33 protein-coding genes are annotated in these 44,246 nt (G+C 44.2%); 12 read left to right on the top strand and 21 right to left on the bottom strand.

From position 1 onward, the window contains the following. Positions 1 to 252 precede the first annotated feature (252 nt). On the bottom strand, positions 253 to 663 hold the full coding sequence (locus tag AB4Z50_RS33965; protein ID WP_441886509.1) for a hypothetical protein: 411 nt from the start codon (positions 661 to 663) through the stop codon (positions 253 to 255). Positions 664 to 844: 181 nt separating this feature from the next. Between AB4Z50_RS33965 and AB4Z50_RS33960 the strand changes: the two genes are divergently transcribed. Next, positions 845 to 1,750, top strand: coding sequence for a helix-turn-helix domain-containing protein (locus tag AB4Z50_RS33960; RefSeq protein ID WP_441886506.1), 906 nt, complete (start codon positions 845 to 847; stop codon positions 1,748 to 1,750). A 181-nt stretch (positions 1,751 to 1,931) separates the two neighbouring features. Here the strand turns inward: AB4Z50_RS33960 and AB4Z50_RS33955 are convergent, their stop codons facing one another. The 4 genes from AB4Z50_RS33955 to xylA form a co-directional block, all read right to left on the bottom strand. Next, on the bottom strand, positions 1,932 to 2,057 hold the full coding sequence (locus tag AB4Z50_RS33955; RefSeq protein WP_441886515.1) for a methyl-accepting chemotaxis protein: 126 nt from the start codon (positions 2,055 to 2,057) through the stop codon (positions 1,932 to 1,934). A gap of 47 nt (positions 2,058 to 2,104) precedes the next feature. After that, on the bottom strand, positions 2,105 to 2,656 hold the full coding sequence (locus AB4Z50_RS33950; RefSeq protein WP_441886503.1) for a HAMP domain-containing protein: 552 nt from the start codon (positions 2,654 to 2,656) through the stop codon (positions 2,105 to 2,107). Positions 2,657 to 2,736: 80 nt separating this feature from the next. After that, positions 2,737 to 4,233: a xylulokinase gene (gene xylB / locus AB4Z50_RS33945; RefSeq protein ID WP_441886500.1), complete on the bottom strand. Its 1,497-nt coding sequence runs from the start codon at positions 4,231 to 4,233 to the stop codon at positions 2,737 to 2,739. A gap of 19 nt (positions 4,234 to 4,252) precedes the next feature. Next, on the bottom strand, positions 4,253 to 5,566 hold the full coding sequence (xylA, locus tag AB4Z50_RS33940; RefSeq protein ID WP_076268964.1) for a xylose isomerase: 1,314 nt from the start codon (positions 5,564 to 5,566) through the stop codon (positions 4,253 to 4,255). A 231-nt stretch (positions 5,567 to 5,797) separates the two neighbouring features. Here xylA and AB4Z50_RS33935 point away from each other — a divergent pair, with 231 nt between their 5' ends. Together AB4Z50_RS33935 and AB4Z50_RS33930 are read left to right on the top strand one after the other, a co-directional pair. Further along, positions 5,798 to 6,964 (top strand): ROK family protein, encoded by a 1,167-nt coding sequence (locus tag AB4Z50_RS33935; RefSeq protein WP_441886496.1) that lies wholly within the window; start codon positions 5,798 to 5,800, stop codon positions 6,962 to 6,964. A gap of 444 nt (positions 6,965 to 7,408) precedes the next feature. Beyond that, positions 7,409 to 9,157 (top strand): glycoside hydrolase family 2 protein, encoded by a 1,749-nt coding sequence (locus AB4Z50_RS33930; RefSeq protein ID WP_441886493.1) that lies wholly within the window; start codon positions 7,409 to 7,411, stop codon positions 9,155 to 9,157. Between the two features lie 97 nt (positions 9,158 to 9,254). On the opposite strand, the gene AB4Z50_RS33925 is transcribed toward AB4Z50_RS33930, so the two are convergent. The 7 genes from AB4Z50_RS33925 to AB4Z50_RS33895 all read right to left on the bottom strand — a co-directional run bounded on the left by AB4Z50_RS33925 (position 9,255) and on the right by AB4Z50_RS33895 (position 22,759). Then, on the bottom strand, positions 9,255 to 15,773 hold the full coding sequence (locus tag AB4Z50_RS33925) for an Athe_2463 domain-containing protein (RefSeq protein ID WP_441886490.1): 6,519 nt from the start codon (positions 15,771 to 15,773) through the stop codon (positions 9,255 to 9,257). 41 nt (positions 15,774 to 15,814) lie between these two features. After that, positions 15,815 to 16,801 carry an S-layer homology domain-containing protein gene (locus AB4Z50_RS33920; RefSeq protein ID WP_441886487.1) on the bottom strand — a complete coding sequence of 329 codons (987 nt, stop codon included), beginning with the start codon at positions 16,799 to 16,801 and terminating at the stop codon, positions 15,815 to 15,817. A gap of 374 nt (positions 16,802 to 17,175) precedes the next feature. Next, positions 17,176 to 17,346, bottom strand: coding sequence for a hypothetical protein (locus AB4Z50_RS33915; RefSeq protein WP_441886484.1), 171 nt, complete (start codon positions 17,344 to 17,346; stop codon positions 17,176 to 17,178). Positions 17,347 to 17,579: 233 nt separating this feature from the next. After that, entirely contained in the window at positions 17,580 to 18,824 is a 1,245-nt protein-coding gene (locus tag AB4Z50_RS33910) for an MFS transporter (protein WP_441886481.1), read from the bottom strand. 34 nt (positions 18,825 to 18,858) lie between these two features. Further along, positions 18,859 to 20,220, bottom strand: a complete 1,362-nt coding sequence (locus AB4Z50_RS33905) for a DUF2087 domain-containing protein (RefSeq protein WP_441886478.1) — start codon at positions 20,218 to 20,220, stop codon at positions 18,859 to 18,861. A gap of 144 nt (positions 20,221 to 20,364) precedes the next feature. Next, complete coding sequence (locus tag AB4Z50_RS33900) at positions 20,365 to 21,591, bottom strand: MFS transporter (RefSeq protein ID WP_441886475.1); 1,227 nt, start codon at positions 21,589 to 21,591, stop codon at positions 20,365 to 20,367. A 70-nt stretch (positions 21,592 to 21,661) separates the two neighbouring features. Beyond that, entirely contained in the window at positions 21,662 to 22,759 is a 1,098-nt protein-coding gene (locus AB4Z50_RS33895) for a lactonase family protein (RefSeq protein WP_441886472.1), read from the bottom strand. Between the two features lie 167 nt (positions 22,760 to 22,926). On the opposite strand from AB4Z50_RS33895, the gene AB4Z50_RS33890 reads away from it, so the two are divergent. The 4 genes from AB4Z50_RS33890 (at position 22,927) to AB4Z50_RS33875 (ending at position 25,780) form a co-directional block, all read left to right on the top strand. After that, positions 22,927 to 23,289 (top strand): LytTR family transcriptional regulator DNA-binding domain-containing protein, encoded by a 363-nt coding sequence (locus tag AB4Z50_RS33890; protein ID WP_076268974.1) that lies wholly within the window; start codon positions 22,927 to 22,929, stop codon positions 23,287 to 23,289. Between the two features lie 144 nt (positions 23,290 to 23,433). Then, on the top strand, positions 23,434 to 24,432 hold the full coding sequence (locus tag AB4Z50_RS33885; protein WP_441886469.1) for an aldose 1-epimerase: 999 nt from the start codon (positions 23,434 to 23,436) through the stop codon (positions 24,430 to 24,432). Positions 24,433 to 24,611: 179 nt separating this feature from the next. Further along, a complete protein-coding gene (locus AB4Z50_RS33880) occupies positions 24,612 to 25,094 on the top strand; it encodes a hypothetical protein (protein ID WP_441886466.1) in 483 nt (160 codons plus the stop codon). Further along, complete coding sequence (locus tag AB4Z50_RS33875; RefSeq protein WP_441886463.1) at positions 25,091 to 25,780, top strand: AIM24 family protein; 690 nt, start codon at positions 25,091 to 25,093, stop codon at positions 25,778 to 25,780. Before AB4Z50_RS33880 ends, AB4Z50_RS33875 begins: the two co-directional genes overlap by 4 nt. Positions 25,781 to 25,830: 50 nt before the next feature. On the opposite strand, the gene AB4Z50_RS33870 is transcribed toward AB4Z50_RS33875, so the two are convergent. The 6 genes from AB4Z50_RS33870 to AB4Z50_RS33845 form a co-directional block, all read right to left on the bottom strand. After that, positions 25,831 to 28,938: a glycoside hydrolase family 2 TIM barrel-domain containing protein gene (locus tag AB4Z50_RS33870; protein ID WP_441886460.1), complete on the bottom strand. Its 3,108-nt coding sequence runs from the start codon at positions 28,936 to 28,938 to the stop codon at positions 25,831 to 25,833. 219 nt (positions 28,939 to 29,157) lie between these two features. Then, positions 29,158 to 30,963: an ABC transporter ATP-binding protein gene (locus tag AB4Z50_RS33865; RefSeq protein ID WP_441886457.1), complete on the bottom strand. Its 1,806-nt coding sequence runs from the start codon at positions 30,961 to 30,963 to the stop codon at positions 29,158 to 29,160. A gap of 140 nt (positions 30,964 to 31,103) precedes the next feature. Next, positions 31,104 to 31,868, bottom strand: a complete 765-nt coding sequence (locus tag AB4Z50_RS33860) for a response regulator transcription factor (RefSeq protein ID WP_441886454.1) — start codon at positions 31,866 to 31,868, stop codon at positions 31,104 to 31,106. A gap of 81 nt (positions 31,869 to 31,949) precedes the next feature. Then, positions 31,950 to 32,780: a carbohydrate ABC transporter permease gene (locus AB4Z50_RS33855; RefSeq protein ID WP_441886451.1), complete on the bottom strand. Its 831-nt coding sequence runs from the start codon at positions 32,778 to 32,780 to the stop codon at positions 31,950 to 31,952. 3 nt (positions 32,781 to 32,783) lie between these two features. Continuing rightward, complete coding sequence (locus AB4Z50_RS33850; RefSeq protein WP_441886448.1) at positions 32,784 to 33,674, bottom strand: carbohydrate ABC transporter permease; 891 nt, start codon at positions 33,672 to 33,674, stop codon at positions 32,784 to 32,786. 85 nt (positions 33,675 to 33,759) lie between these two features. Further along, positions 33,760 to 35,073 (bottom strand): ABC transporter substrate-binding protein, encoded by a 1,314-nt coding sequence (locus AB4Z50_RS33845; protein ID WP_441886445.1) that lies wholly within the window; start codon positions 35,071 to 35,073, stop codon positions 33,760 to 33,762. Between the two features lie 315 nt (positions 35,074 to 35,388). On the opposite strand from AB4Z50_RS33845, the gene AB4Z50_RS33840 reads away from it, so the two are divergent. The 3 genes from AB4Z50_RS33840 to AB4Z50_RS33830 are packed head-to-tail and all read left to right on the top strand — an operon-like array spanning position 35,389 to position 38,755. After that, entirely contained in the window at positions 35,389 to 36,363 is a 975-nt protein-coding gene (locus AB4Z50_RS33840; protein WP_441886442.1) for a glycoside hydrolase family 113, read from the top strand. Further along, positions 36,360 to 37,571 (top strand): AGE family epimerase/isomerase, encoded by a 1,212-nt coding sequence (locus AB4Z50_RS33835; RefSeq protein WP_441886439.1) that lies wholly within the window; start codon positions 36,360 to 36,362, stop codon positions 37,569 to 37,571. Before AB4Z50_RS33840 ends, AB4Z50_RS33835 begins: the two co-directional genes overlap by 4 nt. Before the next feature lie 14 nt (positions 37,572 to 37,585). Beyond that, the gene (locus AB4Z50_RS33830; protein WP_441886436.1) at positions 37,586 to 38,755 is read left to right on the top strand and encodes a glycoside hydrolase family 130 protein; all 1,170 of its coding nucleotides are present in this window, start codon (positions 37,586 to 37,588) and stop codon (positions 38,753 to 38,755) included. A gap of 113 nt (positions 38,756 to 38,868) precedes the next feature. On the opposite strand, the gene AB4Z50_RS33825 is transcribed toward AB4Z50_RS33830, so the two are convergent. Continuing rightward, positions 38,869 to 40,188, bottom strand: a complete 1,320-nt coding sequence (locus AB4Z50_RS33825; RefSeq protein ID WP_441886433.1) for a DUF4179 domain-containing protein — start codon at positions 40,186 to 40,188, stop codon at positions 38,869 to 38,871. Then, on the bottom strand, positions 40,115 to 40,717 hold the full coding sequence (locus tag AB4Z50_RS33820) for an RNA polymerase sigma factor (RefSeq protein ID WP_076268987.1): 603 nt from the start codon (positions 40,715 to 40,717) through the stop codon (positions 40,115 to 40,117). Before AB4Z50_RS33820 ends, AB4Z50_RS33825 begins: the two co-directional genes overlap by 74 nt. Before the next feature lie 166 nt (positions 40,718 to 40,883). On the opposite strand from AB4Z50_RS33820, the gene AB4Z50_RS33815 reads away from it, so the two are divergent. Beyond that, a complete protein-coding gene (locus AB4Z50_RS33815; RefSeq protein ID WP_441886430.1) occupies positions 40,884 to 41,546 on the top strand; it encodes an MBL fold metallo-hydrolase in 663 nt (220 codons plus the stop codon). Positions 41,547 to 41,685: 139 nt separating this feature from the next. Next, positions 41,686 to 42,198 carry an acyl-CoA thioesterase gene (locus tag AB4Z50_RS33810; protein WP_441886512.1) on the top strand — a complete coding sequence of 171 codons (513 nt, stop codon included), beginning with the start codon at positions 41,686 to 41,688 and terminating at the stop codon, positions 42,196 to 42,198. Between the two features lie 13 nt (positions 42,199 to 42,211). On the opposite strand, the gene AB4Z50_RS33805 is transcribed toward AB4Z50_RS33810, so the two are convergent. After that, complete coding sequence (locus tag AB4Z50_RS33805; RefSeq protein WP_441886427.1) at positions 42,212 to 43,414, bottom strand: benzoate/H(+) symporter BenE family transporter; 1,203 nt, start codon at positions 43,412 to 43,414, stop codon at positions 42,212 to 42,214. Between the last annotated feature and the right edge of the window lie 832 nt (positions 43,415 to 44,246).

The raw sequence follows: 44,246 nt of genomic DNA, 5'->3' as shown, positions 1-44,246 counted from the left end.
ATGCTCAGCTGCTCCATGACCTCTTTCACTGGAACTCCTGTTATTCTCAATTCAATRGCTTTCATTTTTGTTTCCACTGGGTAACTTACTCTTGTTGCCAACGTAAAAACACCTCCAAGGTTGTCTCCATATCTTACGACATGGTTGCATTTTCTTGAAGGTGTTTTAATTTGTCTCACGCTAAGGGGTCAGTCCCCGTCGTTAAACGTTGAGACAGCCTTTTTTTATTGCAATTATGTACGTGAAGTACGGCTAAATTCGAACATCTCCTGAAAAATGATCATACGTCCCGGGATCAGGAAGAAATTCCTCGGAATAATCCGCAGCTTCATCCCGATTGTGCAGCTCCTCAGCATCATTGCCTTGTCCATCGGTTGCAGCCCAGTCCTCATTCACAAGATGTGCCGGAATTGCAATCGCATCAAGCGAGTATGCAGTGCCGGTAACTGCATCCGCATCGATATTCGCTTGCTCGACGAGCTGACCGCCATGTGATTGTGCAATTTCGAGTGCTGAAGTGAGATCGCTTCCTTCTAAATGAACATGCATGCTGCTTCCTTCATGAAGAACCGTCTCATATCCGAGCTCCCTCAACGTCTCGCAAGCAAGAGCCGCACTTTGAGCATCGTTAAAATCAAACAATAAGGCTGAGTTCGTAGACAATAGCGATCATCCTTTCTAACGTTTTGTTTAACATGCCCTATTCATACAAAATCATGTAAAAAAAGAATACGGCAAGGCGTCATGATATATAATTACAAATAACTATTTTATTATGTTATGTTTTATGACATAATCATTACATAAGTGTGCAGCTAGGCTATTGATAAGGAGGATGTCATCGATGAACCATTTATTTTATTTACTTTCAGATCCTATGCTTATCGTCGAGTGGGACGAATCCCGTTGGTCTATTGTAGACGTCAATCAAGCTTTTGCAGCTTTTTCCGGTTTTAAGAAATCAGATCTTATGCTCCTCGATCCATCTACTATTATATCGACGGATGAGACAACTCTCTCCTTTGATGAAGCCGTACATCAACTTGCTGATGAGCAAGCCCTATCACCGCTTCTTGAATGCAAGCTTGTCACGAAGTCATCGACTCCTGCAGATATACGTTTGTCCTGCCGCAAGCTCCAGCTCGAAGACCGCATTGTTTATGTCATCATTTGCAAGGATTTACGGGAAGCCAAATGGATTGACGAATATATTTTGCATCATAAAATAATGGTATCTGCCGTTGTGAATGAGCGCTATAACATTATGAGCTTTAAGCATTATTATGCTCCTGTACAGCAGCCCTCCTCTTCCTATTTGAACAAATCCATATTTGAGCTTGTTCCAGACCATGAACGAAGCAAGCTTAAGCGGGTATTAGAATATGCGAAAAACAACCGAACGGCTGAATCCGTGGACTTTCATCTTAAGCTTGGGGATCGTTGCTATATTGCTGATGCGGTTGTTCAGCCGTTTTACAATGGCAATCGGACGTTAAAAAACTTTGTTGTCATATTAACCAGCCTTCATATGAATAATCAGGATGAGGACCCCTCCTATAAGCTTCGTATGCTTATGCTCAGTAAAAATATATCCGTCACTTCACTCGCTCAGTCAACGCTTATCTCTCTTACGACCATTTCCAAAATTCGCAATGGGAAAATAAAAAAGCCCCAGCGTCTAACGGCAGAATTGATCGCCGGAGAGTTGGGTGTTAGACCCGAAATGATATGGAGCAGCTATAAACGATAATAGCTGCTCCACGTTTTATTTAAAGCTTGAATTTTTGAGCCACTTCGTTCATTTCCATTGCAATTACACTCAAGCCGTTAGCTGATGATGATATTTCCTCTGCTGACGCATACTGCACTTCCGGGGATGCAGAAACTTCGCTGGCAATAGCGGAGGTTCTAGAGGCAGTTTCTGTATCATTCTAAATTTCATTGATCAAATCCTGAATTTTCACAACAGATTCCGTTGACTGTGTAGAGAGCTTGCGCACTTCTTCCGCTACAACCGCGAAGCCCCTTCCATGCTCTCCCGTTCTTGCCGCCTCAATCGCAGCGTTCAGCGCCAGCAGATTTGTCTGCTTTGAAATATTTCCAATCAGCTCAGATATGGTTCATTTCGGATGTGCGCTGCAATCTGCTGTACACCAAGAGCCATTTCTTCTGAGGCGCGACTTATTTCTAGAAAGCTATGCAGCTGCTCCTGCGAACCTGCGGCTACCTCTCGAAAAATGTTCATTGCATGCTGCGCCGAGTTGCGATTTTGCTCTGAAATAGCCAGCATCTCTTCTGATGAAGCGGTTATGTTCATCGAAGCATGCTGTACACTCGTAATGGCAGAACGAAGAGAGGCAAGCATTTCAGCGGAAGCACTGACCATATCTCCAATTTCATCACGATTTTTCACTTTCGGGACGATAGCGGATAAATTTCCTTGGGCTACCTCTGAAAGGACTTGCGCCGTTTTCTGAATCGGAATGGAGATCGCTCTGCGAACGTACCAGATAAGAAATCCGACAAGTACCGTTGCCGCTGCAAGACCGCTAATGATCTCAATGTTGTTCTGTTTATGTATATCCCCGCTAACGTTTACCGCTCTATCTGCTCCTTCACGATAGAATGTTAGTTTAAATATTTTAATAAAAGGCACTTTTCTGAATCACTGGTCCAAAAAAAAGAAAGGACCGTCACCCTCAATTCGAGGATAACAGTCCCTTCTATTGTGTACGACTAGCCGCGATAAGGCGCTAGCGCCTCATTCAAGCCTTTTGTTTGCTCATAAACCTGCTGGTACACTTTGAAAATGCCTGCATAAGCAGCAACCGCTTCAGGCTGCGGCGAATACGAATCTGCATGCTTAACGAATTTATTTGCACAAGACTCCAAGCTATCAAACCAGCCTGCACCATATGCAGCTAGCATCGCAGCGCCTAAACCAGGTCCTTGCTCATTCTCTAATGCGACAACCTTTGCATCGAAAATATCAGCCTGCATTTGCAGCCATACTGGGTTTTGCGCGCCGCCGCCGATCGAAATGATCGTATCAACCGTCTTGCCGGCGCGTCTAAACATATCGACTGACTCATTAAGGGAGAAAGTAATGCCTTCCATCACCGCACGAGCAAAATGAATGCGCTCATGTGATCCGTCAACGCCGATAAAGCTTGCACGAATGAGCGGATCCGCATGTGGAGTACGTTCGCCAACGAGATATGGCGTGAACACCAGTCCGCCAGCTCCCGGCTTCACTGCACCTACACCTTCGAGCAATTGATCAAAGGACTCATTCGGAGCGAATGTTTTCTTAAACCAGCTTAAGCTGTAGCCAGCAGCAAGCGTAACTCCCATTGCATAAAACGAGTCCTCTTTGCCGTGATTAAAGAAATGCACCTTGCCTGCAAAATCCTTTGTCTTGTCATTCTCGTAAGAGAGAATAACGCCGGAAGTACCGATGCTGCAAAGCGTTAACCCTTCGGATAAAATACCTGAGCCAATAGCCCCGCATGCATTATCCGCTCCACCCGCAAACACCTTCGTCGTGCCTGGCAGCCCCGTGCTGTCAGCATACTGCGGCAGCAGCGTACCTACGAGTCCATGCGACTCAACAAGCGGTGGACAAAATTGTGCCGGAATTCCAAACGCTTCAAGCACTTCTTCGCTCCATGCTTTGCCAGCCACATCAAGAAGAAGCGTTCCCGCCGCATCGGAATAATCCATATGAAGCTCGCCTGTTAAGCGGTAGCGAAGATAATCCTTCGGCAGAAGGAACAGCTTTGCCTTTGCGAAGGCATCTGGCTCGTTCTCACGAACCCATAAAATTTTCGGAAGCGTAAAGCCCTCTAAAGCTGGATTGCGAGTAATGCTAAGCAGCTTGTCTCCAAGCGTGCGTTCGATTTCACGGCATTGCCCCGTTGTACGCGTATCATTCCATAAGATAGCGTTGCGAACAGGATTTCCTTCACCGTCCAGCAGTACAAGTCCGTGCATTTGACCGGAGAAGCTAACCCCTTCAATTGACTGGGCATCGATGCCTGCTGTTGATGTCAATTCACGCAAAGCCTCAACTGTACCTTCTACCCAATCATCTGCCCGCTGCTCGCTCCAACCGGAGTAAGCATGAAACAGCGGGTAGCTGCGGGAGACTTCCCCAGCTACCGTGCCATCACGGTCAACAAGCAGCACTTTAACGGCGCTCGTTCCTAAATCTATACCGATTACATAGCTCATTTGTCAGAGTCCTCCCGACTTAAACGCTAAAAATAACTTCGCTCAAGATAAGGCGGATTCGTTCTTGACGTCCGGACTCATTTTTAATTGGATTGTTTTGAAGCGCATATTGCTCAAGTGAAGCAAGCGTTGCTTTGCCAGACACGATATCCGCGCCGATGCCTTCTTTAAAGCTGCGGTAACGGTTGTCAACGATGTTGTCGAGAATTTTCTCTTCCGTCAATTTGGCAGCTGCTTTCAAGCCCCAAGCGAAGCTGTCCATACCAGCAATGTGAGCAAGGAACAGATCATCCGTTTCGAACGATGCGCGGCGAACCTTCGCATCGAAGTTAACGCCGCCGCGGCCAATGCCGCCAGCTTTCAATACTTCAAACATCGTTAGTGTAGTTGAATATAGATCGGTTGGGAATTCATCTGTATCCCAGCCAAGAAGCAGGTCGCCTTGGTTCGCATCAAGCGATCCAAGCATGCCGTTGATTGCAGCCGTACGAATCTCGTGCTCGAACGTATGGCCAGCAAGTGTAGCATGGTTCGCTTCAAGGTTAAGTTTGAAATGATCCTTCAAGCCGTATTTTTGCAGGAATGAAATCGTTGTTGCTGCGTCATAGTCGTACTGATGTTTAGTAGGCTCTTTTGGTTTCGGCTCGATCAGGAATTGTGCGTCGAAGCCAATTTCCTTCGCGTAAGCGATTGCCATATGATACAAGCGTGCTAGGTTATCAAGCTCAAAGCCCATGTCCGTGTTAAGAAGTGTTTCGTAACCTTCGCGGCCGCCCCAGAAAACATAGTTTTCCGCACCAAGCTCTTTACCCACTTCAAGACCTTTTTTGAGCTGCGCACCAGCATAAGCATAAACGTCAGCATTGCAAGTTGTGCCAGCGCCATGAACAAAACGCGGATTCGTGAACATATTAACAGTGTTCCAAAGCAGCTTTTTACCGGAGGATTTCATGTTGTCCTTCAATAAAGCTACGATGACATCAAGATTTTTGTTCGTTTCTTGCAGCGTTTCGCCTTCAGGTGCAATGTCCACATCGTGGAAAGCAAAGAAAGGAATATTCAATTTAGTCATGAATTCAAAGTTAGCTTCAACACGCGCTTTCGAGCGGTCAAGGCCTGTATATTGATCCCAGCCGCGAACCATAGTAGCTGATCCGAATGGGTCCGAACCATTCGCATTAAATGTATGCCAGTAAGCAACTGCGAAGCGAAGATGCTCTTCCATCGTTTTGCCCATAATAACTTGGTTTGGATCGTAATGTTTGAATGCAAGCGGATTGTCTGAGCCCTTACCTTCAAATTGGATTGTGTTAATATTTTTAAAATAAGTCATCGTAATCAAAATCCTCCTTCATGGATTAGAAGTTTATGATAGTGCTTACATAAAGAATAACATGCCTCCACTTAGTTTGTCTATTAAACAAACTAAGTTTTTGTGTTAAAATAAATGCATTACTTATTTGGCTTAGATGACTCAAAATCCGCATCCCCATCTAGTAGGCTCTAGATTAGGCTTTTCATGATACAATAATAAATATTTTCATTTGGACGGAGGCATTCTTTTTTGAAAAGGAAACCAACAGGCGACTTAGCGCTCATCAAAAAAATAAATACAGCCATCGTGCTTGAAGCGGTGCTTGGTTATGCCCCGCTCTCTCGAGCTCAAATATCGGAGTTGACCGGATTAAACAAGGCGACTGTTTCCAGTCTCGTTCAGGATTTGATCGACACCCATCTCGTCGTTGAGAATGGTCCCGGACTATCCAGCGGCGGGCGCAAACCTGTCATGCTGCTCTTTAATGGTACGGCTGGTTATGCTGTCGGCATCGATCTTGGTGTCAATTATATTCGCGGCCTGCTCGTAGACCTCGAAGGCAATGTGATTGCAGAGCAGCAGCGCAGTCTGAAGCAGCAGGATGCTGATCATGTCATTGGGCAGTTAATTTCATGTATTGAGCTGCTTATTAATGATGCGCCGGAGAGCTCATACGGGATTGTCGGAATCGGCGTCGGCGTACCAGGTATCGTGGATGACAATGGCACGATTCTTTTTGCACCAAACTTAAAATGGCGGCAAGTTGAGCTGCAGCGGCAGCTCGAAGAGCGCTTCAACCTTCCCGTTACGATAGACAATGAAGCGAATGCGGGCGCGCAAGGAGAGCAGAAATACGGGGCAGGACGAGGCATCGCCAACCAAATTTATGTCAGCGTCGGGATCGGTATTGGAACAGGCATTATTTTGAACAAGGAATTATATAAGGGTGCGTCAGGATTCTCAGGTGAGCTCGGCCATCTCTCGATTGAGTATGACGGCAAACCTTGCAGCTGCGGCAATCGAGGCTGTTGGGAGCTATATGCTTCGGAGAATGCTTTGCTTGAGAGTACAGCATCGTTAGGCTTTGAGAACTTGGAAGATCTGCTGCTTGCTGCAACAGCTGGAGATGAACGCGTTATCGCGCATATACGCTCGATTGGCGATTATTTGGGCGCAGGCATTGCTAATATCGTCAACGTATTTAATCCTGACGTTGTCATTATTGGCAACCGTATGAGCCGTGCTGCTCAGTGGCTGGAGCCAGCCGTACAAGCTGCCGTCGATCAGCGCACACTATCGTATCATCGCGAACGTATGCGAATCTTGTTTGCAGAGCTTCAAGAGCAGTCAGCTGTACGCGGCGCGGCATATTACGCGATTAGCACATTTTTCACGAAGATTAAGAGCGGACAGTAGCATCGTTATGCATTGCTGAACATTGTTTTTTCTCATGGCCTGCAGCAGACTAACTCTGATGCAGGCTTTTTTTAACAGGACAGCATTACAATAATATTCACCCGGCTTGATCAGCTCCTTTTCGCCCCTCTTTATTTCTCTTTGCACGATACCTCTTGGAAAATATAAAGTGCTCACATTTAGGTTTAGTACGGCTACTTAGGTTATTGTATGGCTGTAACTTTGATCAGAATTTTTATTCAGTATTTTTAATCAGTTAATAGCTTCGATTTAATACCATCTTCTTTTAGATTGGTGTTTTAAATAAGCATTATATTAATTTATAAGTTAATTATAAAAGATTTAAATTAATTATTCATTGACAATTTGGTCTAATATTCATTAAAATCAATAATATAAGGATTTATTATTAACTTTTAAATTAATATAATGGAGGAATGAAAAATGGAACAGCAGCAAATCCCTCGCCCTGAATACCCAAGACCCCAATTTACTCGAGAGTCATGGCTCAATTTAAATGGTGAATGGCAATTCGAAATGGACCCTGGAAAAAGCGGTATCTCGCGCGGATTAAACCAAGACGAGCAAAAGCTAACTCAACGCATCATCGTCCCCTTTTGTCCAGAAAGCCGGCTGTCAGGCATTGGGCATACAGATTTCATTCCAGCCGTTTGGTACAAACGAAGCTTCAAGCTTCCTGACAACTGGAACGGCGGACATACATTATTGCATTTTGGAGCGGTAGACTACGAGGCTCAGGTGTGGGTTAATGGCAAACATGTAGGAAAGCATCGAGGCGGTTACAGTTCTTTCTCATTCAATATTACAGATTCCCTCCAGCAAGGTGAAAATGTGGTTACCGTATATGCCGAGGATGATACTCGCTCTGGCTTACAACCGCGCGGCAAGCAGAGCGGTACCTACCATTCACAAGGCTGCGACTATACCCGCACGACTGGCATATGGCAAACGGTTTGGCTTGAGCATGTGTCGGAAACATATATAGAATCCTGCCGTTTCGTTCCAGACCCGGAGAACAGCTGCCTGCACGTAACTGCCAAGCTGTCTGGAAACACAAAAGATGTACAATTCCGCTGTAATGCGCTGCTCGATGGCCTGTCGGTAGGAAAACAAACGGCAAACGCCGGCTCGATGTCCGTTTCATTAACGCTGCCCCTCTCCAAAATCAAATTATGGAACACCGATTCACCTGTTCTTTATGATCTGGAGCTTGAGCTCATTCGTGATGGTGAAGTATTGGACTCAGCTTCTTCATATTTCGGTTTGCGTTCCATTCAATTGGATGGCAAGGCGTTCCGTATTAATGGTAAATCCGTATTCCAACGGCTCGTTCTTGATCAAGGCTTCTATCCTGAAGGCATTTATACAGCACCTACTGACGATGATTTAAAACAAGATATTGAAATGTCGCTCGCACTTGGTTTCAACGGTGCAAGATTGCATGAGAAAATGTTCGAGCCTAGATTCCTATATTGGGCAGATAAGCTTGGATATTTGGTGTGGGGAGAGCATGCTAACTGGGGTCTCGATATATCAACAGCTGCCAGCCTTGCTCAATTTCTACCGGAATGGATTGAGGGTGTGGAACGAGACTTTAACCATCCAAGCTTGATCGGATGGTGCCCATTTAATGAAACATGGGACTCATCGCGCGGCACTCGTCAAGATAATGACGTACTTCGCGTCGTTTATGAAACGACTAAAGCTATTGATCCAACGCGACCGGTCATCGACACAAGCGGCAACTTCCATGTTGTAACGGACATTTTTGATGTTCACGATTATGATCAAAATCCTGTTACATTCAGGGAACGTTATCGGCCGTTTGCCGAGAAAGGCGAGGCGTGGGTCTCCTTCCCCGATAGACAAAGCTATAACGGCCAACCTTATTTCGTCAGTGAGTATGGCGGAATTTGGTGGAATCCTAACCAGTCCGATGAGAAAAGCTGGGGCTACGGGGATCGTCCACAAAGCGTCGAGCAATTTATTGAAAGATATGACGGCTTGACCAGTACTCTTCTTGAGAATCCTAATATGTTCGGGTTCTGTTATACACAGCTTTATGACGTGGAACAAGAAGTGAATGGGCTTTATACTTACGATCGACAACCGAAGTTTGATGTTGAACGAATTAAAGCGATCAACAGCAAAAAAGCAGCTATCGAGGATTAGTGCTCATTAGTCTCAAACAAAAAACAGGCATGCTGCGATGGCAGCATGCCTGTTTTTATTGCTTTTCTACTTACAATTGACCTAATAACCCGCTCCATTATTGAACGCGATGTACGCCAACAATATCTAATGTTTGTCCATCGATCGTTATGTCTACTGATTTCGTTTTCACTGTGCCATTATTGTAGTAAGCAGAAAATGTGAATGTTAAGGTGCCTTTAGCAAGCTTTGTGAATGATGCATCCCAAAGCTCACCCTTCCAGTTGGTTTGCCCTGCGTTTAATGCGGTTAGAGACGTTTCGTAAGTACGCATATGCACCTCTACCCGATCCGCTTTTGTAGCCGTGCCTGTAATGGTCGTATCTGCCTCCAGTATAAATTTCTCTCCCGCCCAAAATACCGAATAACCGCGCGGTGAATTCTCATCTCCTGATTGTTTTAAATTAAAAGCCTTACGATGCTGATCCCATAGCTCCGTATGTCGTACATAAGCATTGACATGTAGCGGCAGCACCTGCAACGTTTTGGTTACGCTAACCGGCTCAGCTATACCGTCGCTAACCGTTAGCTTCATACTCCAAAGTCCGACCGTTGTTAACCTCAGTGAAGGCCCTTTTACCGGATAGTTTGGACCATTAACGGTATAGAAATAGCTGTTCTTCACGCCGAGCGGACTTGTCAGCTCATAAGCAATCGTAAGCGTATTGCCATCAGCATCTGTCATATTCGATAGAAAAGTTGTCATATCTCCTTCATATACAGGTTTGGGCGTCCAATCAAAGTCAGCCGTCGGAGGTCGATTGGTAACGAAATAAATATATTCATAATCCCCTTCATTGCCGGCAACGTCATAATCGATTACGGTAAGACGATATGCTTGTCCAGAAATCAACCCAGCAACTTTGTATGATTGCTTAGAAAGTGCTAAAGGAATGCTGTATTCTATTTTACCGTCACCATTTAAATCAATATTCGTCACACTGCCGTCAGCGTTCACTTTTTGCAAAAAGAAGGTGCGAGCAGCATGTCCCGAGGAAGGCTCGGCATCATAGAAGGTATTGAACTGAACCGTTACGGCCGTAGGTTCAACAGTAAGCTGTTCATTCACATCTGCAGGTTTAACCGTATCGACAAAGAAAAACCCGTTGCTTGAATACGGTCCCCATATATAGCTGTCGTTCGCTCTCGCTCTCCAGTAATGCAGCCCCTCAGCTAACGCAGGTGTTGTGTAATTAGCAGCAGCCAAAGAAGAGTTCGTGTCCACTACCATAACACCGCTCGATGCTTTGAACACCTCATAATCTATCGCTTTAATGGGGTGGTTCTCTGGATCAATCGTAAACGCGTGCAGCTGTGGACGATTTGAGTTTGTATAAATAGGATTATTAGCATCAAGCCCGTTAAATGAAAGTAAATAGGTTTGTGGCGGGAGATCCAGCACAAAATATTTAATATTACTTAAACTAGACCATACCCCTGCTGAGTAAACCTGCCCTTGCACCTTAACGACGCGACCAGGAACGATGCTTTCCTCAAGCATAGGATACGTAAGTGCATTTCCTTCATGCTCAATATACAAGGCCGTTTCATTGTTATCGACATACGTTAGCATTAGTCGATATCGCTCTTGTGGATCGTTCTGAGCATCATAATATGTCCATCGAATCGTCGGTTCTTTTATCAGCACTGTTGGTGTTGTTGGAGTTGTTCCAGCTGGAACCGTAATGGTCATAACAGGCTTCGTTTGGTTAACTGGCGGTATTCCTTCTTTATAGACAATCGTTTGCCCCCAATATGACCAAGCGCCATGAATATCTCGAACTTGCTCCTGTACAATCAGCTCCACACCAGGACGGTTATAGTACTCTCGTTTCCCTGATGTCCATGTGGTTTGATCAGCCCACCGTGTACGGAATAACTTGTCTGATAAAATATGAGCAATATCAGGATCATAAGAGGTATCAAATGTTTCATAATCTAGTGCTTCACCTTCTGCAAAAACCTTGCCTGTAAACCTTACATCCGGCTGTGCGACCGGTCGTCGATGTACATAAAGCAGTTTTTTAACAGGCTCTGACCATTTGCTATAAGCAGAAAGACCAGGATTGTCTTTAACTCGGAAGGTGATTTCATATACCCCAGGTTTCTCTAGCGCGTTTATGGTTGATCCATACGTTTTTCCGCTATGAATGCTCAACCCTTCTGGATTTTCAAAGAAGTTTGGATTATGGCTGTAGCTCCACTCTTCTGCTCCCATTGGATCTTTTTCAACGTCATTGAACAGTTTTTCATAAGAGATCGGATCATTGACGAGAACGGAATCATAGGTTTGTTCGGTGTAGGTGTCACCATAGTTCGTTTTCTTTACATTAGAGAATACAGCGTTGGATTGCCCAAGTGACATTAATCCCGCGTAACCTCTTGTATACGTAACATCGGCAACCTCTAGTACTTTCGCATAATTCACATATACACGCTGGATGCCATTAACCGATTCTACTTTAATCGGATACGTGTTAAATGCAGTTCGTGTCATAGGTGCAGATTGCAATAACGTTTTAGCACCCTTGACCACACGGAATAGCGACAGGGTGTTCTTGCTCCACTCCATAGCATACATATTCTTTTCATTCTGAATCTGAAAAGCAGCTCCGATAACCTTGTCATTTTTTATATCACTAACATTCACATGAAATTCTAAAGCGTAGTTTTTCATAGAGCTTCCTGCATCATAGAGCAGTCCGCCCCAATCGTCGCTCGTAATTTCAACTGTATTTGCATCGATTTCCTTTAATGTTCCATTAGCGTTAGCTGAAACAAACGGCATGACATTTTTTTCGTAAAAAACATAAATGGAGCCATCAGGTAAAATAGGGGTTGATGTTCCTGTTTGCTTTTGATTATTTCCTGGTTCTGGTCCGGAATATGGCGTCTGGGCAATGACACTATTGGTTGTTGCATTATACAACGTGGCCCATATTTTTTTAGGTGCATCGGGATCACCCCAAGAGCTTCCCACACCCATAAACGATGGATAAATAATCTGATCGTATTGATTGATAAATATTTTACCAAGGTTTGCACCGTAATCTACACCTTGAAAACCGCCGTGTTGGTCTCCATAGTAATTAAAAAATGCATTATACGATTCGTGCGTTCTGCCTTGGGAATACGTCAATAAATTGGAAAATACGATTGGATTTGCATTGGGTGCTACATCTGAATAACCTAATGAATGTGAACTTTCGTAACTGACAATCCTTCTTCCAAAAGCGCTCTTAAATATTTCTTCACCGTAATAGTTAGTACCGCTCTCAATTGCCTCAAACATAGTAGTACCTGTTTTACTACTACCCATGGACACATAATTTACATATACAAATCTTTTTGAATCAGATATGGAAGCCGCAGATAGTCCAATTGCACCCCCTACAGTAACGGTACGAGTTACACCATTTTTTTTCACTTGTACAACGAGACCTCTCACTCCTCCTAATCCAGAAGAATAGCGATCTTCAAAGTTATACGTAACGTACGCATCTCCGTTATCATCTTCGGTCAAGTTGATGTTTGTAATAAATCCACGATCCAAATTCTCTCCTGGCGCTTCCCACACTAAGCTTTTCGTTTTTAAGGAGTATTTGAAAATTCGCAATTGATTATTGTAACCATAGTTATATTCTTCTGGCACATCATACGAGAATTTACTAGCCACATACATATATTCGCCATCATTTGATATTTGCACAAGAGCCGGTCCAATTCCGCTGCCTAGTCCGCTAGGTGATGTTAAACTAGATTGCAAATTAATTGAATCAAGATATACACCATTTTTATCGTACCTCGCAATGACCGCTAAATACGGGTTGGCTGCATTTTGTCTACTATCTTTAAAGTAAAATGTTTCATCTCCGCCAATTTCCATAAGTGTGAAGTTACTTGGGGTATCAAAATTAACCGTCCTTAAAAGCTCACCTGTAATTGAATTTCGTTCATAAAATGTATAGGGATAGTTAGGCAAGCTATAATTTTGATTATAAGAATATAGTCGGTTTCCACCGAAAACCTTGTTGAATAATATTTCTGTAACTGGCACACTCCAAGTGGGTTTAGCAACAATATCTGCAGCAAGCTGATATTTTGTTCGTGAGTTCGCTCCATTTCCTGAGTTCGGGTATCCCACAGAAAAGTTTGTGTATACTCCATTTTTTGTCGATAGTGTAGTAGCATCCGCTTTCCATGCCGCTTTTTGGGCATTTCCACCTTTGTATGGCGTTTTAGCCGTCCAAGAACGGAAAATCGATTGTGTTGAATAGTTCGTAACTGGTGGACCGCTGTCTTCTCCCTGTCCTGGCTGCTGTGTAGTTCCAAACACGTTGAAGTTAGCAGACGGCGCGTAGTTCAGAATATCAGTAGTGGCAATGCCCGAAATGCCTTTTAACCCATAGTCTTCTGTCACGGTAGCACGATATTGCCTCTTCCCTACTTTGGAGTAATTGAGCGAGTGCGTTGTTTTAAAAACTCCATCATATAAGGGTTTCCACGCTTCTTCCTCAAAGTTTCCATCACCATCTTGGTCATATCGCTCTTCGAGAAAAAGATGATTTAGAATATCGCCGTCAGGACTCTCTGCATCAATATAAAGCATGAATCCGTTACCTCGATATGATTCTTCAGGTGCTATCACTTCGACTGTAGGTGGTTCATCAGGTATAACCTCCATAATCAAATCATCCCATTCACTAACTCTTCCAGTCGTGTCATAAACCTTTCCTTCGATACTATATTCGCCTAAATTAGCAGGCGTTACGGTGAACCAACCATTTGTATAGGCTGCATCCCCTACTTTTTTATAGCGCATCTCCGACTTGCTAAAATCTATTTTTTCGCCTCTATCCTCTAATGGTGTATACGAGTTTAAAAGATTGTAAGGCCGCTCTAAGGGTCTTCCTTGTATTACACGCGTTATTCCCGATACAATGGCTACTGGTTTGGGATCGACAACCCGAAGCAATGCAGTATCTTTTTGCGATCCGCCAAATTCATCAGTTACGATAATTTCAGCCGTATAAAACCCAGGATTTGAATACGTCTTGTACAAAAACTCAAAGTCTGTATTATTTGGTAGTACTGCGCTCAAGTTGTTCGTGAATGTCCATGTGTAGCCATTCAATCCTTTTGACCGATTTATAAGCGAGGACTTTTCCCCAGCAATGATACTAGGGGGATCAAATTCTATATCCGCTTTCAAATCAGGTTTAGGTGTAGGTGTTGGCTCAGGAGTTGGCGTAGGGCTTGCGCTTGGGTTAGGCGTTGCTTTATTTGCCACGTTTATTATCAGCTGCGCCCATTCCGAAACTTTTTTTGCGCTATTGGTGACCCGCAGCTCAATTATGTATTTCCCTTCAGCAGCAAAATCTTTTGCTGTTGGTTTTGTCGCAATCGTTTTACCTGTTGGGTTTTTATATTTCCATTCTCGAATGGTGATTGATTCCTTGCCTGGTGAATAGGAGAGTTTGTCATCAAGCATCGGCTCTGTTGCCGGCTTCATGGTTATTTCGGGGGTTGTTCGATGGTCTCCCTCTTTATGAGAGATGATAGCTATTGGAGTAGTGGGTTCGTTCTTTTTGTTGAATGCAATTTTAAAATCTTTGGTGTTGTTATTTTCGTTTGATTCGATGACGGCTTCACCAAAATCAGTCTTCGCTGTGAAGCTCTTAATTCCGCTTGATGCTGAGGATACATTGACGGTCACTGTTTTGATTTGTCCGGGAGGTATGTTTGAAATGAGTTCTGATTTAATTGTTGTGCCAACAATACCTACCGTAAAAGCTCCACTAGTTTCTTTACCTTGATTTTTTGTTGTAATCTTTATTGGCACCGAATCGCCTACCCACGCGTCAGCTGGACTAATTAACTCACTAATAATGAGGTCAGGCTGCTTCTTAATCTCTAACTTATTTAATGGTGGAATATAAAACACCTCATACCACCAAGAACCATCAGGTTGCCATATATTCCACATTTGAACAATACCAGGACTAAAATCCGTAGGAACTTGCTGAATTATAACGTAATCTTTTAACGTATCACCTGTCCAACCCTTACCAGTTCTTTTGTTATAACTTTGTATAAATGTTGGAGACTCTTTATATGGATCAACTATTGCTTCTAACCACTTCCGAGAGTCTGGGTGTATGGTATATTCAGGTGTTTCAACTATGAATTTATTTTGTCCCACTAGAGTATCCCAAGGATCTTTAACCCAGTTCTTAGCAACGTTTAGGGTCGCTCTTGAATCACTCCTGAATAGCCAGTTACGATAAACTGAACCATTAATATCATATCCAAGATAACGCCACTGTCCTTGATCGAACTGATTATCAGAAACATTAGCCGGTGTTCCATAGACAACCGTCCTACTTCCTAGACCGCATTTATTTGATAAAAAGTTTCCATTGAGCTTAAGTTTTCCATTAGAAATAGAAGTAGGAATATTAAATTGATCTATTAATATTAATGACACCTCATCATAACTAGAGGGCAAATGACAATCTTGAACACCTGCAGCCTGAACTGGATTTTGAAATGAGGTTAAAATTAGAATAACTGACAATAAACATATTATTTTATTCTTTAGTATTCGCCCCAAATAATTCACACTCCGATCAGAATAACAACACGCTTAGTATTAATACCCTTGTAAGATTTGAAAGATCGATTATCAAATTTCGTTTCTGTAGTAGACTCAGCATTACCACCTTCGGATTTATTAATTTTAAGGTATGCAGAATGTGCTTTTTCAAAAGAAGTAGGAAAATAATATTTTAAAAGCTCTTTTACTATCGCTTGATTGTCTGCTGTTGGATCTGCAATGTTAATTGCTGTCACTTTCAATTCACTTTTGTATTCAACAGTAAGTGTATAGTCTGAAAAATTATCAGATCCTTTTGAGTTTATTACTACAGCCCCATCATGTCCGTACATTGTAGTTCCATTAAAACTTGAAAGTGATTGAATAAGTTTATTTACTTGTTCTTTTGATTTTGGATATTCGATAACTGGATTTGATGGATTCTTCGCCATCAACGTATTCAGAATCATCACCACTGCCTCAGCACGAGTTGCATTCTTCTCCCCGCCCATCGAACCATCGGGATAACCCTTCATAATTTCCAGTTTCTTTGCCACAGCCAAATAACCCGACTTTACGCCTTCGGCATCTTTACCTAGCGCACGGATCGTCATACGCGCGATCTCTTCTCGCGTAATCATACGATTTGGTTCAAATGTATTTTCTGGATAGTCACCAACTTTAATAATCGATTGTTTCAAACCCGTAGCAATATAAGTTCGGAACCAACCCGTATCATCAACAAAAGGCGTATCCGTATCTTCCACTTTTACTTTCATCGCCACCACAAGCGATTTCAAAAATTCTGCGCGCGTCATGTTCGCATTTGGCTTAAATGTTATTGCATCATAACCATTAATCCATCCTTGATTAACAGCCGTCGCAATTTCATCCTTTGCCCAATGCGTTTTTGTATCTGTAAAAGCAACTGCTGCCGCAGCTTTCTCCGTATTTATCAGAACTGTCACCAATAACATAATTGCGAGCATGATTTGTCCTATTTTCCGCATATTTAACCACTCCATTTATTAGGATGATAAAAATTCACCAGTGAACTAAAAAACATTTTTAACACATTTTTTTACAGCAGCTTCATAATCATTCTTCTTGCCCGTCTCTTTTCCCTTCTTTTCTTATCCCCTTTCCCTCCAAAGTTTCCCGTATTTCGACAACATTCCTTCCCCCCATCAGCAGGCCACTCTCCCAAGAAACACTGCTGAAGCAACGCAAAAAAGCACGCCCCTCCCTCTATCGAGGGAATAAGCGTGCTTCGCTATCCTACATATCAACTACAGCAAATGTTACTTCACACCGGAGAATCTGTCAATATATAGGTTTAATCACTTCTATCGTTAATGTTTTTTGATTTTATTATATTCTGCTGCTATTGATTCTTTTTATAATATTTCATAATAAAAGATACAATAACGAAAACCGATCCTAATAACCCGATATACATATAGTAATCAGGATTGTCCGTATTAATTAAGCCGCCGCCTCCAAAGATGACTGCTAGTGGAATCCCAAATATGAGCAATAATCGATCCACCTTCATATACAGACCTCTCCCTCCAAGTTTTAAAGATACATTTAACACTTTGAAATTCACATCATCTTTTATAGATTAACAATCAACTTACCGATCAACAACGAAAATAGATTTAGTGTTTTCCGAAATCTATTTTGCGCACGCACATTTTTGCTTTAACAAAAAAATACAGAGCATTGAGGTTTATTCCCCATCCATGCTCTGTATCCCTATTCATTATGACTATACTTTCTCTCCAACTAAGAACTAGACTGAACAACAAGCGGTTTATGCTTGAACAACGGAACAAGGAGCAGCATACCCAAGAACATAATCGATCCCGCGACGCAATAAATGCCGACGAGCGGAAACACCGTTTTGAGCTGTCCGGCAACAAGTGTCATAATAACCATCATTCCCATAAACATCGGGGTAAGCACGCCATTGACCCGTCCCGTATAGGACTCCTCCGAATATTGCAAAATCATTGTGCTAATACCGATTTGAATCATCGGGAAGCCTAAACCGCTAATAAATTGCAGCACTAATGTAATCGGTATGCTTGTTGATAAGCCTACACCAATCATACAAAGCGAGCTCATCAATAGGCCAATTGCGAGCAGCTTTTGCGGAGCTACTTTTTTGGCTATAACCATGACAGCCCCGCCGCCAACCAGCATCGCTATCCCGTTAACCATCAGAATATATTGCAAAAACTCCTTAGGCTGACCCAGACGTTCAAGCACGATGAACAAGCCAAGCGTCTGCGCAATTCCTACCGCCGTGCCCGCTAATGCAAACGTACCTCCAAGGGCTTTCAAGACTGGACTGCGCCATACATACTTGAATCCATCCTTGAACTCTTTCCAGAAATGCCTCTCCAATGCAGCGTCTGTTTTCTCCACTTCACGATCACGCGGAATTCTGAACAAAACGACAGCGGAGAGCAAGAACGCTACACCCATTACTCCAATGGAAACTTCGATGCCGAACTTTTGGTACGATATGACACCAAGTGACGGACCAAGCACCATGAATATCGCCATAAGCGATTGGAACATCGCCATCGCTGATTGCAATTGCTCTGCTGGAATATGCTGCTTAAACAGCTTCATAGCAGAGGGCTGTGAAAATTGCGATAGGATTGCCGATACAAACGTTGCAAAATACACCATATGCCACGAACCGTAAAGCAATGTAATCAGTACAACAAACACAGATAACGCTGATAAAAAGTCACACCAAATCATCGTGAGCCGCGGCTTCCAGCGATCTGCAAACGTTCCTCCGATGAACGAGAATACGAAAATCGGTAAAAATTCCACGAAGCCCATCAAACTAATCGCAAACGGGTCCTCGTTCGTCTTGTCTGTCACATACATCAGAATAGCGAAGTTCCTTACCCAAATTCCAATTTGAAGCAATACGTTTGAAAATATAATCGTTTGAAAAAACTTGTTTCGAAGCAAACTTTCTCCCGCTCCTGTTACTTCTTTAGCAGACATTTCAATCAGCACTCTCCCTCAACCAAAAAATGATTTATTTCTCCACCTTCTCGGCTGGGCCATGATAACCCTTTTCACCATAAGGCTGCAGCTTTTGGGCCCATATCTCCTTTAAATCGTTGACTTCTCTGTTGTATTGTCGCACCATGTCAACGGGTTGACGGCCTTCCGGGTCCAATACGTCTTTATAATCATAACGAATCTTTTGTTCCAATTTAACGGTCTCTAGAACGAGAAAAGAAAAGTTTTCGCCGCCAAATTGCTTCCATTCCTTCTGCAGCTCCTTGTTCGCATGACCATTCATATTCAGTACAAACTGCTCTTTTCCCCAAAGGGCATCTAAATTAGTGGAGCTTCCTAAATAAATTTTTCCATTCACATTATTTTTGATCTGAAAAACACCCATCTGCCGCTCACGCTCTTGGTACTCAGCTGTCAGCTGCTTCCTCTTTGCCTTATCCATTTTTGGATCACCCTTTCGTTCTTCCTCTTGCTCCTGCACTTTGGCCTGAGCTTTCTGTTTATCCGTTTTTCCTTGCTTGCCTTTAGCAGATTTCTTTGGGGCTGTCATTTGCTCAACCTGCTCGGTCGACCCACTCTGTTCAAGCTCATTTTTCTTGATTCCTGAACCCTTCACCCAATACACTTTGCCATCATCTTTACGATCCAAGTAGCCATAATCGATCAGATAGCGGCGCAGTGTTGCATAATCCTCTTCCCAAAAAGAAATTAACCGCTCATTCACTTCTTTCTCTGTATAGTGGACTCCGCTTTTGAAATAAGAGGCGATATGACGCAGCACTGCTACTTTACGTTTCTCCTTGCGCGGAAATGAGGCGAGCGGACCTTCAGGACCATCCGGAAAATATTGCTTCAAAAGATCTGTGTATTCATCCTCTGTAATCGCATAGCGTTCATCTATTTGTGTAGCCGTCCGATGTACAGGCACGAATCGCGGAGCCGCAGTGTTGCCATGGTCCATCATTTCAATAATTGCGAGCAGAAGCCTTGCTTGCTTGGCCTTTTCCTTCAGTACGAAACGATGATTCCGAATGGTCGAAGCGCTGCCTATTCCAGTACGGCTCATCATCTCGTTGTCAGTCAGCTGATCGGCAAAACCTTGAATAAGCTCCTTCTGTAAGTCGGTCAGACCTGTCTGCCGCTTATCCAGCTCAAGTAAATAATCAAGCATGGAGCCATGCTCCTGCTGGACATGATAGGCTGCATATTTACGCGCCTCATACCAGCGTCCAGACTGCTCATCCCGAAAAATCTCTCCATCCTCAAAGCGTTCTCCGCAAATAAGGCAATAATAAAATCCTTCGGCTTCCTCATATACATAACCCTGCTTCAGTTCTTCTACCGATGCCGACCAAAAACGTTCTTCAGCAACCATTTATCCAAACACCTCTCAATAACGTCTACTTATTTTATAAACATTATATAATTATGTTTGGTTTTTATCAAATACTTTTTCCAACAAAAAAAGTCGCCTTAAGGAAATATCCTTAAAGCGACTTTTCTGTCATTCCTATTCGAGTTACACCGATTCTTTCCTATCCTTTGGCAGCATAAGCGCCAGCAAGCCCATTAGCGGTAACACGCTGCAAGCGACCATAACAAAGCTGAGTGAACGGGCGTCCGCCAAATATCCGAGAACTACCGCACCAAGTCCACCCATTCCAAAAGCAAGACCCGTTATAAGCCCCGAAGCCGTCCCTACCTTGCTGGGCATTAGCTCCTGCGCATACACGACGCTTACCGAGAATCCGGATTGCAATACAAAACCAAGCACTACGATTACTGGATATACCCAGGCTAGAGGCAGATGCGGCAGAACGAGAGCGAATGGTGCTGCGCCTAGAATGGAAATCAGCATCATTTTTTTGCGTCCGATCCGATCCGCCAATATACCGCCAAGAAAGGTGCCGGCAACACCGGCTGCCATAAATAAAAATAATGGAATCTGTGCTTGCTTAATCGTCAGATGATAGGCTTCCACCACATAAAACTGATAAAAGTTGCCGATCGCTGCCGCATACCAGGATCGTGCAAATACGATCACGAACAAGATAGCAAGTGCAAACGCAACAACCTTGGGTGCCAGAGCGGGCTTCGCGCTGCCTGCCGCTTTGCGCTGCATTTTGCCATCATGTACAGCTAACTGCGTCTTATACCAAGGAACGACTTTCGTCAAAATAATAATGGCTGTAGCAGCAAGCAATGTCCCCCATATAGCGCCCTTCTGTCCAAACGGCAGGAAGATCAGCATCGTCATCAACGGACCGAGCATTTGACCAAAATTACCGCCAACCTGATAGATCGACTGGGAGAAAGCTCTGCGATTGCCTGCGGCCAAATGAACAACCCGCGAGCCCTCTGGATGGAACACGGCTGAGCCAAGCCCCACAAACACAACCGCGAGCAGCACTAAGTAGAAGTTCGGTGCGAAGGCTAAGCCAACCATCCCGAGCATGCTTGCACACATCCCGACAGGAAGCATCCAAGGCGCCGGCCTCTTATCCGAGATCAAGCCGACAACAGGCTGCATAACGGATGAAGTCATATTGAGCGTAAAAGCAATCCAGCCGATTTGTGCCAAGCTTAAGCGTAGAGATTGTTCCAATACGGGAAACAGCGCGGATACAACCGATTGCATCATATCATTCATGAGATGAACGGAGCTGATACAAATGAGTATCGAGTATACAGTAGCAGATTTTAGCGCTTCTTTATTGATTTTTCTCGTTTCTTGCTGTGCAGACATGTTTAGTAGGACCTGCCTTTCTTAACGAAAAACACTCGTAACCCTCAACGAAACGTGCAGCAAGCATGAACTAAGCTATTGCAAACTTCATGCAAACAGGACTAGGCAGCTCAAGCTCCGAATCCAGCTTGGACAGCAGCCCGCTTTCCGCATCTACTGAAAATACAGTAATATTGCCAGTCTTCTGATGAGCAACGAGCAAATGATCGCCGCTTGGCGTAAGGACAAAATTTCGCGGCGACTCTCCGCCGCAATCGATATGCTGAATAAGCGAGAGCTGTCCATTTCCTTGATCTACTGCAAATACAGCAATACTGTTATGACCACGGTTAGAGCTGTACAAATAACGTCCCGAAACACCTAAATGTATATCCGCTGAATCGTTATATCCATTGTAGTCAGCTGGCAGTGCTGATATCACCTGGTTTGCTGTTAATGTGCCAAGTTCCGAATCCACATCAAATTGTGTAATCGTCGAATCCAGTTCATTCATCACGTAGCCTGTTTCTAAATGAGGATGGAATATTAAATGACGTGGACCAGCACCACGATGAACCTTGCTAATCCCATGAGGAATAAGCGAGCGCCGTTCCTCATCAAAGCGATAAATAACGATCGCATCGATGCCCAAATCGACTGCACATACATAAGAAGAACCAAACGGAATGATGCAATGAGCATGCGGTGCATCCTGCCTTGCTGCATTTGGACCGAGCTCGCCGGAATTTTGCTGAACAGATGTTGCCTCCTCCAGCCCGCCATCCGCCTTAATCGGCAATAATGCAACGTTTCCGCCTGTATAATTGGCAGCTAAGAGAACCTGCCCCGCTTTGTCCGTGCTAATGTAGCAAGGATGAGCGCCATATGTAAGCAAGCGGTTGCCTGTAGATTTCAGCAAGCCCGTTGCTTTATCAATCTCAAACGAAGCGACTGAGCCGCCGCTGGCATCGCCGGTTACTTCAGTTTCACTAGCCGCATATAAGCTGCCGCCACTTGGATTTAAAGTCAAATAAGAAGCGTTTTCGAGCCCGCTAAGACGCTGCAATATCGCTAGCTCACCTGTCGTTTTTTCAAACGTACACACATGAATCGTCGATTCCTCCGCTGTTCCATATGACCCGATATAAAGGATGTTTATGGGTGTCGGTTGTTCCTTTAAATTGCTCATTTTTTATCCTACCTCTCTGACTTTTTGGCTTTACAGTGACCATAGCATAAGCGGCTTCATCAAACAATGTCTTTTTTTTATAAAAGACTTCACAAATACTATTGTGACATGTTACAATGTAAGCGCTAACAAATTCAGCGATTCACATTTCTAAAGGGGGAATTGAGATGATGAATGTTGTAATGAGCGAACGGAATGTGTATGAGGATTTCGAGTTGGAGACAGACGTGCTCTATTTCAAGCTCGGTATGCAAGGACTCGTAAGCTTCCATGGCAGAAACTATAATATAAAGAGACGAATGACTGCCGAACAGATCAGCCAGTTAACTAACGAACGCAGCTTCTATCAAGTCAGCTCTAATTGCTACATCAATATCGGAAAAATCAAGACGATTGATGCTGGTACGATTTATTTTGACTCCGAAATAACAGACTCTAAGCAAGTAACCGTAAATCGCCGCAAGCAATTCGTCATCCAACAGCTGTTTTCACAGCGTGCTTCAAGCAAAGAATATCGGATAACAAAATAGTTGTACATACAACCGCCCCATTTTCCGCTATGATCGGAATAGGGCGGTTGTTTGTTGTCTACTGTCCTGCTATTCTAAAGTTGAATATTATAATATTTTTTGCACAAATGAAGTCAATTATTAATCACTTTTAGGAGGACTACCATGTCTACGCAAGGACAAGCATTTGAAAAATTATTTCATGATGAGCAAGCTGTATGGCTGCAATGGGGCGCTTATGAAGCAGCTGTATTGCCAGCAGTTGGTGCCAATCTTATTGCGTTTCGCGATAAAGCAAACAATTATACCTTCCTTCGCGAACCATCCCTAGAGGAAATGGATAGCTTCAGAGAGAATCCGGGCATTCACGGCATCCCGGTTCTGTTCCCTCCAAACCGTTATGAAGATGGTACTTTTACATGGAACGGCAGAACGTATAACTTTCCAGTTAACGAAGCAAAAACGGGCAACCATTTGCACGGATTTTTCCATACAGCAGCTTGGAGTGTCGAGGATTTTGGCACAAACAAAACGGAAAGCTACGTATCGCTCAAAATTTCAATCGATGAAAGCCACCCGATCTACACGTATTTGCCGCATCGCTTCAGTATTAAACTTCGTTATGCGTTAAATGATACAGGTCTACTGCAGCATGTATCGGTACATAATGAAGGAACGGACGTTATGCCTTGCCTGATCGCTTTCCACACAACGATCAATGCACCGTTCGCAGCGAATAGTACAGCAGATGATTACCGCTTCACGCTAACAACCGGCAAACGCTGGGAGCTTAACGAACGCATGCTGCCAACAGGCAACTACCAAACGCTAGTTGCAGACGAGGAAGCCATGAAAACAACAGGCATCTCCCCATTCTGGGAGCCGATGGATAATCACTACACAACCGAGCCGCAAAATGGCCGCAACGCGATGGAGCTGACCGATACACGCAATGGCGTAACGCTAGTCTACGATATTGGAACAGCTTACAAGCAGTGGATGATTTGGAACAACAACGCTACGCCAGGCTTCTTCTGTCCGGAGCCGCAGCTGAATCTCGTCAATGCGCCAAATGTGAACTTGCCAGCTGAGCAAATCGGGCTTGTCTCACTTGAGCCAGGCGGCATTTGGGAAGAAACGAGCCGCTTGTACGTTAGAAAATAGGAACTGATCAAAGGATAGCAGCAATTTCGCTGCTATCCTTTTTTTATGTTGAGATTAATTTTTAACGAAGCCGAATCATTTTTTCCATCCAAATACAGGACAGGAGTGACTATTGTCGAGAAAGGCTGTAAAATGTAAGCATCAGCCCCTCTTATGTCGAAAACTGAAGGGAGAATATGATGCGGCAATCATTATGGAAAGCACTTGTCATTACAAGCTTCTTATCCTTTATTCTCATCATCATTCCACAATCAACTGTCCACGCAGGTTTAATTGATCGAATCAAAGACATTTACAATACACCTGAGAAAATTAGCGAGCTCCAGCAGCAGTATATTGAAGCCACAGAAGCACTCGCTAAGCAGCAGCAGCAGCTTGAGGAATCCGCAAAGGCTGCGGCAGCGTATGCAATGAAGCAACAGGAGCTGCTTAAACAAAACAATCAGCTTATCGCGCAAAATGCCGAGCTGCAAGCTGAGATGGATCGCATGAAGCAGGACAAACAATCGTTTATCAGCAAGCTTATTAATACTGTCATTATAATCGCAGCTGTTTTTGTTGCTTATATCGTATCCCTGAGAGTTTGGCGTTATGTCGTATGGCGCAAGCAGCGCAGCACAAGCAGTAGAGACAGCAGAGGCAGCAGAGGAATTAGCGGATGAAAATAACCGTTCCTGCCCAAGTCGGCCATGTGCATCTCAACCTTGATACTGCGGACAAGCTTCATGTTCTGCATCCAAAATCAATCATCGCCTTCCAAGGCGATCCGCAAAATCGCGAGGATCGTTTCATGGATTTGGCTGGCATGTATCGCAAGAAACGCTGGATTCGCTCCCTTATTTCTGGACCGGCCGAATTCATTGTCGGCTTGCCTGCAGGCTGCTCGCTCGAAACGCTGCACATCGATGAGAAAAGCGACTTGCTGTTTGATTTCAGGCATATTATCTTTTTCTCGGACGGCATGAAGCTAAAGTCTGTCGTGCAGAAGCTCAAAAACGCATGGATTACGAAGGAATTTGTGCGAATGCGATTTTCCGGGCCGGGCTTGCTCGGAATCATTACCGCTGGTGATGTGAAATCCATTCAGCTCCATCCGGATCGTCCTTTGTATGTTGAGACTGGAGCACTCGTCGCATATCCAGAGCATGCTTCCATCCAGCTGTCTGTTTACGGCAACAAGCTCGCAAGCCAGCATATGAATGTGCAGTGGGAAATTCGCGGCACTGGCCCAGTACTTATCCAAACAGGCTCCCGCGATGCCGAACTGGAGGAGCAGCTGCAAAACGGCGGCTTTATCAAAAGAATTCTTCGCGAAGTGCTGCCGTTTGGCGGTATCTATATCAAATAAAACAGAGGCCAGCCGACCGTCAGCAGACGGAAGACAAGCCTCTTTTTATTTTAAACCCCTTTAATTGAAAACTGATGGGAGTATGCTTGGTTCGCAAACAGAATGTATTCCTTCTCTGGAAGCTGTCCCCAGCTGTCATGTCCGCCCACGCCAGTTTGCTTATGGTTGACGCGTACAACCGTTTTGTTGCTTGGTGGCAGCAGATGAATATGATCATGCGCCTCCAGCTCAAATGGCGTATAAGGCAGTACATTTAATTCAAAATGTGGCGCACCCTTCAGCACGATACCCTCACCCTTTGCATTCGTAACCGCAGCATGGCGAACGTCCATCTTATTGCCGCATTCCTGTGGCCTGATATACGATACGAGCTGATCCTGAACGCTGCCAGCGTAAAGCCCAAGCTTGCCTCCCGTTTGGCGATCCCAATACGTCTCGTCTGGGCCTTTGCCATACCAGCTTACTTGATCAAATGATGCTGGCATCTGGAAGAGCATGCCGATTTCCGGAATTTCCGGTAAATCCGCCCCAGGCTGCAGCTTCTCGTATACATTGATCTCACCATCTGCATTTACTTTGTAAATTAACGACAACATGGATTCCGTTGTAGTAGGCAAGCTATACTGCACATTAATTGTTGCACTGCTTGCCTCAAGCTCCCAAGTCATCGCTTGCAGAACGCGCTCTGTCCCCGCTTCACGCCATGTTGCACAGCGCATATGCTGCTGATTGCCGCGATCATTATCTGTGTATGCACGCCAGAAGTTCGGAGTCAATCCTTGCAATAACCGCTCTGAGCCATTCCATTCGTAGGAAGTAAGACTGCCGTTTGCTAGATCAAATTGCGCAGTGAAGCTTTCGCCGCTTACGTGAAGCGCCGTTGCCGACTGTTCAGCATGAACAGCAGGCTTTGCTGGTACAAGACCAATAATCAGCTCAATAGGCGCAGGCAGCACAAATTGCTCAAACGCGATTTCATGACCCGCTTCTGCCCACAGAGTTTGCTCCTTCAGCAGCAGCTTTACCGTTAATACTGCCTCTTCCGAAATGGAAGAAAGCTTAGGCAGCGTATAAGGAATCGTTAACGTTTCCTCACTCTCCGGTTGTGCGGCAGCTTCTACCGTGCCTGCCTCCACAGAAACACCGTTAATCGCTATTTCCCAAGCAAGTGTAAAGCTATTTAAAGCGCTGAATAGATGACGATTGGTCACCTTAATGGTGCCATTCTTCAGATCAATCGCTTCAAACTTAGCATTTTGGTATACCTTCTTCACCTCTTGAAGCTTAGGCGACACTGTACGATCTGCGAAAATAAGGCCGTTGCCGCAAAAATTACCATCATGCGGCGATTCTCCAAAGTCGCCTCCATACATCATTTTCACTGTGCCGCTCTCGTCTGTTACTCGAATGGCTTGATCGATCCAATCCCATATGAATCCGCCCTGCAACACAGGATACTTCTCAAAAACTTCCCAATACACATGCAAGCCCCCGCAGGAATTGCCCATCGCATGACTGTATTCGCATAAAATATAAGGTTTTTTCGGATTGCTTCTCGCATACTGTTCAACGCCCTGAGGGCTGGTGTACATATGGCTTTCGATATCAGAAGCAGCATCCGATTCGCGGTAGTGAAACGCTCCCTCATAATGAACGACGCGCGATGGATCAGCTTCACGTAAAAAATCATGCATTTTTATGAAATTGTCTCCGCCAAATGCTTCATTCCCAAGCGACCAGATGACGATAGACGCATGGTTTTTGTCTCTTTGCAGCATCGAATTGCAGCGATCGAGCACAGCCCCTGTCCATTCCGGTCTGCTTCCAGGCACCGCCCTACCAAGCTCCTTCTGTCCATAAGTCCAAGAACCATGCGTTTCCAGATTCGTCTCATCAATGACATACAGCCCATATTCATCACAAAGTTTGTACCAGAGCGAGTTGTTCGGATAATGTGAAGTGCGGACGGCATTGATATTATATTTCTTCATCAGTTCAATATCTTTGCGCATATCCGCTTCATTAATTGCGCGGCCTGAATCGCATGAGAATTCGTGACGATTTACCCCTTTGAACATGATCCGGCGTCCATTGATTTGCATCAGCCCATCTTTAATCTCAAACTTGCGGAAACCGACCTTGCAGCTTATCGCTTCAAGCAGCGTGCCGTCCTCTGATTTCAAGCTAAGTATTAACGTATATAAATTCGGCTGCTCAGCACTCCATTTGAGCGGATTTGAAACAGCGGCGCGCAGTTGAACAGAAGTGAGCTCCTCGCCTTCCACCTGCGTCTGGATCGTCAGCGGGCTTGGAAATACGGCTGCCCGATTCACATCATACAGCGCTGCCTCCAACGTTATTTTGCCAATTGGCCTTACAAAATAGTTAAGCAGCTTCGCATCAACAATCAGCTCTGCGTCAAGGCACTGCTCATCAAGCTCTGTATGTACAAAATAATCATAGATATGCGCCTCAGGAGTGGAGTACAAATAGACATCTCGGAAAATACCGCTCATTCGCCAAAAATCCTGATCCTCCAGCCAGCTTGCGTCGCTCCACCGATAAACCTCTACGGCCAGCTTATTCTCTCCGTCTGCAAGGTATGGGGTTAGATCGAACTCAGAAGGTGTAAACGTATCTTGGCTAAAACCAACAAGCTCTCCGTTCAGCCATACATAGAAAGCCGATTCCACACCTTGGAAGCTGATAAATACAGGTTTACCATCCCACTCGGAAGGTACTGTAAAAGTACGAGCATATGAACCAACTGGATTATATGCAGTAGGGGCAAACGGCGGCTTTATGTCCTCGTTGCCATCCCAAGGATATCTAACATTCGTATATTGCGGATAATCATAGCCCTGCAGCTGCCAATGCGCAGGAACCGTAATGCTGTCCCACTGGCTATGATCATAATCGGCTTCATAAAAGTTGGTGATTCGTGATTCGGCATTCGCTGCAAACGCAAATTTCCACTGGCCGTTCAGCGACAAATAATTCGAAGACTTGTTATGATCGCCACCCCATGCCTCCTCTATCGTATCGAAGGGCATTAACGAAGCATGCGCATCCATTCGGTTCAACCGATAAATTTCAGGGTTATTGTTCCACTCCGGGTAACCGTTGGCCGGCGTCGTATATACTAGCTTTTTTCGCATAAAATCAAGCACCTCATCACTTTTAATGGATATGATATTCACATTATAAGGCATTGCTATTTCTCATATCATAAAACAATTTTCATATCTTCTATAAAAATATGAACATTACGATACAAACGGCGCTCGTGATTGGAAGCGTAAAGCCAAAAAAAAGCTGACCGGGGCAAAAACACCCGATCAGCCTTAACCGCCATATCAGAAGCAGATCTGCCTCTCCTAGAGCTGCAGCTGCTTCAAATTATAAAACTCGCCTTTGCTTGCCATCAGCTCATCGAAAGTGCCGACCTCAACAATACGTCCATGCTTCATGACGACAATACGATCTGCATCACGAATCGTCGACAGGCGATGAGCGACAATAAATGTCGTGCGGCCTTTAATCAGCTCCTGCATCGCCTTCTGAACATGAAATTCTGACTCGTTGTCGAGTGCGGAGGTGGCTTCATCCAAAATAATAATTTTTGGCTCGCGTACAAGCGCACGTGCAATCGCAATCCGCTGACGCTGGCCGCCAGACAACTTGCCGCCATGTTCGCCAACCATTGTATCGAGGCCGTCCGGCAGCTGCCCGATAAATTCGGATAGATTAGCCATCTCAACAACACGATTCACTTGTTCATCGGTAATATCGCGAAGGCCATACGTAATATTGTCTCGAATCGTACCTGAGAACAAAATATTCGTTTGCGGCACGACAGCCAGATGCTTGCGATAACTGCGCAGATCAATATCTGCCAAATCAATGCCGTCCATCATTACTTTCCCGCCCGTTGGCTGCAGGAAGCCGATAACTAGATTGAGCACTGTTGATTTGCCTGCGCCGGATGCGCCAACAAATGCGATACATTCGCCTGCATCAACTTCGAGGGTAACATCCTCAAGCACATGATGTTCACTGCCCGGATATGAAAGCTCTACACCCTCGAAAGAAAATTCGCCTCGTACATCGGCAACTTTTCTTTTTCCGCTATTATTTTCAATATCGGTCGATACCAAAATCTCTTTAATGGAATGAATCGATTCAAGACCTTTTGCAATTTGCGGATAAATGTTAATGAGACCAGTAACGGAAGCCAAAATCATCGCAAAAAAACCTTGGTACATAACGACGTCGCCAACCTGAATTTGCCCATTGTAAGCTAAGTATGCCGTGAAAATTAAACAAAGCACCTGAAAAATTTGAAACGTCACCCAGTTTGTTGAGCCAAAATACGCCTCCACCAAATCCAGCCGATATCCTTTGCCTTGAATGTTGTTCAGCGTCTGGTCAATACGTGCGATCTCAACCTTCTCCAAGCCGTGTGCGCGCGTAATCGGAATCATCTCGACCATCTCTGACACGCGAGAGGACATGTGTTCTATTTCTTTACGGAATTCCTTGTTCGACTTACGGATTTTGCGCCTGAAAATCGTTACGATCGTTATGGACATTGGAATGGTCAGTATAAAAAACAAAGACACAATCCAGCTGCTGTTCAGCGTTATAATAAACGATACAATAATGTTAACGACAGCCGGCGCCAAAGCAATCATAAACTGCTTTGACATCATCTCAACCGCTTCGACATCTCGCAGCACCTTCGATTGCAGCTTGCCCGCAGGCAGTTCCCTGTGTTGATTGATGGACAACTGCTGCAGCTTGCGCACAAGCGCGCTGCGAAGTCCCGCTTCTACATATCTTACCGCACGGCTCAAAAAAGAAATGTAAGCGGCGTGGGTTGGTATGTTCTGCAGGATGACGATCAAAATAATAACAAAGTTAATCCAAATGCCGCTTAGCGGATATTTTGCTGGATTCGTTGCAATGTTGATAATATTTGCCGTTACAATGGGCAGCACATAAACGGGCGCGCTTTTGATAAACAAAAATAATAATGAAATCAATAGATTGGCAAAGTTGCCTTTGTATAATGACAATAAAAACTTCAACGGGCTGACATTTTCCTCTAGTGCCGCGTTTTCAAATGTGCTCGCTAGTCCCTTTGCAGCACCAAGCTGAGTTTTCACAACCCTCTCTGACATTTCTCTCTCCATCCTTCTGCAGCTCTGCATGCTGTCCAACCATTCTAAATCCGGCAAGCTACCGCATCATCTTACGCTCATTCCACCTTCCTGTAAATGTGCGATATTGCACTTCTTATATTCAATTTTGCTCTTTAATACTAGTGGTGCTTAGCTTTATAATCCTTAGGCGTTTCACCGACCATTTTCTTAAAAAGCTTGTTAAAGTAAACTGGATCACTATAGCCGACCAGCTGTGATATTTCGTAATTTTTCAAATTTGGATGATCGCTCAAAAACTGCTTTGCCTTCTCTATCCGAATATCGATCAAATAGTCTGTCAGCGTCATGCCCGTCTCCTGCTTAAATAAGCGGCTCAAATAATTGGCGCTCATGCCGACGGTGTCAGCGATACGCTCCATTTCGAAGTTTTTGCCGTATTCTTGCTCCAAAATCGTTTTCATTTGCTCAATAACATGATGCTCTTTTTCCTTCGAGATCGTCTCTTGTGCTGGAGCAGATACCGTTGATTCCGGTGTTTGCCCGTTTTCGCTGCGCTCCTGCTCAATCTTAACCAGTATGTCGTACAAGTTCACCTTGTCCACCGGCTTGAGCAAATAATCCCGCACGCCAGAGCGAAGAGCCTTGCGTGCATATTCAAATTCACTAAATCCACTGAGCACAATCGTATCAATCGACTTATCGCGCAAGTGCTCAATTAGACGCAAACCGTCCATCATCGGCATCTTTATATCAGTAATCAGCACATCCAGCTCGCCTTCACTGAGCTTCGAAATTTGCGCCCAAGCGTCCATTCCGTTGCTGTAGGAGCCGATAACTTTGATGTCCAAATCCATTTTCGTTAATATTTTTTCTAGACCCAGCCTTATGAATTCTTCATCATCCGCGATCATAATGTTCAACAATCCTGCTCGCTCCTCCCCGCGTGTTCCTCTTCTAGTTTGTGCTAAAATCGGTACATCTGCAATGAAAAGAAAGCGGACGGTTTATTTAACCGCACCGCTTGTCACACCCGCGAAAATATATTTTTGCAAGAACACATAAAGAATTGCGGTAGGAATCATAATGATAAGAATGGCTGAGGATATCATTTGCCAGTCCCCGCTGTTGACCCCGAAGAAGCGCATGAGTGACGTTGATACGACGACATGTTCGGCCCTAGGCAGATATAGGAGCGGAATAAACATGTCATTATAGATGCTGATTGTTTTCAAAATAATGATTGTCGCTGTCGCTGGCGCAAGCAGCGGGAAGATGATGGAGCGGAAAATACGAATCAATGAAGCACCTTCGATCATCGCGCTTTCATCTAGTTCATAAGGGATATTTCTAATGAATTGCAGATAAATGTAGATTTGCAAAATATCTGCGCCTACATAGATTAGTACAGGTCCCATCAAATTATTCGTTAAGCCAAGCGCCTGAATCGTTTTGTAGTTGACGACTTGCGTTGTAATCGCTGGAATAATCGTGGCGAATAGGAACAAGCCGACTAACGGGCCTTTAAATTTGAAATTGAAGCGCCCAACGGCATAACAGAATGCCGATCCGATCAATATGTTCAAAATTAGCGTGATCGCGATAATAAACAGCGTATTCCCGAACGCATGGAGCATATCCGCCTGCTTGAAGGCTTGCGCAAAGTTTTTAAAATAGAGAAAGCTATCCGGCATGGAGATCGTCGATTTCGTGTGAAATTCATCCTTCGTCTTAAAGGCGTTGACGACGATGATATAAGGCGGGAACAAAATCGCAAACGCAGCCAATAGTAGGCTTAAATACTTGATTGTGTCCCAAAGCTTATTGGATTTATTCATCGATTATTCCCCCTTTCCTTTCAACAAAAACCGCTGAATCGATAATACAATGACAACAAAGAGTAACAAGACGACGCTCATTGCGGATGCCAAGCCATAGTTGTTGAACTGAAAGGCGGTCTCAACAATTTTCATAACGAAGGTTTCACTCGATCCTGCCGGCCCGCCCTTGGTTAAAATATAAGGCAGATCAAACACCTCTAAAGCGCCGGTGACCGTTAGGAACAAATTGAGCTCGATAATTTTGTAAATATTCGGCAGCGTGATGCTAATAAATTTTTGCCAGCCGTTTGCCCCGTCAATCGATGCCGATTCGTAAATATCACTTGGAATCGATTGAAGCGCCGCCAAATAAATGACCATATTGAAGCCCATAAAGCGCCAGAAGCCAATAGAAGCAAGCGTATAGTTTACAAAAGAGYCACTGCCAAGCCAGCTTGTTTTGGAGAGTGCATCAAAGCCGAGCTGCCCTAGCAAATAGTTTAATGATCCGTTTGTCGTATCGAATACGTAACCGAATAAGTATGCTACAGCAACGCCATTTAGGATGTACGGTAAAAAAAGCAGCAGCCTGAAAAAGTTTTTCCCCTTCAGCTTGCTGTTCAGCACCACTGCGAAATAAATCGCGGCGATATTTTGTACGATTCCAACAGCGAAATAGGCAAAGTTATGTTTGAAGACGCCAAATATAGCTGGATTTGAAAATACTTCTTTGTAGTTCGACCAACCAATCCATGGTTTGTTTTGACTTAAGCCGTCCCAGCTCGTAAAGCTTAATCGAATGAGTTCCATTGCCGGATAATAGGCGAATGTCAGCAGCAGCAGCAGCGGCAATGCGACGAAGCCAATAATGACATAGTTCTTCTGTGTTTTAAAAGGCAATCTGCTAAACATGAGACAACCCCATCCTCCCTGCGTCTTTCTAATCGGAAGGTGCAGGATAGACAACCGTTAAGGTTACCCATCCTGCACGCAGCCCTTACAATCCTAAATCTTTTTTCGCTTTCGCCCACGCTGTGTTCACTTTATCCAATACCTTTTGCGGGTCTTTAGCTAATACGAATTCTTGTACAACTGCAGCTTGATCAAGCTGCGCTTTGTTTTGAATTTCTGTCGCTGCATCTACTGGTGCAGCTGGCTCGAAAAATTTAGGGGTAAAGCTGTTGAATTCCGAAAGCTGTGGAAGCTTCGATTCTTTGGCTTTCAAAGTAGGAATGAAACCTGCGAAATCATCATAACCGGATTCTTCGATCATCCATTGTACGAATGCTTTGCCTGCTTCAACATTGCCGTTTTTGTTAACTGCATAGAAGAAATCCGGGTTAAGCGGTGCTTTCGCTTCGCCAGTGTTGTCGACCGGGAATGGGAAGAAGCCAATGTCCTCAGCAGGAGCGCCGTTTTCGATTACTTGGTTAATTACCCAGTTGCCAAGCAGATACATACCGAATTTGCCGGTTGCTACGTCTTTTTTCGATTGCTCCCAGTTCGTCGAGTTCACGTCTGTTTCCAGGAAACCTTTTGTATACAGCTCACGAAGAATTCCCCATGATTTGCCGTATGCATTATCAAGCGTGTACGGTGTTTCAGATTCAGCACGTTTGTTTTGATGATCAGAAGCTCCGCCGATTAGCGTTGGAACATCGTATACCCAAGTATCAAGCGGCCATTTATCTTTGAAGTTTGATGCAAGCGGCACGATGCCTGCGTCTTTAAGCTTTTGCGATGCAGCTAGAAATTCGTCGTATGTTTTTGGAAGAGCTGTAATGCCTGCTTTCTCGAAAGCTTTCTTGTTGTATACGATACCGACTGTCGATCCGCCGGAAGATACACCATACATTTTGCCTTCTTGCGCTTTCAAATCCTTGAAGTGAATTTCACCTGAGAAAGCAATGTCGTCAAGCGGAGCGAAATAATTAGGCAGCTCTGCGTTTGGAATAGTCGGTACAAATACGACATCAGGGAAGTCTCCGGAAGCGATGCGGATTTTCAACGTTTTATCATAGTCCGTTATGGCTTCAAATTTAAGATCGACACCAGGATATTTGTCTTCAAAACGTTTTTCGTAATCGACGTACTGTTTGTCAATCATGTCGGTACGGTTTGTTAAGAATACGACTTCACCTTTTATCGTTGATGCTTCTTCTGTTCCACCGTTTTCCGGTTTGTTTGTTGCGTTGTTATCCGTGCTCGGCTTGTTCGTAGGTGTATTCGTGCTTGCGTTATTTCCATCACATGCAGCTAACGATGTTAGCATAACTACAGAAACAAGTGCTAACGAAATGACTTTTTTCATTTTCTAAATCCCCCTCAGCTCGTTTTGATTCCGCTTACATTTCGATAATACCTCATAAAATGTGGTTCTAAAATGGTTTAAAATATGATTTATAGTCTTCAACTGTCATTTTGTGAAAACGCTATTTTACGCATGATCACTCATTATTGTGCATATACACGCCGCTTTCTGCGTTATTAAATGAAGCAATTTTATAAGGTTGCTTGCTGTTCAAGAAAGGTATTGTAAACAAGACTAGAATCATGTTTACTTGTTATATAACAAAAATATTATTAGCAATAACAAAAATACCAAATATAAAGTGAGGCGACTCCAATGACAACTAAAGCAGCCTATATTGGCGGAATGACATGGGGCTGGACAGGCATTCGAGGCACATGGACTGGCGAAAAAGCGGATCGTTCGATGGAATTAATGGCCGAGCGGTTAAGCGTGAACTGGACAGCTATTGCACTTGGCGCACTTCAAGATCATGCCCACTCCACCGAAATTAAGTTTCGCGAGGCGCCTACGGTTACCGATGAGGAAGTTCTTAGTGCCATTCACAAAGCGAAAGAACTAGGCCTTAACGTTTGTTTGAAGCCGGTCGTCAATTGTGCGGATGGCACATGGCGTGCTCATATTAATTTCTTTGAACTCGATGTGCCTTGCGAGCCAAAATGGTCTGACTGGTTCGCTTCGTATACCACATTCATTTTGCACTATGCCAAAATTGCCGAAGAAACAGGTTGCGAAATGTTTTGTGTTGGATGCGAAATGGTTCAAACCGATCGCAGAGAAACGGAATGGCGTGAGCTCATCGCAGAAGTTCGCAAAGTTTATTCCGGCATCGTTACGTACAACTGTGACAAATATCAAGAAGGCCAAATTAAATGGTGGGATGCTGTTGATGTCATTTCTTCCAGCGGCTACTACCCTATCGATACTTGGGAAGAGCAGCTGAACCGAATTGAAAAGGTCGTATCCGAATACGACAAGCCTTTTTTCTTCATGGAAGCAGGCTGTCCTAGCCGCGAAGGCTCGCAGTATATTCCGAACGATTGGGGACTTGCCGGCGCGCCCAGCGAAGAGGTTCAGCGTCAGTTCTACGAGACGATGTTCTCCCATACGGACAAACGTGATTGGGTTGGCGGCTTTATGCTTTGGGATTGGCCGGCGAGACTATATGAAGAGACCGATGCTAGTGCTAACGACGATTATTGTATGTATGGCAAGCAAGCAGAACAAACGGTTCGTCAATATTATGCAGCCAAAATAGCTGAATCGAGTGACGGAGGGTTGGGCGAATGAACGTAACTAACGAGCAGTGGCTGGCAAGCATCAAGCAGGAGCTGGAATCTAACATTCTCGGCTTTTGGATGAAGCATACGATCGATGAGCAAAAAGGCGGTTTCTACGGCCATATCAGCAGAGATCTAACCGTTAACGATGAAGCTGGCAAAAGCCTGGTGCTTAACACACGTATCTTGTGGACCTTTGCCTCCGCTTATCGCATGACTGGCAATGAAGCTTATCTCGAGATGGCTGACCGTGCCTATCAATATGTAAATAAATACTTTGTAGATCAAGAATACGGCGGATTATACTGGATGGTCGACGCAGCTGGCAGCCCAGCCGAAACGAAAAAGCAAGTATATGGCCAAGCCTTTGCTATTTATGCTTACTCCGAGTATTACCGCGCTACCGGAAATGAAGCTGCGCTTCAGAAAGCGATCTCACTATTTCATACGCTTGAGAAATATAGCTACGATGAGCAATATAAAGGTTATTTCGAGGCTCTTACACGCGAGTGGCTGGAAACCGACGATAATAGCTTGAGTGAAAAGGATTTGAATGAGAAGAAATCCATGAATACTCATCTCCACATCATGGAGGGTTATACGAACCTTTACCGGGTATGGAAGTCGGATGTGCTGCAAGCCAAGCTGAAAGAACTAATCGAAATCACAATAAAACATATTATTAACCCAGATAACGCGCACTTTATCCTTTTCTTCGATGAAAAATGGAACGGCAGATCTGAGCACATTTCTTACGGTCACGATATCGAGGGCAGCTGGCTGCTAGTCGAGGCGGCTGAGGTGCTTGGAGATGCAGCATTGCTGGCTGAAGCCAAAGCGATCGCCATTCGAATGGCAAATGCGACGCTGAATGAAGGCGTTGACGAGGACGGCGGTCTTCTTAATGAGGCAGGTCCTGATGGGATCATCGATTCGCACAAGGATTGGTGGCCGCAAGCAGAGGCTGTTGTTGGTTTCTATAATGCTTATCAAATGACGGGCGATGAGAAATACCTTGAGGCTGCCTTGAAATCTTGGCAGTTCATTGAAAATTTTATCGTCGACAAACAGTTTGGCGAATGGCACTGGAGCGTAACTCGCGTTGGAGCTCCAAGCGACAATTTACAAAAGGTCAGCCCTTGGAAATGCCCTTATCATAATGGTCGCGCATGCTTTGAAATGATCGAACGCTTGTCTGGTAAAGCAACTTCACACTAATGGAGGTTTATTCAATGAGTAAATTTAATGAACGCAAGCAAATGCTAACGGACCGTTATGAGGCACTCGTACAGCGTAAAAACGAGCCTGCAGAAGTTAGCAACGGCGTTTTTGATCGTTACGTACACCCCGTTCTAACAGCAGAACATGCTCCGCTGATTTGGAAATATGATTTTAATCCTGAGACGAACCCTTATTTCATGGAGCGCCTCGGTGTTCATTGCGTATTCAATCCAGGCGCAATCTTCTTAAATGGCAAATTCCATCTCGTAGCGCGCGTTGAAGGCAATGATCGCAAATCATTTTTTGCCATTGCAGAGAGTGACAGCCCCGTTGATGGTTTCCGCTTCTGGAACCACCCTATTTTGCTTCCAGAAACAAGCGATCCCGATATTAACGTCTATGATATGCGCCTCGTTCAACATGAGGACGGCTGGATTTATGGTCTGTTCTGCACAGAGAGGAAAGATCCTTCCGCTCCAAAAGGAGATCTGTCAAGCGCGATTGCACAATGCGGTATCGTAAGAACAAAGGATTTGAAGCAATGGGAGCGCCTTGCTGATCTAAAAACAGCGTCCAACCAACAGCGCAACGTCGTGCTTCACCCTGAATTTGTAGACGGAAAATACGCCTTCTATACTCGTCCACAGGACGGCTTTATCGATACGGGTTCAGGCGGCGGTATTGGCTGGGGACTATCTGATACGATCGAGAACGCTGTTGTAGAGCGTGAGATCATTATTGATGAACGCCATTATCATACAATTAAAGAAGTGAAAAACGGTCAAGGTCCCGCTCCAATTAAGACGGACAAAGGCTGGATTCATATTGCTCACGGCGTTCGCAACACTGCGGCTGGCTTGCGTTATGTACTTTATGCATTCCTATCCGACTTGCAGGAGCCTAACAAAGTAACGCATCGTCCAGGCGGCCACTTGCTTGCGCCAGAAGGCATTGAACGTGTCGGCGACGTATCGAACGTAGCTTTCTGCAACGGTGTTATTGCACAAGATAACGGCAACGTCTATATTTACTACGCTTCCTCCGACACACGCTGTCACGTTGCTGCAACTACCATCGATCAACTGCTCGACTATTGCTTAAACACACCGGAAGATCCGCTTCGCTCCTACGCATGTGTAGAGCAGCGCATTGCTTTAATTGATCGCAACATGCAGCTATAATCCGCTTCACCATAACAAGGTACTTTAGTCTTTCCAGCCTATAAGAAAGGGCTTCCCAGAGAGCAGCATTTCTGCTTTTGGGAAGCCCTTTTTCATTTATTGTTTGAAACAAATTACTTTTTGATATCCATAGGAATAGAGATGGTCTTATCGTATGTTTTAATATAGGAAAATCCGTTAAGCAGCAGCTGTTCCGGTTCCTCCTCTGTGTTAAAAGAAAACGTTTGCTCCCACAAGATGTTGCCATTTTTCAAATCCCACGGGCGTGATGAGGAAATGGATGAGACAGGAACTACAGTATCACCCGATTGAACAGATAAGTTTTCCGTTTCCAAGATTGTAAATTGTTTTCTGGCGATAACGATATCATAACCTGTATCGGTTTTTGTGACGCTGCGAATCCATAACTTCTCATTCCCAATCTTTATGGACAGATCTGATGGTGAAGCTAAGGAGATCGGTTCTTCTATTTTCTGATAGCCAGCAAAATTTTCAAGTACGAGCTCGATGGTTTCCAGCTTGTCTGTTGGCAGCACATCAAATTCAAGTTCAAATGCCGCCTTGCCCTTTTCACCCGAATGATCCGACTGCATTCCCCATGATTTCACTTCTGTTCCATTTACATAAAGCTTTGTTTTACCTGAGAACCTCGGGTATCCCCCATCATTCATTTCATAATGTCCCTTTACGATGGTTGAAGTAGGTGAAGCTGTGATGGCGTCATAGTGGACCGATCCCTCATCGACCGAAACGGATTTTGAGATATCCTCTTTAAGCATGCTTTTCATCGCTTTATTCGCTTCAAACTTGAAGGAGATGGGGTAAGATGCACGTTCCCCATTTTCAAGCCATTCACTAAATGTAACGGTTAATGTTCTGGAGAATGGGCTAACCGGTTCAAATTTATAGACGCCCTCGTACTGGGTCTCGTCTTTGCTATAATTGCCGCTTCCTTCTTTGGGATCGGAATCCGTCAAGAACCCTTCCATTTGACCTACGTTATAACGCAGTGAACTATTGTCAGTAAATACAGAGCCTTCAGGTCTATCAATGCTATAATACATAAGCAAAGCGTTATCGTCCGCAATAACCCCGTTGATGGTAATGACAGTACCGTCATCTAGCGTTTTGCTTTTGTTAACCGATTGTCCGTAGCCTTGCTCCGCCACTTCAGAGAAGCTAAGAGAGTTCAGCTCGATTTTGTTAAACAACTTGCCTCCGTAATAAGCGAATGCAGGATATTGATAAGTTCCGACAATCAGAAGGAGTGCTGCAGCTGATGAGACAACCCATGTCATCGCTCTATTTAACTTTCTTTTCTTAGCGGGAACATGCTCAAGTGCATTGCGAAGTCTGTCCTCAAGTCCTGACGGTGCCTGCACGATATTCAAGCTCTGTTTGTGCTCCTGTAATCTCTCCTCGATCGTTTTCATTACGATCCCCTCCGATCATCGCTTTCAGTTTTTGTATGCCTTGAGAAATTCTTGATTTGATTGTTCCAATCGGCGAACAGGTCATGTCCGCAATCGTCTGATACGGAAGATCATGTACGTAGCGAAGCTCGATAGCTTCCCGCTGCTGTGCATTTAGATTAGAAAGCAGCACCTGCATGTTCATCTCAGACTCCGTGTTGCGATAAGGGTTATCTTCAGTTAATCCAGCAAAGGACGATTCTCCCTCGTCTCCCAGCGGAACAAATCGTTCTTTTTGGCGGAGTAGTTTTTTGCAACGATTTACGAGAATGGTTTTGCTCCAGCTGTAGAAGGCTTCGCTCTTTTGCAATTGATCCAGCTTTTCATAAAGCGTAACAATCATGTCTGCCATGGCATCCATCGCGTCATGCTCATTTCTCAAATAGCTGTAGGCAAGACGATAATAAGCGTCCTGATCGGCTATGATTAGTTGTAATAAAGCTTCTTTGTTGCCTTTTTGAGCTTGTCTGACAAGACGGCTTACATTCATGTTCTCACCCCTTTCATAGATAAGAGATCACAGAGGTTATTAAAGTTCATTTTGCGAAAAAAAATCTCAACTACCACGTCACTGAGATGTTATTAGAAGATATTGACATCAACTAAACCTGCATAATAACATCCATATAAATCTAATTTTACGGAGGCTCGCTATTATGGAGATTTCAAAGGGTGTAGAAATGCTTCAACTAGATTTTCATGGAACGATTATTCATCCCATTCTTTTGTGGGATCAAGATATGGCTGTTTTAATAGATACAGGTTTTCCAGGGCAAATCGAAGATTTACGCGCAGCCATTGAAAAAGCAGGCGTGTCATTAGACAAACTAAAAGCTGTCATTTTAACGCATCAGGATATGGACCATATAGGCTGCCTTCCTGAGATTTTGAAAGAGTATGGTCATCATATTAAAATTTACGCGCATGAATCGGATAAGCCGTATATTCAGGGAGAGATCCCGCTTTTAAAAGACGGGCACCTTGAGAATCCTCCGAAAGGCAGAGTGGACGATACGCTGATCGACGGTCAAGAACTGCCGTTTTGCGGCGGTATACGGGTCATTCACACGCCTGGGCACACTCCCGGCCATATTAGCCTTTATTTAAAGCAAAGTAAAACGCTCATTGCTGGTGATTCAATGTATAGTGTAGACGGTAATCTCGGGGGAATTCATGTCCCGACTACACCGGATATAAAAGAGGCTCGTCTCTCTTTGAAAAAATACGTAGACCTCGATATTGCATCCGTCGTTTGTTATCACGGGGGATTAAGTACCGAAAATGTTAATGATCAGTTGTTAAAGCTCAGCCAAGAGTAACTATATATAAAGGGTTCCACATACTAATCAAGCATTATATGTGGAACCCTTTTAAGTTTTATTTTAGAAGCATAACCTATCCATAAAGGGGAGAAAATACCCAAAGATCAGCCACTTTCTAGAAAGTTGTGTGAATGCTTTGGAAAATAAATATGTCAAAGAAACGCGATCCTTTAAGGTTTCGAGAGTATTCCCAACCGATGTAAACAATCATAATACGTTGTTTGGCGGCAAACTTATGTCTTATATCGATGATATTGCTTCGATATCCGCTTCCAAATTATGCAGAGTTACCGCGGTAACCGCTTCGACGGATTCCGTTGATTTCTTGCATCCAATCCGGCCAACAGATTCCGTTTCCCTAGAGTCCTTCGTTACTTGGACGGGCAAAAGTTCAATCGAGGTTTTTGTGAAAGTGATACGAGAAGACTTAAGAAGCGGCGAGCGAAAAATAGCAGCTACCTCTTTTCTTACTTTCGTTGCCCTTGATGAAGAAAATAAGACAATACTTGTACCTCGTATTGTCCCTGAAACGGAAGAAGAAATTAAATTATATGAAACGGCCGAGCATCGCACGGCAATGAGGAAGCAGCGCAGAGAAGAGAGCAAAAAGTTTGCAGACTTTTTGCTGACGAAGTTTCCGTGGGAATAATCGTCCCCTTTTATTACTGTTTATTTTGACGAACAGCATCATTGCTGTTGCTGCGTGTTCCCTCGCCCAGCAATTTCATCGTAACCATGCCGATTGCCAAGCACCAAACAGGCGCAGAAACGCCGAGAAAGGCGACATTCGCTACCGCAATCGCAAATGTAAAGGCCGTTGAGTAGCGGTAGGCAGATTCCGAAAAAGCTGATTGAAGGCTTTGAATGAATACCCCCATCAATGAAAAACCCGTTAGAAGCCAAATAAATGAAGACGGAAGAATATTAATAAAAGCAATAACCTTCCAAGCAAATAATCCAAACAACGCCACTAATGTACCCGAGACAATCGCTGCATAAGGACGAGATTCCTTTGCACCAGCTTCTTCGCTGCTGCACAGCATACTCATCATTCCGCCAACATTTACACTATGACCGCCAAGAAACGCTACAGCAGTCGTGGCAAAACCAGTTATCGTAATCGTCTTGGAAGCGGATGGCTCATAGCCATTTTTGCGAAGTGCTGCCAAAGCTACAAACAAATCGTTGCTAAGCACGAGTATCGACAAAGGAATAGCTAACGATAACAGCCCATTAATCGAAAACTCAGGGCTCACCACATGCGGCAGCGCAAACGGCAGCACCTCCATTGGAGGCAAATCGTAGCCAATCCATAGCGCAAGCAGCCCCATGCAAACGACGCCGAGCACCGGCGGAAAGCCCTTGAATAAACGGGGAAATAAGAAAAAACCGACCAATGCCATGAACCCGACAAAAGGAGCATCCTTGACCGCGGGAACGATTTTTACAATATGGTTGAATATTAAACCAGCAAGCATCGCATCCATAAGCGGCTTAGGCAGGAAAGCCAGCAACTTATCAGACAGACCAGATAAACCAAATACAGCGATAATAATCCCGGAAATAATGCTCGCACCAGCTAACTCCTGCACTGTAAACTGTGTCGCAGAAGTGCTTAAGAAAGCAACGGCGGTTATCGAATGCGCGCCGCCAAACGGAATCTTATAAATCAATGTCAAAGCTATGTTCAGCACTCCGCCAAAAAAATAAACGGCGAACAGCCACGCGACGAGCTCTAAGGTTGAAAAACCTGCTTTTTCAGCGCTGCTAACGATGAGTACGGCTCCGCCTGTACATGCCAGCATCGCAGATAATATACCAGTAAACACATTTTGCCGATTGAGCTTGGATTGGGTTTTTATCATCAAATCGCTTCCTAATCGTATAATAATATGGCTTCCGAGTTGTTCAAGTGCTTAAGTATAACCGTTTCTATGCAATTTGTACCCATCCACTGCTCAAACTTTTTTCAGCCATTTCTGCGCATAACATATCAAGGCATCCCAAGACATCCCAAGATCAACTCTCTAACGAACTGTATTATTCTTATTGTGATGAAAACTAGCTTACTTAAGTTTTAACGAACCTCATGAACGTTATAGCATGCTGAATTGGGTGTCATAAGCTATTTTTCTCGAAATAAYGATTCTGTAGTTCGTTGCACTTTTAATCCATTACGAAAGGTTAAAATAAGAGCTACTAGGTTCGTAAGTTATAGGTCCGAAAACGTTCATTCTGTCTGAGCTCCAGCTCCATTTCACACCTCGATCATACGCCGCCGCTACTCTATAAGCGCATATTTGTGCTTACAGACAACAAACCTAGCTTCTTCTCTCGCTGTAAGAACATATATGTGCTTATTGCTCCATTTCCCACCTCGATCATACGCCGCAGCTACTCTATAAGCGCATATATGTGCTTATAGACAACAAACCTAGCCCTTTCTCTCGCTGTAAGAACATATACGTGCTTATTTGTCCATTTCCCACCTCGATCATACGCCGCAGCTACTCTATAAGCGCATATATGTGCTTACAGACAACAAACCTAGCTTTTTCTCTCGCTGTAAGAACATACATGTGCTTATTGCTCCATTTCCCACCTCGATCATACGCCGCAGCTACTCTATAAGCGCATATATGTGCTTACAGACAACAAACCTAGCTTTTTCTCTCGCTGTAAGAACATATACGTGCT

It is taken from the genome of Paenibacillus sp. 2TAB26, from assembly GCF_052115145.1.
Taxonomy (GTDB): Bacteria; Bacillota; Bacilli; order Paenibacillales; family Paenibacillaceae; genus Pristimantibacillus.
The sequence above is the reverse complement of the archived record's forward strand: the minus strand, read 5'-3'. Positions and strand labels throughout refer to the sequence as shown.

Coding starts and splice junctions, on each gene's coding strand:
- AB4Z50_RS33960 (WP_441886506.1), top strand. CDS start 845: ATGAACCATTTATTTTATTTACTTTCAGATCCTATGCTTATCGTCGAG.
- xylB (WP_441886500.1), bottom strand. CDS start 4,233: ATGAGCTATGTAATCGGTATAGATTTAGGAACGAGCGCCGTTAAAGTG.
- xylA (WP_076268964.1), bottom strand. CDS start 5,566: ATGACTTATTTTAAAAATATTAACACAATCCAATTTGAAGGTAAGGGC.
- AB4Z50_RS33930 (WP_441886493.1), top strand. CDS start 7,409: ATGGAACAGCAGCAAATCCCTCGCCCTGAATACCCAAGACCCCAATTT.
- AB4Z50_RS33920 (WP_441886487.1), bottom strand. CDS start 16,801: ATGCGGAAAATAGGACAAATCATGCTCGCAATTATGTTATTGGTGACA.
- AB4Z50_RS33915 (WP_441886484.1), bottom strand. CDS start 17,346: ATGAAGGTGGATCGATTATTGCTCATATTTGGGATTCCACTAGCAGTC.
- AB4Z50_RS33910 (WP_441886481.1), bottom strand. CDS start 18,824: ATGTCTGCTAAAGAAGTAACAGGAGCGGGAGAAAGTTTGCTTCGAAAC.
- AB4Z50_RS33905 (WP_441886478.1), bottom strand. CDS start 20,220: ATGGTTGCTGAAGAACGTTTTTGGTCGGCATCGGTAGAAGAACTGAAG.
- AB4Z50_RS33900 (WP_441886475.1), bottom strand. CDS start 21,591: ATGTCTGCACAGCAAGAAACGAGAAAAATCAATAAAGAAGCGCTAAAA.
- AB4Z50_RS33895 (WP_441886472.1), bottom strand. CDS start 22,759: ATGAGCAATTTAAAGGAACAACCGACACCCATAAACATCCTTTATATC.
- AB4Z50_RS33890 (WP_076268974.1), top strand. CDS start 22,927: ATGATGAATGTTGTAATGAGCGAACGGAATGTGTATGAGGATTTCGAG.
- AB4Z50_RS33885 (WP_441886469.1), top strand. CDS start 23,434: ATGTCTACGCAAGGACAAGCATTTGAAAAATTATTTCATGATGAGCAA.
- AB4Z50_RS33880 (WP_441886466.1), top strand. CDS start 24,612: ATGCGGCAATCATTATGGAAAGCACTTGTCATTACAAGCTTCTTATCC.
- AB4Z50_RS33875 (WP_441886463.1), top strand. CDS start 25,091: ATGAAAATAACCGTTCCTGCCCAAGTCGGCCATGTGCATCTCAACCTT.
- AB4Z50_RS33870 (WP_441886460.1), bottom strand. CDS start 28,938: ATGCGAAAAAAGCTAGTATATACGACGCCGGCCAACGGTTACCCGGAG.
- AB4Z50_RS33865 (WP_441886457.1), bottom strand. CDS start 30,963: ATGTCAGAGAGGGTTGTGAAAACTCAGCTTGGTGCTGCAAAGGGACTA.
- AB4Z50_RS33855 (WP_441886451.1), bottom strand. CDS start 32,780: ATGAATAAATCCAATAAGCTTTGGGACACAATCAAGTATTTAAGCCTA.
- AB4Z50_RS33845 (WP_441886445.1), bottom strand. CDS start 35,073: ATGAAAAAAGTCATTTCGTTAGCACTTGTTTCTGTAGTTATGCTAACA.
- AB4Z50_RS33840 (WP_441886442.1), top strand. CDS start 35,389: ATGACAACTAAAGCAGCCTATATTGGCGGAATGACATGGGGCTGGACA.
- AB4Z50_RS33835 (WP_441886439.1), top strand. CDS start 36,360: ATGAACGTAACTAACGAGCAGTGGCTGGCAAGCATCAAGCAGGAGCTG.
- AB4Z50_RS33830 (WP_441886436.1), top strand. CDS start 37,586: ATGAGTAAATTTAATGAACGCAAGCAAATGCTAACGGACCGTTATGAG.
- AB4Z50_RS33825 (WP_441886433.1), bottom strand. CDS start 40,188: ATGAAAACGATCGAGGAGAGATTACAGGAGCACAAACAGAGCTTGAAT.
- AB4Z50_RS33820 (WP_076268987.1), bottom strand. CDS start 40,717: ATGAATGTAAGCCGTCTTGTCAGACAAGCTCAAAAAGGCAACAAAGAA.
- AB4Z50_RS33815 (WP_441886430.1), top strand. CDS start 40,884: ATGGAGATTTCAAAGGGTGTAGAAATGCTTCAACTAGATTTTCATGGA.
- AB4Z50_RS33805 (WP_441886427.1), bottom strand. CDS start 43,414: ATGATAAAAACCCAATCCAAGCTCAATCGGCAAAATGTGTTTACTGGT.